We start from the raw sequence: 55,923 nt of genomic DNA, 5'->3' as shown, positions 1-55,923 counted from the left end.
GAAACCCGCACTTCAGCAACGGAGTCGCCCAGTGCAGTTTTCAGACGCTCAACCAGGCCTTCTTTGGACTTGGCGACTTCTTCCGCAGCTTTCTTGTCCTCTTCCGAGTCCAGGTTGCCCAGATCCAGGTCACCGCGAGCCACGTCGACAAAGCTTTTGCCGTCGAAGTCGCTGAGGTAGCTCATCAGCCACTCGTCGATGCGGTCGGTCAGCAGCAGCACTTCGATGCCTTTCTTGCGGAAGACTTCCAGGTGCGGGCTGTTTTTGACTTGCGCGTAGGTTTCGCCGGTCAGGTAGTAGATCTTGTCCTGACCTTCCTTGGCGCGAGCCAGGTATTCGGCCAGACCCACCACTTGCTCGCCTTCATCACCGTTGGTCGATGCGAAACGCAGCAGGCCAGCGATTTTCTCTTTGTTGGCGAAGTCTTCTGCCGGGCCTTCTTTCATGACCTGACCGAAGTTTTTCCAGAAGCCTTTGTATTGCTCAGGCTCGTTCTTCGCCAGTTTTTCCAGCATGTCCAGAACGCGCTTGGTCAGCGCCGACTTCATGGAATCGATGATCGGGTCTTTCTGCAGGATTTCCCGCGACACGTTCAGCGACAGGTCGTTGGAATCGACCACACCTTTGATGAAGCGCAGGTACAGCGGCAGGAACGACTCGGCCTGATCCATCACGAACACGCGCTGCACATACAGCTTCAGGCCTTTCGGCGCTTCACGCTGGTACAGGTCGAACGGAGCACGGGCCGGCACGTAGAGCAGCGAGCTGTATTCGAGCTTGCCTTCGACCTTGTTGTGGCTCCAGCTCAGCGGGTTCTCGAAATCGTGAGCGACGTGTTTGTAGAACTCCTGGTATTCCTCGTCCTTGACCTCGGTACGCGGACGGGTCCACAGGGCGCTGGCGCGGTTGACGGTTTCCCATTCAACGGCCGGTTTCTCTTCGCCTTCAACGGCTGCCACTTCTTTCGGCAACTCGATCGGTAGAGCGATGTGGTCGGAGTACTTCTTGATGATGTTGCGCAGACGCCAGCCATCGGCGAACTCGTCTTCACCGGACTTCAGGTGCAGGACGATGCGGGTGCCGCGCTCGGCTTTCTCAACGGTGGCAACTTCAAATTCGCCTTCGCCCTTGGACGCCCAGTGCACGCCTTCGCTGGCAGCATCGCCGGCACGACGGCTGAACACGTCAACTTTGTCGGCGACGATGAATGCAGAGTAGAAACCCACACCGAACTGACCGATCAGGTGCGAGTCTTTTTTCTGATCGCCGGAGAGATGTTTCATGAAATCGGCAGTGCCGGATTTGGCGATGGTACCCAGGTGGGTGATCGCCTCTTCTCGGCTCATGCCGATGCCGTTGTCTTCGAGGGTGACGGTTTTAGCGTCCTTGTCGAAGCTCACACGGATTTTCAGCTCGGCGCCACCTTCCAGCAATGCAGGCTTGGACAGGGCTTCGAAACGTAATTTGTCGACAGCGTCAGAGGCGTTCGAGATCAATTCGCGAAGGAAAATTTCCTTGTTGGAATACAGCGAATGGATCATGAGGTGCAGCAGCTGCTTCACCTCGGTCTGGAAGCCCAGGGTTTCCTTTTGAGTTTCCACACTCATGGTCATCAAACTCCAATCAGATGGCAGTGGCCGCGACCTTCAGGGTCGACGGCGGGTTGTCATCAGAGTTTGGGGCTGAGTTCAGGATTTCAAGGGCTCTTCAATTTTGAAATGAGCGCGGGCGGTGGCAATCGGTTCGGCTTCGGTACTTTGCCAGGCCGTAATCGCAACGTTGGCCACCCGGCGACCCTGACGGCAAACCTGGCATCGGGCCCAGGTGTCGCGAAACTGCCCCGCACGCAGGTAGTCGAGGGAGAAGTCGATGATCTTCGGCACGCCTGGCGAACCGGTGAAAATCAGCAGGTGCAACGCTGCGGACAGCTCCATGAACCCGGCGATCACACCGCCATGAATCGCCGGCAATAAAGGGTTACCAATGTTGTCCTTGTTGGCCGGCAAGCGGAACAGCAGATCATCCCCCTCCCGCGAACATTCGACGCCGATCAGTTTGGCGTAAGGAATCAGGTGCAGCAGCGAGGCGTAGTCGCCCTGCTCATGTGCCTTCTGAAGTTGTTCCTTGAAGGCGTCGGTCATTTCGCACCTCCGGCAATGACGCCGCCAAAGCCTTTAGTACCTTTGATGGCTTTTCCCATGCGCATGAAGGTGCCCACCACGTGGGCGATCGGTTGCTCGGGATCGTCTTGATAGGCGAAACCGCGGGCAAAGATCACATCCGTGGTCACCCGGTAGCACTGAGCAAAACCGTAGACATCTTTGTGAGGTTCAGCGGCGTGCATGTAGTCGATGCGCAGGTCGAGAGTCGGGCAGACCTCAAATTCAGGCAGCACACAAAGGGTCGACATGCCGCACGCAGTGTCCATCAGCGAGGTCAGCGCCCCGCCATGGATCACGCCGGTTTGCGGGTTGCCCACAATTTGAGGACTGTACGGCAGGATGACGGTTAGCCCTTCGCTGCTGGCGCTGTGAACCCGCAGCCCAAGTACCTGACAATGTCGCAGCGCTGATAGAAATCGCGTAGCGCGCTCAAAAACGGGGTTTTCGGCCATTTTGATCAAACTCTTCTTAGTGTTCAGGCAACGCACTAGGCGCTTTTAGTAAAAGTTCCCGTCGGAATAATCTTATATATCTGTATGAATTGAGGAACTTAACACTGCGGGCTGCGTTCGAAAGGCCAGATAGATATTTTCCATAAGGAGAAACACCCCATGCGTAAGACTTTAGCTATTGCCTTGATGTTGACCGCTTCCCTCGGTCTCGCTGCCTGCGATAAAAAATCCGAGGACAAAGCTCAAGATGCTAACCAACATGCTGAGCAAGCTCAGCAAGACATGAACAAAGCTCAGGATAAAGTGAACGACGCTGCGAAAGAAAACGCCGAAGCCGCCAAAGCTCAGGCTGAATCGAACGAAGCAGCCACAAAAGAAGCACCTAAAAACTAAAACAGTTTTTAGCGTGATAAAGAAAACCCGCCAAGTGCGGGTTTTCTTTTGTCTGCTTTTTTTGCACCGCAGGTATTACAGCAAAATAGTTCTAAAAGTCGGACTAATCATCAACAGCAACGAACACACTAGTCCGACGAACCACACCAGACTCCGTTGCCAGGCCAGATCAACCCAATAGCACAGCAAATAAATGATTCGCGTAATCACGAAGATGATTGCCAGCAAGTCGATAAGCCACCCCGCCGTCTGCGTGGTGTGAGCCATCAACACCCCCACCGAGAACAAGATGAACGCCTCAAAACAGTTTTGATGCGCCGCTAGTGCTCGGGCACCAAAGCCTGTCAGTTGCGCCTGTTGCTGACGCGGCAGGTGGTTGTCATATCCGCCCTGCTCGTTCATCGCTTTGGCCACGGGAATCTTTGCCACGAAAATCAGCAAGGCACTGATAAACACACACCAGAACGGAATACTCATTAAGCGGCCTCTTTGTTCGCCTCGGGCAATGGCGCCTCTGTAGGTGTATAGACCATCACGTCGAGAACGTCGGAATGAAACTCCCGGCGGTACAACACCAGCACTACGCCGGCACTCATCAACATGAACAACCACGGGCTGACGAACCAGGCCAGCATGGTCATGCCGAAGTAGTAAGAGCGCAGGCCAAAGTTGAATTGGTTGGCGGCCATCGAGATAACGCGGGCCGCTCGGGCAGCAAAGGCTTTGCGCTCTTGTTCGGAAACGTGGCGCTCACCAATCATTGGCGCCGAACCAATCAGAATCGCGGCGAAGTTGTACTGGCGCATGCACCAGCTGAACGTAAAGAACGCATAGACAAACACCAGCGCCAGGCACAGCAACTTGATCTCCGACATTCCTTGAGAGGCCTGCTGCACCATCGGGATATCCGCCAACAACGACACCGCCCTGTCGGAGGCTCCGAGCACCGTGAGAATGCCGGCCAGGATAATCAGTGTGCTGGAGGCGAAGAACGAGGCGTTGCGCTCCAGGTTACCGATCACGCTGGCGTCGGCGATGCGGTTGTCGCGCAGCAGCATCCGGCGCATCCAGTCTTCGCGATAAAGGTGCAGCACACTGGCCAGACACGCGGTGTCGCGGCCCTTCCACGACGCATAACGGGTGTAGCCGCCCCAGCAGATGGCGAACCAGAGCGCGGCGAGGATGTGGATGATATTGGCGTGGATGAACGACATGCAGGTCCTTGTGATGTATTTGGCAAAGCAAGTAGTGCTTCGACGTTAGCTCAAGGAAAAAGACACTGCACCGACTCCAAAAAAAATGCCCCGTATCGATTGATACGGGGCATTTCCATGTGTGTTCAAGACCTGCTTGTGGCAGGCCATGAATCGGCTTAAGCCAGTGCTTCTTCGCGCTTGCCCAGCATGCGATCGCAAACCACCGCGACGACCAGGGTCATGACCGACGGCACCAGCCAGGCCAGGCCTTGCTCGCTAAGCGGCAGGTGGGACAACTGAGTCGGCATCCAGTCCGCCAGGCCTGCGCCTTTGAGGGCGTCGATCAGGCCGAAGATGAACGACACCAGCATCACCGGGCCGACGATGCGGCCCTGCTCATGCCAGAAGTCCTTGCAGAAGCTCAGGGCTACCAGGGCAATGCACGGCGGGTAGATCGCGGTCAGCACCGGGATCGAGAACGCAATCAGCTTGGTGAGGCCCAGGTTGGACACCAGCAGCGAGAACACGGCCAGGATGATGACCAATGTCTTGTAGGACAGCGGCAGCACACGGCTGAAGTATTCGGCGCAGGCACAGGTCAGACCCACCGCCGTCACCAGACAGGCCAGGGAGATCAGCACCGCCAGAAAACCGCTGCCCAGAGAGCCGAAGGTGTGTTGCACGTAAGCGTGCAATACCGCTGCGCCGTTGGTAGCACCCGCAGCCACTTCATGGCTGCCCGAACCGAGACGGAACAGGCTGACGTAAACCAGCGCCAGGCCCACGCCGGCAATCAGCCCGGCAATGATCGCGTAACGGGTAATCAACACCGGCGACTCGACGCCTCGGGAACGGATCGCATTAACGATGACAATGCCGAATACCAGCGCGCCCAGGGTATCCATGGTCAGGTAACCATTGATGAAGCCTTGGGAGAACGGTGCCGCCACGTATTCCGGGGTGGCCACGCCGACATCACCGGCTGGCAATGCAAACGCTGCGATGCCGAGAGCGGCCAGGGCGATGATCTTCAGCGGCGCGAGGAAACGTCCTACGGTATCCAGCAAACGGCCTGGATAAAGCGAGATGAAGAACACCAGCAGGAAGTACACCGAACTGTAGAGGAACAACGCCAGCGGGCTCTCGCCGGTCAACGGCGCCAGGCCCACTTCGAACGACACGGTGGCGGTGCGCGGTGTCGCGAACAGCGGGCCGACAGCGAGGTAACACGCGGCCGCCAGCAGGCCACCGGCGACTTTACCGATCGGGCTGCTCAAGGCATCCATGGCGCCACCGACCTTGGCCAGGGCGACAACGGTGATCACTGGCAGACCGACCGCGGTGATCAGAAAGCCCAGCGCCGCCATCCAGACATTTGGACCGGACTGCAGACCGACGATAGGCGGGAAGATGATGTTGCCAGCCCCGACAAACAGGGCAAACGTCATAAAACCAAGTGCCAGGATGTCCTGGCCTTTCAACACTTTCATTAAGGAAATACCACACTACTGAATCGGAATTTAGAGAGGGATTTCCCTGAGGGGTGAGGGAAATGCTGTCGGTCCGTATAGGACTGACCCGTTTAGCGCGTAGCAACCTTGTGGGCCGCGGACGCAAAAATGGCTGCTAGCCTAACGAATTTGCCCGACAAACGCACTGTTAGGGTGCGAAGTATCCGATACGCGACATTTCTATGTCGCGTTTACATATCTAAATTTCCAACCTCGGCGCAGATCGTTCCCACGCTCCGCGTGGGAATGCATCCCGTGACGCTCTGCGTCACATTCAAAGGCGGAACGCGGAGCGTCCCCGGCGGCATTCCCACGCGGGAGCGTGGGAACGATCACCCGGAAATGACAAAGGCCACCCGAAGGTGGCCTTTGTTTGGTGAAGCGTCAGATAAGCGCGAGGCTTACTTGATCGCCCAACCGGTCAGCTCGGACAAAGCCTTGCCGATGTCTGCCAGCGAACGCACGGTTTTAACGCCTGCGTCTTCCAGGGCAGCAAACTTCTCGTCTGCAGTGCCTTTGCCGCCAGAGATGATTGCGCCAGCATGGCCCATGCGCTTGCCTGCAGGGGCAGTCACACCAGCGATGTAGGAAACAACCGGCTTGGTCACGTTTGCCTTGATGTAGGCAGCCGCTTCTTCTTCAGCCGAACCGCCGATCTCACCGATCATTACGATCGCTTCGGTCTTCGGGTCTTCCTGGAACAGCTTCAGGATGTCGATGAAGTTCGAACCCGGGATCGGGTCACCACCGATGCCGACGCAAGTCGACTGACCGAAACCGGCGTCAGTCGTCTGCTTCACAGCTTCGTAGGTCAGGGTGCCGGAACGGGAAACGATACCGACTTTACCTGGCAAGTGAATGTGACCTGGCATGATGCCGATCTTGCATTCGCCTGGAGTGATCACGCCTGGGCAGTTAGGACCGATCAGGACTACGCCCAGCTCGTCGCACTTGACCTTGGCATCCAGCATATCCAGGGTAGGAATGCCTTCAGTGATGCAAACGATCAGCTTGATGCCGCCGAAGGCTGCTTCCAGGATGGAGTCTTTGCAGAAAGGAGCTGGAACGTAGATCACGCTGGCGGTGGCGCCAGTGGCAGCTACAGCATCTTTCACGGTGTTGAACACTGGCAGACCCAGGTGCTCGGTGCCGCCTTTACCAGGAGTAACACCACCGACCATCTTGGTGCCGTATTCGATGGCTTGCTGGGTGTGGAAACTACCTTGCGAACCGGTAATACCCTGGCAGATAACTTTGGTGTCTTTATTGATCAGGACGCTCATTATTTGCCCTCCGCAGCTTTGACAACTTGTTGAGCAGCGTCGGTCAGGCTGGTAGCAGCGATGATGTTCAAACCGCTTTCTGCCAGTACTTTAGCGCCCAGCTCAGCGTTGTTGCCTTCAAGGCGAACAACAACCGGGATTTTCACGCCGACTTCTTTCACAGCGCCGATGATGCCTTCGGCAATCATGTCGCAACGAACGATGCCGCCGAAGATGTTGACCAATACTGCAGCGACGTTAGTGTCGGACAGGATGATCTTGAACGCTTCGGTAACGCGTTCTTTGGTAGCACCGCCGCCCACGTCGAGGAAGTTGGCTGGTTTGCCGCCATGCAGGTTGACGATGTCCATGGTACCCATGGCCAGGCCAGCACCGTTGACCATGCAACCGATGTTGCCTTCCAGCGCTACGTAGTTCAGTTCGAACTTGGCAGCGTGCGCTTCGCGCGGATCGTCTTGCGACGGATCGTGGAAAGTCTTCAGCTTAGGCTGACGGTACATGGCGTTGGCGTCGATGTTGATCTTGGCGTCGAGGCAATGCAGATCGCCGTCAGCCTTGATCACCAGCGGGTTCACTTCCAGCAGAGCCAGGTCGTGATCCTTGAACAGCTTGGCCAGACCTACGAAGATCTTGGCGAACTGAGCAACTTGTTTGCCTTCCAGACCCAGCTGGAATGCCAGCTCGCGACCCTGGAATGGCTGAGCGCCAACCAGTGGATCGATAGTAGCCTTGAGGATTTTCTCAGGGGTGTCGTGAGCGATTTTCTCGATGTCCACGCCACCTTCGGTGGAAGCCATGAACACGATGCGACGGCTCGAACGGTCAACGACAGCGCCCAGGTACAGCTCTTTAGCGATATCAGTGCACGATTCAACCAGGATCTTGGTGACTGGCTGACCATTGGCATCAGTCTGGTAAGTCACCAGACGCTTGCCCAACCACTGTTGAGCGAATGCTTTGGCGTCTTCTTTGCTGCGAACCAGCTTAACGCCGCCCGCTTTACCGCGACCACCTGCGTGAACCTGGGCTTTGACAACCCATTCGGTCCCGCCGATCTTGTCGCACGCTTCTGCTGCTGCTTCCGGGGTGTCTACGGCGAAACCCTGGGATACTGGCAGGCCGTATTCAGCGAACAGCTGCTTACCCTGATACTCGTGAAGATTCATGCTTATTACCGTCTTCGTTAGGTACTGCGCATTCGGTGCTGCACTTGTTCAAGTGCCGCACCACCTGTGACTGCTGCTTGCGTAGGTGTTCCGGATAACCGGTGAGACTACGCAAGGCTGCGTCCGGCGGACATTCCGCGGTGAGTCTTGCACGCAAGGCTCACGACGGGCCTTCCGCCGTGGTTTCTTATTGTCTTGTCTTAACGCTTCTTGCGGTTGGCAATGTGAATGGCGCCGCCATTCACAGCCAAAGCTGCTTCGTGCAAGGCTTCGGACAGGGTCGGATGGGAGAAAACCATCATGCCCAGGTCTTCAGCACTGGTGCCGAATTCCATACCGATCGCGCCCTGCTGAACCAGTTCTGCAGCGCTCGGGCCAATCACGTGGACGCCCAATACGCGGTCAGTCTTGGCATCAGCAATGACTTTCACGAAACCGCCGGTGTCGTTGGCTGCCATGGCACGGCCACTGGCTGCGAACGGGAAAGTGCCGACGTTAACTTCAACGCCTTCAGCTTTCAAGGTCTGCTCGGTTTTGCCGACCCACGCGATTTCCGGGTGAGTATAAATAACAGACGGGATCAGGTCATAGTTGATTTGGGCTTTGTGGCCCTTGATGCGCTCAACCACCATGATGCCTTCTTCGGACGCCTTGTGCGCCAGCATCATGCCGCGAACCACGTCACCGATCGCGTAAACGCCCGGCACGCTGGTCGCGCACTGGTCGTCAACGAAAACGAAACCACGCTCGTCGATGTTCACACCGCTGTCAGATGCCAGCAGTTCAGTGGTCACTGGACGGCGACCAACGGCAACGATCAGCTTGTCGAACGTGATGTTCTGTTCGCCATTGGCATCGGTGTAGTTCACGACAACTTCGTTGCCGTTCACTTTGGAACCGGTGACGCGAGCGCCCAGCTTGATGTCCAGACCTTGTTTGGTCAGGGTTTTGTAGGCTTCTTTGGAAACCGCGTCGTCAGCGGCTGGCAGGAACTTCTCCAGCGCTTCCAGAACAACGACTTCAGAACCCAGACGCGACCAGACCGAACCCAGTTCCAGACCGATTACGCCAGCGCCGATCACGCCCAGACGCTTAGGTACCGATTGGAATTCCAGCGCGCCAGTCGAATCGACGATCACGTTCTGGTCGACCGGAGCTGGTGGAATGTCGATCGGACGCGAGCCCGAAGCCAGAATCACGTTCTCGGCTTCGATGATTTCGACGGTGCCGTCTGGCTTGGTCAGTTCAACTTTCTTACCGGCCAGAAGTTTGCCGTGGCCTTGCAGGGAAGTGACGCCGTTCGCCTTGAACAGGGTGGCTACGCCAGAGGTCAGGCCTTTGACGATGTTGGCTTTACGGCCAACCATTGCCGCCACGTCCATGGTCACGCCAGCGTGATTGATACCGTGGATCGCGAAGCCTTCTTTGGCTTCCTTGTATTTCCAGGAGCTGTCCAGCAGCGCCTTGGATGGAATGCAGCCGACGTTCAGGCAAGTACCGCCGAGGGCCAGTTTGCCTTCCTTGTCGGTGTATTTCTCGATGCAGGCAGTGGTGAGGCCCAGTTGCGCTGCTTTAATGGCAGCCACGTAGCCGCCAGGGCCCGCGCCAATCACTACCACGTCGAATTTCTGAGTCATGTGTCATTCCTTCTCGAATCAAACCGGACGGCCCCTTTTGAGGACCGTCGTGGGACGAAGCTGGTCATTACAGAAGGGCCGTCCATCACTGGACGGCCCATGCAACGAAATCAGATATCCAGCAGCAAACGAGCCGGGTCTTCCAGCAGGTTCTTGATGGTAACCAGGAAGGTCACAGCTTCTTTGCCATCGATCAGACGGTGATCGTAGGACAGAGCCAGGTACATCATCGGACGGATAACAACCTGACCGTTGATCGCCATAGGACGCTGCAGAATGTTGTGCATGCCCAGGATGGCCGCTTGTGGCGGGTTGACGATCGGGGTCGACATCATCGAACCGAAGGTACCACCGTTGGTGATGGTGAAAGTACCGCCGGTCATCTCGTCCATCGACAGTTTGCCGTCACGAGCCTTCTTGCCGAAGGTGGCGATGCCGCCTTCGATTTCAGCCAGGCTCATCAGTTCGGCGTTACGCAGAACCGGTACAACCAGACCGCGGTCGCTGGAAACAGCCACACCAACGTCGGCGTAGCCGTGGTAAACGATGTCGGCACCGTCGATCGAGGCGTTGACAGCCGGGAAGCGTTTCAACGCTTCGGTGGCCGCTTTCACGAAGAACGACATGAAGCCCAGGCGCACGCCGTTGTGAGACTTCTCGAACAGGTCCTTGTACTTCGAACGCAGCGCCATGACTTCGGTCATGTCGACTTCGTTGAACGTGGTCAGCATCGCCATGTTCGACTGAGCTTCAACCAGACGCTCGGCAACCTTGGCACGCAGACGGGTCATTGGAACGCGTTTTTCAACGCGGTCACCGGCGGCGAACACTGGAGCAGCGGCGGCAGGAGCAGCAGCCTTGGCAGGCGCGGCAGCCGGAGCGGCTTTCTTGGCGGCAACAGCGGCTACTACGTCTTCCTTGGTTACACGACCGCCTTTGCCAGTACCGGCAACGGAAGCGATGTTGATGCCGTTCTCTTCAGCCAGCTTGCGAGCAGCCGGTGCAGCAACCGGATCGTCTTCGCCTTCGGCGGCTGGAGCAGCAGCCTGTGCGGCGGCCGGAGCAGCTGCGGCTGGAGCGGCAGCAGCACCGCCCTCGCCAATGGAGCCCAGGACTTCGTCGGACAGAACGGTGTCGCCTTCGTTCTTGACGATAGCGCCCAGCACGCCGTCAGCGGTGGCCAACACTTCCAGTACGACTTTGTCGGTTTCGATGTCGACGATCAGATCATCGCGCTTGACGGCGTCGCCCGGCTTTTTGTGCCAGGTGGCAACGGTGCCATCGGCAACCGATTCCGGGAAAGTGGGGGCTTTGATTTCGATAGCCATTATCTGTGGGTCCTTAAATTCGGTTTCAAGTGCGCGAAGGCGTTAAACAGTAAAGGCGTCTTGCAGCAGTTTTTCTTGCTGCTCAGCGTGCATCGATGCGTAACCACAAGCAGGTGCAGCAGAGGCATCACGGCCCGCGTACTCGAGTACGAGAGACTTGTTGTGATTGCCAACGATGCGACGCATGTGGTGTTGGCTGCAGTACCAGGCACCCTGGTTCATCGGCTCTTCCTGACACCAAACGATATGTTTGAGGTTGGTGTACGGAGCCAGGACTTCGTTCAAGTCGTCCTCAGGGAATGGGTACAGCTGCTCGATACGCACGACGGCGATGTCATCACGACCTTCGGCACGGCGTTTTTCCAGCAGGTCGTAGTAGACCTTGCCGCTACACAGAACAATGCGCTCGACCTTTTTCGGGTCTTGAACATCGATTTCCGGGATAACGGTCTGGAACGAACCTTCAGCCAGATCTTCCAGCGTCGAGACTGCGAGTTTGTGACGCAGCAGCGACTTCGGCGTCAGGACTATCAATGGCTTGCGCAGCGGGCGAATCACCTGACGACGCAGCAAGTGGTAGATCTGAGCCGGCGTGGTCGGCACCGCTACCTGAATGTTGTGCTCGGCGCACAGTTGCAGGTAACGCTCCAGACGAGCCGAAGAGTGCTCCGGACCCTGACCTTCATAACCGTGCGGCAGCAGCATGGTCAGACCGCAGAGACGGCCCCACTTGTGCTCGCCACTGGTAATGAACTGGTCGATAACCACCTGGGCACCGTTGGCGAAGTCGCCGAACTGGGCTTCCCAGAGAACCAGCGCTTCAGGCGTGGTGGTCGAGTAACCGTATTCGAACGCCAGTACGGCTTCTTCGGACAGGAACGAATCGTACAGGTCGAAACGTGGCTGGCCCTTGTACAGGTTTTGCAGCGGGATGTAGGTACCCGAGTCTTTCTGGTTGTGCAGGACGGCGTGACGGTGCGAGAACGTACCGCGACCGATGTCCTGACCCGTCATGCGAATCGGGTGACCTTCGAACGCCAGGGTCGCGTACGCCATGGTTTCGGCGTAACCCCAGTTGATCGGCAGGCCGCCGACTTGCATCTTCTGACGGTCTTCGTAGATTTTCGAGACCTGGCGCTGAACCACGAAGCCTTCCGGAATTTCCAGCAGCTTGGCGGACAGTTCCTGCAAGGTTTTCAGATCGAAGCGAGTGTCGTGACGCGCGGTCCAGGCATGGCCCAGATACGGACGCCAGTCCACGAACAACTCTTTGTTCGGCTCTTTGACCAGGCTTTTTACAACATGCAAACCGTTGTCCAGCGCGTTGCGGTATTCGTCGACTTTCGCCTGAACACGCTCAACGTCCAGTACACCGCTCTGGGTCAGGCGATCGGCATACAGTTCACGCGTGGTGCGCTGCTTGGCGATTTGCTGATACATCAGAGGCTGGGTACCGCTTGGCTCGTCGGCCTCGTTGTGGCCGCGACGACGGTAGCAGACCAGGTCGATCACCACGTCGCGCTTGTACTGCATGCGGTAGTCGATGGCCAACTGGGTCACGAACAATACGGCTTCCGGATCATCACCATTCACATGGAGGATCGGTGCCTGGATCATCTTCGCAACGTCAGTCGCGTACTCGGTGGAACGCGAGTCCAGCGGGTTGCTGATGGTGAAACCGACCTGGTTGTTGATCACGATGTGCACGGTGCCGCCGGTCTTGAAACCGCGGGTCTGCGACATCTGGAAGGTTTCCATGACCACGCCTTGACCGGCGAATGCCGCGTCACCGTGGATGGAAATCGGCAGAACCTTCTCACCGGTAGGGTCGTTGCGACGATCCTGACGGGCGCGAACCGAACCTTCGACCACTGGAGATACAATTTCCAGGTGGGACGGGTTGAACGCCATGGCCAGGTGAACTTCACCGCCAGTGGTCATGACGTTGGACGAGAAGCCCTGGTGATATTTAACGTCACCGGAACCCAGCTCGACCTTCTTCTTGCCTTCGAACTCGTCGAACAGCTCGCGCGGGTTCTTGCCGAAGGTGTTGACCAGCACGTTCAGACGGCCACGGTGAGCCATGCCGATGACGATTTCCTTGGTGCCGTAGGAACCGGAACGCTGGATCAGCTCATCGAGCATCGGAATCAGACTTTCGCCGCCTTCCAGACCGAAACGCTTGGTGCCCGGGTATTTGGTGCCCAGGTATTTTTCCAGGCCTTCACCGGCCGTGACGCGCTCGAGCAGGTGGCTCTTGATGTCGGCGGAGTACGTCGGACGACCACGCACGCTTTCCAGACGCTGCTGGAACCACTGGCGCTGCTCGGAATCGGTGATATGCGTGAATTCAGCGCCGATGGTGCGGCAATATGTCTGCTGCAACGCTTCGTGAATTTCGCGTAGGCTCGCCTCCTCTTTGCCGATGAACAGGTCGCCGGCACGGAAGGTCGTATCAAGATCGGCATTGGTCAAGCCGTAATGATTGATCGACAGGTCTGCAGGTGCAGGACGCTGCCACAGCCCCAGCGGGTCAAGCTGGGCTGCCTGGTGGCCACGCATACGGTAGGCCTGGATCAATCGCAGCACTTCAACTTGCTTCTTCTCGTGCTCACTGCTCACGCTGCCGGCGGAAACCGGTTGGGCGCGGCGCTGGTTCTTTGCCAGCAAGACGAAATGATCGCGAATTGTCGAGTGCGAAACATCGGTGGCAGTGTTGCCGTCAGCAGGCAACTTCTGGAAGTAGGTGCGCCACTCTTCTGGCACAGCGTTAGGGTCGTGCAGGTAGAGCTCATAGAGCTCTTCCACATAGGCAGCGTTACTACCGGATAGGTAGGCGCTGTTCCACATGCGCTGCATCACGCTTTCTTGCATGCTTGGTCACCCTCGGTTAGGGGAACACCACCGGCGTTGACACCGAGCACACTTGCAGAAGTCCGAATGCAGCGACTAAAACAAGCCACTTAGGATCACGCTGATAGTCCGGGTACCAGCCCGGATGCCCCTGCTTGTCTCATTTCTTCAAAATAAGAGCCGCAGCCTTATAAGCTGCTGCTCAGGTTAAAACTACGGCGCCGGTTGAAGCCTGCGCCGTAGCATCTACGGGTACAGCGGTCCTACGTTTACAGCAGCTGAATCACACGCCGCTTTGCAGCAACATGTTACGTACGTGACCGATGGCCTTAGTCGGGTTCAGGCCTTTCGGGCAGACGTTGACGCAGTTCATGATCCCGCGGCAGCGGAATACGCTGAACGGGTCATCCAGCGAAGCCAGACGCTCGGCAGTCTTGGTGTCGCGGCTGTCCGCCAGGAAGCGATACGCTTGCAGCAGAGCAGCTGGACCCAGGAACTTGTCCGGGTTCCACCAGAAGGACGGGCAAGAGGTCGAGCAGCAAGCGCACAGGATGCACTCGTACAGACCGTCGAGCTTTTCACGCTCTTCAGGGGTCTGCAGACGCTCGATGGCCGGAGCCGGCGTGTCGTTCTGCAGGTATGGCTTAACCTTCTCGTATTGCTTGTAGAAGATGCTCATATCGACGACCAGGTCACGGATAACCGGCAAACCTGGCAGAGGACGAACGATCAGCTTGTTACCTTTTACGACAGCGGACAGCGGCGTGACGCACGCCAGAGCGTTTTTGCCGTTGATGTTCATGCCGTCGGAACCGCAAACACCTTCACGGCAAGAGCGACGATAGGAGAAACCTTCGTCCTGCTCTTTGATCAGGGCCAGCACGTCCAGCACCATCAGGTCTTTACCACCGGTATCGACCGTAAATTCCTGCATGAACGGCGCAGCGTCCTGATCAGGGTTGTAGCGATAAACACTGACTTGCAACATGGCGGCCACCCTTAATAAGTCCGAATCTTAGGTTCAAAAGTCGGAACAGTCTTCGGCGAGAAGTTCACAGCACGCTTGGTGACGCGCTTGTCACCCGGGAAGTACAGGGTGTGGCACAGCCAGTTTTCGTCGTCGCGATCTTCGTAGTCTTCACGGGCGTGAGCGCCGCGGGACTCTTTGCGGATCTCTGCGGCGATGGCGGTAGCTTCGGCCACTTCCAGCAGGTTCTGCAATTCCAGAGCTTCGATACGAGCAGTGTTGAACGCCTGGCTCTTGTCGTTGATCTTGACGTTGGCGATACGGCCACGCAGATCAGCCAGCTGAGCAATACCCTTCTGCATGTATTCGCCGGTACGGAATACACCGAAGTAGTTCTGCATGCAGTTTTGCAGCTCTTTACGCAGGGTGGCGACGTCTTCGCCTTCGGTACGCGAGTTCAGGCCATCGAGACGTGCCAGGGCAGCGTCGATGTCGGACTGGCGAGCGCGAGTGTAATCGACGCCTTCTTTCAGGGTCTGTTCCAGGAACAGGCCGGCAGCACGACCGAATACCACCAGGTCGAGCAGCGAGTTACCGCCCAGACGGTTGGCACCGTGAACCGATACGCAGGCCACTTCGCCTACTGCGAACAGGCCCGGGATGATCTGGTCAACGCCGTCGGCGTCCTGAGTGATTGCCTGACCGTGAATGTTGGTCGGCACGCCGCCCATCATATAGTGGCAAGTTGGAACGACCGGAATCGGCGCCACGGCTGGATCGACGTGGGCGAAAGTCTTGGACAGTTCCATGATGCCTGGCAGACGGCTGTGCAGAACTTCTTCACCGAGGTGATCGAGTTTCAGCATTACGTGGTCGCCATCCGGACCGCAACCGTTGCCGGCGATGATTTCTTTAACCATCGAGCGAGCAACCACGTCACGACCAGCAAGGTCTTTGGCGTTCGGAGCATAACGCTCCATGAAACGCTCGCCGTGCTTGTTGATCAGGTAACCGCCTTCACCGCGGCAACCTTCAGTAACCAGTACACCAGCGCCGGCGATGCCGGTTGGGTGGAACTGCCACATTTCAATGTCTTGTACCGGCACGCCAGCACGCAGAGCCATGCCGACGCCGTCACCGGTGTTGATCAGGGCATTGGTGGTGGACGAGTAGATACGACCTGCACCGCCGGTCGCCAGTACGGTGGCGTTAGCGCGGACGTAGGAGGTTTCGCCGGTTTCGATGCAGATGACGATCATGCCGACAAAGGCACCATCTTCGTTCTTCACCAGGTCGACACCGTAGTATTCGTTGAGGAATACGGTGCCGGCCTTGAGGTTGGCCTGGTACAGGGTGTGCAACAGCGCGTGACCGGTACGGTCGGCAGCAGCGCACGTACGGGCAGCCTGGCCACCTTTACCGAAGTCTTTCGACTGACCGCCGAACGGACGCTGATAGATGCGGCCTTGTTCGGTACGGGAGAACGGCAAGCCCATGTGCTCGAGTTCGAAGACCGCTTCCGGGCCTACGGAACACATGTATTCGATAGCGTCCTGGTCACCGATATAGTCGGAACCCTTGACGGTATCGTACATGTGCCAGCGCCAGTCATCGTTCGGATCTGCCGAGGCGATGGCGCAGGTGATGCCACCCTGGGCGGATACGGTGTGCGAACGAGTCGGGAAAACCTTGGTAACTACGGCAGTCTTGTGACCACCTTGTGCCAGCTGCAGCGCAGCGCGCATGCCAGCACCGCCGCCGCCAATGATGATGGCGTCGAACGAAAGCGTGTTAACTGTATTAGACATGAATCAGATACCCCAAAGAATCTGCACACCCCAGACGAAGTACGCGAACATCGCGACGCCGCATACCGCCTGGAAGAGGAAACGTATTGCAGTCGCGGACTTGCCGAACGCCATTGGCGTCAGGTAGTCGGTCGCGATGGTCCACATGCCGACCCAGGCGTGAGCGCCGAGGGCAACGAGGGCCAGGAGACTGAAAATACGCATCCAGTTGCTTGCGAACAGTTCATGCCATTGGGCGTAGCCGATGCCAGGATGGGCAACGACGTATCCGATCAGGAATATGAAATAAGCCGCGAGAACGACCGCAGACACACGTTGTGCCATCCAGTCATAGAGGCCCGAACGCGACAGGTTCGTGACGTTAGTTACCATATCCAAACTCCTGCCAGAACGATTACCACCACGGAAACGGCGATAACGATTTTCGAGCCCAGTTTGCCGCCCTCAAGCGACTCGCCGATGCCCATGTCCATCATCAAGTGGCGCACACCGGCAACCAAGTGATACAGCAAGGCGGACAGGATGCCCCATGTCACTAGCTTGGCTAGCGGACTGGTCAGACACGCTTTCACCTGACCGAAGCCTTCTTCCGAGTCGAGCGACTTGTCCAATGCATAAAGCATGATGGCCAGGCTGACAAAGAGGATGATTCCGGAGATTCGGTGAAGAATGGACGTGTAAGCAGTGACTGGGAGTTTGATGGTCCTTAGGTCTAGGTTTACAGGTCGTTGGCTATTCACGGCTTTTTTTCACACTGAAGAGCCCCTAACAATCAGGGCAAAGTTGTTGGGGAGTGCACTGGTCAGGTACCCACCACCCAGGGAGTGCGACCCCCAGTAAAGCAGGCCCAAAAGCCCCTGGCGGTCGGAGGCCGAGTATAGACAGTTAGGCTACTAATGACAACGCAATCGCCTTCCCCTAATAGCTCATTGCACAAGTCGTATAAAAGGCGTAAATGGCAGTCAATTTCGAGGAAAAAGTCAGGTTAAAGCCTTCTGGAGCAAGACTTTAGGCAAATTGACATTCGAATTTATCTCACTATAGTGGTGCGGGCCCTGCGTGGGGGGTCTGTCTGATGATTTCAAGCATAAATAGGAGGCCACATGGCTGACAAAAAAGCGCAGTTGATCATCGAGGGCGCAGCCCCCGTCGAGCTGCCCATTTTAACCGGCACCGTTGGTCCCGATGTTATCGATGTTCGGGGCCTGACGGCCACGGGCCGTTTCACCTTTGACCCTGGTTTCATGTCGACAGCTTCCTGCGAGTCGAAGATCACCTATATCGACGGCGACAACGGCATCTTGCTGCACCGCGGCTACCCGATCGAACAGCTGGCTGAAAAGTCGGACTACCTGGAAACCTGCTATCTGCTGCTCAACGGCGAACTGCCGACCGCAGAACAGAAGGCCCAGTTCGTCAGCACCGTGAAGAACCACACCATGGTTCACGAGCAGTTGAAGACTTTCTTCAACGGTTTCCGTCGCGACGCCCACCCGATGGCCGTCATGTGCGGTGTAGTCGGCGCCCTCTCGGCCTTCTACCACGACTCCTTGGACATCAACAACCCGCAGCATCGCGAAATCTCCGCGATCCGCCTGGTTGCCAAGATGCCAACCCTGGCAGCGATGGTTTACAAGTACTCCATGGGCCAACCCATGATGTACCCGCGCAACGACCTGACGTACGCGGAAAACTTCCTGCACATGATGTTCAACACCCCGTGCGAGATCAAACCGATCAGCCCGGTACTCGCCAACGCCATGGACAAGATCTTCATCCTCCATGCCGACCACGAGCAGAACGCATCGACCTCAACCGTACGCCTGGCCGGCTCTTCGGGTGCCAACCCGTTCGCCTGTATCGCCGCCGGCATCGCTGCACTGTGGGGCCCTGCCCACGGCGGCGCGAACGAAGCTGTTCTGACCATGCTCGATGAAATTGGCGATGTGTCGAACATCGACAAGTACATCGCCAAGGCCAAGGACAAGAGCGATCCGTTCAAACTGATGGGCTTCGGTCACCGGGTTTACAAAAACCGCGACCCACGCGCCACAGTAATGAAGCAGACCTGCGACGAAGTACTGAAAGAACTGGGCATCACCAACGATCCGCAACTCGAACTGGCCATGCGCCTGGAAGAGATCGCCCTGACCGACCCGTACTTCATCGAACGCTCGCTGTACCCGAACGTCGACTTCTACTCGGGGATCATCCTCAAGGCGATCGGCATCCCAACCAGCATGTTCACCGTGATCTTCGCTCTGGCGCGGACTGTCGGCTGGATCTCCCACTGGAAAGAAATGCTCTCCAGCCCGTACAAGATTGGCCGTCCGCGCCAGCTGTACACCGGCTACGAGTCGCGTGACATCACCAAGCTGGAAGACCGCAAATAAGAACTGCCTTGCGATAACGTCTTAAGCTGCACCGGGAACGGCCTCTATAAAATAGAGGCCGTTTTTGTTTGTGCGATGAACCTGATCGTTCCCACGCTCCGCGTGGGAATGCCGCCGGGGACGCTCCGCGCCCCGCTTCCGGTGCACGACTTAAGTCCTGCACATTGGTGACGCGGAGCGTCACGGGATGCATTCCCACGCGGAGCGTGGGAACGATCAGTGAGTGAGCGGTGGGGGCTGTTGATCTTGCTTTGGCTTTGGCTTTTGATCTTGATCTGCCCCGTCGGAAGGCAGAGTGGAGGTTCTGCGCAGTGGGCAACCCGGCATGGATGCCGGGTTAGCCGCCCCCGGCCATGGATGGCCGATGGCGGCGTGCCCGCGGAGCAGGACCGGAGCGAGGGCATGCCGAGCCTGGGCGAGGCACCGTACGTCAGGGGCGAAAGCGCTTGGTTACTTGGCGCTTTTCCAAGTAACCCGCCGTAAGGGCGGAACCAATAGCCGCCGTTATCGCAGGAATGGATATGTACACCCTCAAAAAACATATCGCCTGAAACATAGCCATCGCAGGCAAGCCAGCTCCCACAAGAAATCGGGGGACACCCGCAAAATCTTCGTCGCCCCTGAGGCCGCCTTCGCGAGCAGGCTCGCTCCCACAGAGTCAACGCAGCGTCCAAAAAAATGCCCCGATCTCTCGACCGGGGCATTTCTGTTTAACGCAGCTTACATAAGCAAACCTGAAGCCTTAGTGAGCAACCGCCCCACTCGCCCCCAAGCCAGTCTGCGAACGAACAAACTGAGGGAAAAACAGCGCCCGCTCATTATCAGCCGCCGTCGACTTGTCAGTAATCGAGAAGAACCAGATCCCGACAAACGCAATAGCCATCGAGAACAGCGCCGGGTACTCATACGGGAAGATAGCCTTCTCGTGATGCAGGATCTGCACCCAGATGGTTGGCCCAAGGACCATCAAACCAACGGCACTGATCAGACCCAGCCAGCCGCCGATCATCGCACCACGCGTGGTCAGCTTCTTCCAGTACATGGAAAGCAGCAGCACCGGGAAGTTACAGCTCGCCGCGATGGAGAACGCCAGGCCCACCATGAACGCAATATTCTGGCTTTCGAACAGAATGCCCAGGCCGATCGCCAGCACGCCCAGAGCGATGGTGGTGATTTTCGAGACGCGGATCTCGTCCTTGTCGTTGGCCTTGCCCTTCTTGATCACGCTGGCATAAAGATCGTGAGACACCGCCGTAGCACCGGCCAGCGTCAAACCAGCCACTACAGCCAGAATGGTTGCGAACGCGACTGCCGAGATGAAGCCCAGGAAGATACTGCCACCGACCGCATTAGCCAGATGAACCGCCGCCATGTTGTTGCCGCCCAACAGCGCGCCAGCCGCATCTTTAAAGGCAGGGTTGGTGCTGACAAGCAGGATCGCGCCGAAGCCGATAATGAACGTCAGGATGTAGAAGTAGCCAATGAAGCCGGTTGCATACAGCACGCTCTTGCGAGCTTCTTTTGCGTCACTCACGGTGAAGAAGCGCATCAGAATGTGCGGCAGGCCAGCGGTACCGAACATCAGTGCCAGGCCCAGGGAGAATGCCGAGACCGGATCTTTCACCAGGCCGCCCGGGCTCATGATCGCTTCACCTTTAGGGTGAACCTTGATCGCCTCGGAAAACAGCAAGCTGAAGTCGAAGTTGACGTGTTTCATGACCATCAGCGCCATGAACGATGCACCGGACAGCAACAGCACCGCCTTGATGATCTGCACCCAAGTGGTCGCCAGCATGCCGCCGAACAACACGTACAGGCACATCAGGATACCGACCAGGATCACGGCGACGTAGTAGTCGAGACCGAACAGCAGCTGAATCAGCTTGCCGGCACCGACCATCTGCGCGATCAGGTAGAACGCCACCACCACCAGCGAACCGCAAGCAGACAGCGTGCGGATCTGGGTTTGCCCGAGGCGGTAGGACGCCACGTCGGCAAAGGTGTATTTACCCAGGTTACGCAGGCGCTCGGCGATCAGGAACAGAATGATCGGCCAGCCCACCAGGAAGCCGATCGAGTAGATCAGGCCGTCGTAGCCGGAGGTGAACACCAGGGCGGAAATACCCAGGAAGGACGCCGCCGACATGTAGTCGCCGGCAATCGCCAGACCGTTCTGAAAGCCGGTGATCTTGCCACCCGCCGCATAGTAGTCAGCCGCCGAATTGTTGCGTTTGGAGGCCCAGTAGGTGATGCACAGGGTCAAACCAACGAACGCCACGAACATCAGGATCGCGGAAACGTTGAGCGGTTGTTTATGCACTTCACCCGTGAGGGCTTCAGCCGCCCAGGCACCAGGGGCAAAGGCTGCGATGCTCAATAGAGCCATTAGACGCCGGATCATTGCTGAGCCTCCTTGAGAATCGCATTGTTCAGGTCGTCGAATTCGCCATTGGCGCGTCGTACGTAGATTGCAGTCAGGATAAAGGCCGAGAGAATCAGCCCGACACCAATGGGTATCCCCCAGGTAATCGAAGACTCAGGGCTGATTTTCGCGCCCAGAATATGCGGCCCGTAAGCAATCAAAAGGATGAATCCGGAGTAAAGCCCAAGCATGATCGCTGAAAGAATCCAGGCGAATCGTTCCCTTTTACTAACCAGCTCCTTGAAGCGCGGGCTGTTTTGAATCGAGAGGTAAATGCTGTCGTTCATTGTTTTTATCCTCGCAGCACAGATGAAGTTGTAACGTCATCCACTCTATGCGGCTGCGGAACAGGTTCCAGACGACCTTAGTATTAGAACGACATGACCGTTCTGCCATTTTTCAGCAGAGATTAATTAGCCTGCTTTGCACCCATCTTCTCTCTGCAAAAATGCGGGAATGCAAAAAGGCCGCTTGGCAGTGATACCAAGCGGCCCTGGAAGGTGCTGACTAGACGCGTCAGCTCAAATCATTTGGTCCAGTCTGCAACGCGTTCCGGGTGTTTGGCCACCCAATCCTTCGCGGCGGCTTCAGGTTTGGCACCGTCCTGAATGGCCAACATGACTTCGCCGATTTCGTCTTTCGACGCCCACTGGAAGTTCTTCAGGAACTTGGCAACTTCCGGAGCCTTGGTGGCCAGTTCTTTGCTGCCGATGTTGTCCACGGTTTCAGCCGCGCCATAAACGCCTTTCGGGTCATCCAGGAAGCGCAGTTTCCACTTGGCGAACATCCAGTGCGGCACCCAACCGGTGACGGCGATGGATTCGTTTTTCTTCTCGGCACGGGTCAGCTCGGCGATCATGCCGGCGCCGGAACTGGCCTTGAGTTGATACCCGGTCAGATCGTAGTCCTTGATCGCCTGCTCGGACTTGAGCATCACGCCCGAACCGGCGTCGATGCCAACGATGCGTTTTTTGAAGCTCTCGTCGGTTTTAAGATCGTCAATGGATTTGGCCTTGACGTACTCCGGTACGATCAGGCCGATTTTCGCGTCTTTGAAGTTCGGACCGTAATCGACGACCTGATCCTTGTTCTTGGCCCAGTAGTCGCCGTGAGTCACAGGCAACCACGCAGACATCATGGCGTCGAGTTTGCCAGTGGCCACACCCTGCCACATGATCCCGGTGGCGACGGCTTGCAACTTCACGTCATAACCCAGCTTCTGCTTGATCACTTCGGCCGCCACATGAGTGGTGGCAACGCTGTCGGACCAACCGTCAACGTAGCCGATGCTCAGGGTTTTGCTCTCGGCATTGGCGAATGTGGAGCCAATCGCAAGCACCAGAGCGGCACTCGCGCCTAAAAGTCGTCGCATCTTCATCGTTACTTCCCCGAAAGTGCTGCGCTCGACGGATGCCGAGTCGCGTCAACGTATTGTTATGGTGCACAGCGCCCCCATCACGCCCACCGCAAACTCATCCGAACATCAGCGTGATTTATCTATGAGAGCACTGATGCGTCGATAATCAACCTCACGCCAATGGCGACCTTCTCTGCCAGCGACCTCAAGGCATCGAGAAACGACATCAGAACGCCATTAATCTAGACCACCGGAACTCCGCCGGCCAATCCGCCCGAACTTTGCATGTCAAAATTATGCAGGCCACCAAGCACGCGGCAAATGAAGGTAACATGCGCGGCTTTGCTCCCAGACGGCCTGACCATGCCCGCGACATCACGCTTTCCTTTTTTTGCTTATCTATTCGCCTGCCTGTTGGGGCTTTTTGCCCTCGGTGGCTTCTGGTACAGCCTCGGTAAACCGGTGATGCTGCCGGATGTGGCCAGCGCGACGCACAAGCTGCAATGCGCCTCCTACACCCCGTTCGACAAGGATCAATCGCCGTTCGATCAGCCGTTCAAGTTGCGCCCCGAGCGCATGGACGCCGACCTTGCGCTGCTGGCGACTCGCTTCGAATGCATCCGCACCTACTCGATGACAGGCCTTGAGGCCCTGCCCGACCTGGCGCGCAAGCACGGGCTGAAGCTGATGATTGGCGCCTGGGTCAACAGCAATCCGGTAGACACCGCCAAGGAAGTCGACCTGCTGATCGCCTCAGCCAACGCGAACGCGGACGTGGTGACCGCGGTGATCGTCGGTAACGAAACCCTGTTGCGCAAGGAGGTCACTGGCGCGCAGTTGGCCAAGCTTATTAATAAAGTCAAAAGCCAGGTCAAACAACCTGTCACTTACGCCGATGTCTGGGAGTTCTGGCTCAAGCACCCGGAAGTCGCCCCGGCAGTGGACTTCCTGACCATCCATTTGCTGCCGTACTGGGAAGACGATCCCTCGAATATCGACGCCGCGCTGCAACATGTAGCCGAGGTGCGTCAGGTGTTCGGTAACAAATTCGCACCCAAGGACGTGATGATTGGCGAAACCGGTTGGCCGAGCGAAGGCCGTCAGCGCGAAACCGCTCTGCCGAGCCGGGTCAATGAAGCCAAGTTCATTCGCTCTTTTGTCATCATGGCGGAGCAGCAAGGCTGGCATTACAACCTGATCGAAGCTTTTGACCAGCCGTGGAAACGCGCCAGCGAAGGCGCGGTCGGTGGTTACTGGGGGCTGTTCGACGCCGATCGTCAGGACAAGGGCGTGCTGGCAGGTCCGGTGTCGAACGTGCCGTACTGGTCGCAGTGGCTGCTGGTGGGCGGTTTGATCTTCCTCGGCACACTGATCCTCGGCGGGCGTGTTCGCAGCACTCGCGCAGCGTTGGTCCTGCCGCTGCTGGGTGCGCTGGCGGCTTGCTCGATTGGTGCCTGGGGTGATCTGGCGCGTGTCACCACGCGGTTTGCCAGTGAATGGTTGTGGGTGGCGCTGCTGACGGGTTTGAATCTGTTGGTGCTGGCCCATGCCGCGCTGACCCTGAGCGCACGCACCGGTTGGCGTGAACGTGCATTCAATGCGCTGGAACGTCGGGCTGGCTGGTGGGTGGCAGCGGCGGGGTTTGCCGCTGCGGTGATGATGCTGGAACTGGTGTTCGACCCGCGCTATCGCAGCTTTCCGAGTGTCGCTTTCGTGCTGCCGGCGCTGGTTTATCTGTGCCGCCCGGTAAGCGTGCCGCGTCGGGAAATCGCCCTGCTGACCTTCATCATTGGCGCAGGCATTGCGCCGCAGCTGTTCCGTGAAGGGTTGCAGAACCAGCAGGCCTGGGGTTGGGCGCTGGTGAGTGTGTTGATGGTTGCAGCGTTGTGGCGCAGTTTGCGGGTTTACAAGGGCTGATCTTCAGCGAGGCGACTGGCCTCTTCGCGGGCAAGCCTCGCTCCTACACTATTGTGTCGTTCATAAAGGATGTAACCGACACAAATCCGTAGGAGCGAGGCTTGCCCGCGAAGGCTGATTATCGGGCGCTGCGGGAAGCCCTGACCAGACGCAAAGCAGCAATCACCACCGCAAAAACAGCCAAAGTCGTGTTGTACAACGCCAACGCCGGAAACCCGATCAACAGCGCCAGCACCGCCAGCCACCACCCTGCCCGACCCGGCAACACAAAACCGGTGATCGCCGCGCCCAACGCCGCCCAACCCAACACCTTGAAGTGAATCATCAACCCCAGGCTCGAACGAATCTGACATTCCCAGCGACTCGCGTCGTCCACACAGACGCCAACCCATTGAGCATCCTCCATAAAGCCATAACGCGCGCCATAACTGGCGGCCAGCCATAACGGCAGGAGAACGAGCAGTAGAATCACAGGCAGACGGCGGGACATGAAGCACTCCAATAAACGAAAACGGCGGCCAGCTTAATCCCCCGCCAGCGCTAAGCAAACGCACGCAACAGATAATTGGTCACGAAATAGCTGCAAAGTGTATCGTCCAGCTACCATTACTCCGAAATTAGGCCTGATTGGTGCCGATCCATGGCACTTTGGCGCAAATCCCGTGGTCATAGCCTGCGAACTTCATTCGGCACCTTTCTCTAAGGGATCTAGTCATGCTCCGTTCCTTGCGCTTCGCCGCCCTGTTTGGCGGCCTTATTTTGAGTGCGTCCGCACTGGCGGTCGACATCGACGCCGCCAGCTATGGCTACCCCTTGACGAACCCGTTCGAGGCGACCATTGCCACGACACCGCCGGACTTGCGCCCGGAGTTGCCGCTGGACGACGACATCACTCAGGCCGACCGCAGCGTCAGGTTGCGCCCGGAGCGTGAATTCGACCTGCCGGACAACTTCTGGCCGGTGAAGAAACTCACCTATCGCATCGCCACCCAGGACAAAGCCGCACCGCTGATTTTCCTGATCTCCGGCACCGGCGCGCGCTACGACAGCAGCCTTAACGAATACCTGAAAAAGCTCTACTACAAGGCCGGCTACCACGTGGTGCAACTGTCGTCGCCCACCAGCTTCGACTTCATGAGCGCAGCCTCACGCTTCGCCACCCCGGGTATCACCGAGGACGATGCCGAAGACATGTACCGGGTAATGCAGGCCGTGCGGGCACAAAACCCGAAAGTCCCCGTCACCGATTACTACCTGACCGGCTACAGCCTGGGTGCCCTGGACGCGGCATTTGTCGCGCACCTGGACGAAACCCGCCGCAGCTTCAACTTCAAGAAAGTCTTGCTGCTCAACCCGCCGGTCAATCTCTACACCTCGATCACCAACCTCGACAAACTCGTCCAGACCGAGGTCAAGGGCATCAACAACAGCACAACGTTTTATGAACTGGTGCTGAACAAACTGACCCGCTACTTCCAGCAAAAAGGCTACATCGACCTCAACGATGCCCTGCTCTACGACTTCCAGCAGTCCAAGCAGCACCTGAGCAACGAACAGATGGCCATGCTGATCGGCACCTCATTTCGCTTCTCGGCGGCCGACATTGCCTTCACCTCGGACCTGATCAACCGCCGCGGCCTCATCACCCCGCCGAAGTACCCGATTACCGAAGGCACCAGCCTCACGCCGTACCTCAAGCGTGCGCTGCAGTGCGACTTCGACTGTTACATCACCGAACAGCTCATCCCGATGTGGCGCGCCCGCACCGACGGCGGCAGCCTGCTGCAACTGATCGACCAGGTCAGTTTGTATGCGCTGAAGGATTACCTGCACGACAGCCCGAAAATCGCCGTCATGCACAACGCCGACGACGTGATCCTCGGCCCTGGCGACCTCGGTTTCCTGCGCAAGACCTTTGGCGATCGTTTGACCGTTTATCCGCTGGGCGGCCATTGCGGCAACCTTAATTACCGCGTCAACAGCGACGCCATGCTGGAGTTCTTCCGTGGCTAAATACCTCCTGCTTATCGCAGCGTTACTCTGTGCAGGCGTCGCCAATGCCGACAACAGCAAAGCCAACGCACCGGTTGTCATCGACAGTGATGGCTTCAAGGAGCCGCTGAGCAAACTCAAATTCAACCCGGGGCTGGATCAGCGCGAATTCGAACGCTCGACGCTCAGCGCGCTGGCCGTTTATGACCCGCTGGAAGAGTGGAACCGCCGCGTCTACCACTTCAACTACCGCTTCGACCAATGGGTATTCCTGCCAGTGGTTGACGGCTATCGCTACATCACGCCGAGTTTCCTGCGTACCGGCGTCAGCAACTTCTTCAACAACCTCGGTGACGTACCGAACCTGATGAACAGCTTGCTGCAGTTCAAAGGGAAGCGCTCGATGGAAACCACCGCGCGACTGCTGCTCAACACCACTATCGGTATCGCCGGCCTGTGGGACCCGGCCACCGCCATGGGCCTGCCACGCCAGAGCGAAGACTTCGGCCAGACGCTGGGCTTCTACGGTGTACCGGGCGGCGCCTACTTCGTGCTGCCGATCCTTGGCCCTTCGAACATCCGCGACACCGGTGGCCTGGCAGTGGACTTCACCGCCGAGAACGCGATCAACTTCCTGAACGTCGCTCAAGTCAGCGAAAACCACCCGGAAATCTGGGTCCTGCGCAGCGTCGACAAGCGCTACCAGACCAGCTTTCGCTACGGCCAACTGAACTCGCCGTTCGAGTACGAGAAGGTGCGTTACGTGTACACCGAGTCGCGCAAGTTGCAGATCGCCGAGTAATTCCATCGGCAACAAAAAAAGGCCATTCGATGCAGATCGAATGGCCTGATCGTTCCCACGCTCTGCGTGGGAACGATCAGCCTCTGAAGGCTTTCCAGATTTTGCTCGCCGCCATGACGCCGGCCAACACCACTGCACCGGCCACAATCCCCGCCACCGCATTCAGCAACGTCGGCACGATAAAACCGGCACCGCCCGCCCCCGCGCTGACGCTTTCAATCCAATGATGAACCACCGGCACGCCGTGGGTAAGAATTCCGCCACCCACCAGAAACATCGCCGCCGTGCCGATCACCGACAGGCTTTTCATCATGTACGGTGCAGCCCGCAGAATGGCGCCGCCGATGCTTTTGGCCATCTGCCCAGGCTTCTGGGTCAGCCACAAGCCGAGGTCGTCGAGTTTGACAATGCCCGCCACCAAGCCGTAGACGCCGATGGTCATGACGATGGCAATGCCTGAAAGCACGATGACTTGCTGGGTCAGCGAGGCATCCGCCACGGTGCCTAGGGTGATTGCGATAATTTCTGCAGAGAGAATGAAGTCGGTGCGGATGGCGCCTTTGATCTTGTCCTGCTCGAAGGCCACCAGATCGACTGCCGGATCGGCCACGGCCTCGACCAGCTCTGCATGCTCGGCCTGGTCTTCCGCCTTGCTGTGCAAGAATTTATGGGCGAGTTTTTCGAAACCCTCGAAACACAGGTAAGCGCCGCCGATCATCAACAACGGTGTGACCAGCCAGGGAATGAACGCGCTGATGGCCAGGGCCGAGGGCACCAGGATCAGTTTGTTGCGAAACGACCCCTTGGCCACCGCCCACACCACCGGGATTTCCCGCTCGGCGCGTACGCCGCTGACTTGCTGGGCATTGAGCGCCAGATCGTCGCCGAGCACGCCAGCGGTCTTCTTGGCGGCCATTTTGGTCATCAACGCCACATCGTCGAGTACAGCGGCGATGTCGTCGATCAGCACCAGCAAACTGCTTCCTGCCATGAATCAGGTTTCCTTCTTGAATGAATGCCGCGCAGCATAGCGCGGCCGGCTGCCGCACGGGGCATTCTTGAGCGCCGCGCGAGGCCGGTGCTACCATGCGCAACCGCCAGAACAGGCAAGGAACCCCCTGGTTTATGAGCACTATCCGCGAGCGCAACAAAGAACTGATCCTGCGTGCCGCCAGTGAAGAATTTGCCGACAAGGGCTTCGCTGCGACCAAAACCAGTGACATCGCAGCCAAGGCGGGATTGCCCAAGCCCAACGTCTATTACTATTTCAAATCCAAGGAAAACCTCTACCGCGAGGTCCTGGAAAGCATCATCGAGCCGATCCTGCAGGCCTCGACACCGTTCAACGCAGACGGCGTGCCCAGTGAAGTGCTGAGCGGCTACATCCGCTCGAAAATCCGCATCTCCCGCGACCTGCCCTTCGCCTCCAAGGTGTTCGCCAGCGAAATCATGCACGGCGCCCCGCACCTGAGCGCCGATCTGGTGGAACGGCTCAACGGCCAGGCCAAGCACAACATCGATTGCATCCAGACCTGGATCGACCGCGGCGAGATCGCCCCCATAAACCCCAACCACCTGATGTTCAGCATTTGGGCCGCCACGCAGACCTACGCCGACTTTGACTGGCAGATCACCGCGATTACCGGCAAGGCCAAGCTGGATGAAGAGGACTATGAAGCGGCGGCGCAGACCATTATCCGGTTGGTGCTGAAGGGGTGTGAGCCGGACTGATACACCGCAGCGCGCCTTTCGCGAGCAAGCCCGCTCCCACACGATCTGTGGTGCCTATAAATTCTATGAACACCTTCGATCCTTGTGGGAGCGGGCTTGCCCGCGATTGGGGGCGACTCAATTTCAAGTCTTAAAGCCAGATAGCATCCCACAGCGGATAGTCGCCAAGCCGCTCTACAAGCCCCGCCCGCAATGGGTTGGCTACAACGTACCGCGCCATCTTCACCAAGTCTTCTTCTCGCCTTAATGCTCGGTCGTGATAGCCCTGCTGCCAGAGTGGCCCAGTTCTATTACTGGAAAGGTTCACCTCTCGAGTACTCAATGACTTGGTTTGGCGCATCAGATTGCTGAGCGAACATTTCTCCAATTCGACCAGCCAGTGGAAGTGATCAGGCATAACTACCCAAGCCAGTGAATTCACTATTCCCAGGTTATGGGCTCGGCGAAACTGATGAACAACCAATCTGCCCAAAGCGAAATCGGCAAAAACCGGCTTGCGATCAAGCGTATTGGTGGTCAGCAAATAGATTCGATGGGGTTCGGCATAGCGACCCGTTCGCAGACGATGTGAAGCGGGTAAGTCCGGCATTCCTTTGCCTCTTTCATGATGAACTCATGAAAAGACTAGACCTGTGAATGCCAACGAGTGCGGCAAACTTTTAGCTGGATGTGTCTGGTAGATAGTCATCGCGGGCAAGCCCGCTCCCACAAGGATCGCTGAAGTTCACAGATTTTGTGTGCACTTGCAAATCCTGTGGGAGCGGCGGTGCGGCGATCCGACTTGCCCGCGATAGCAATGGATCAGTCAATACATAATCAAGCAGTCACCCCCGCATCCGCCTTCAACCCCATCGCCTCGATCGCACTGATCGCACATTGCTCATCAACATCAGACAGATCCCCGCTGATACCCACAGCCCCCAGCACGTTCCCTTCCTGATCCCGGATCAACACACCTCCCGGTGCCGGCACAACACTGCCTTGCCCCAGACTATTCAAAGCGGCGATGAACGCCGGGCGTTGTTGGGCGTCCAGTGCCAGCAGGCGCGAGCCTTTGCCCAGGGCGATGGCGCCCCAGGCTTTGCCGATGGCGATCTGCGGGCGCAGCAGACTGGCGCCGTCTTCGCGTTGCAGGGTGACCAAGTGCCCACCGGCATCCAGTACTGCGATGGTCAATGGAGCTGCCGAGATTGCACGCCCCGCGGAGATGGCCTGACTGATCAGGTTGACTGCGACTTTCAGGGTTAAAGCGCTCATGGTGCCGTCCTCATTTTGTTATAGGGAAAGCTGCTGGACTGCTTTTTGTTCAGCAGTCCGATGCAACAAATAGAACACAATGAGTTATTTTTTTGTATACAATAATTATCGAAAAGCGCCACATGCGACGAAAAGCCACAGTAGACCGGGCTTCCGACGAATGAAACAGCCGCTTGAGAAAATGGATTGACCTGCGCCGTCCGCCGTGAATACACTCTGCGCAAAGCCACTTGTATACAATTACAAAACGTAAGAGGCACAAAACCATGAGCAAAATGAGAGCAATCGAAGCCGCCGTTCTGGTGATGCGCCGTGAAGGGGTTGATACCGCTTTTGGCATCCCGGGCGCCGCGATCAACCCGCTGTACTCCGCCTTGCAGAAGGTCGGTGGCATCGATCACGTCCTCGCTCGCCACGTTGAAGGCGCCTCGCATATGGCCGAGGGCTACACCCGCACCAAGGCCGGCAACATCGGCGTGTGCATCGGCACTTCCGGCCCTGCCGGTACCGACATGGTCACCGGGCTCTACAGCGCCTCGGCCGACTCGATCCCGATCCTTTGCATCACCGGGCAAGCACCCCGCGCCCGTATGCACAAGGAAGACTTCCAGGCTGTCGACATCACCGCGATCGTCAAGCCAGTGACCAAGTGGGCAACCACCGTCATGGAACCGGGCCAGGTGCCTTATGCGTTCCAGAAAGCCTTCTACGAAATGCGCTCCGGCCGTCCAGGCCCAGTGCTGATCGACCTGCCGTTCGACGTGCAGATGGCTGAAATCGAATTCGACATCGAGGCCTACGAACCACTGCCGCTGGCCAAGCCAACTGCTAACCGCGTGCAAATCGAGAAGGCTCTGGCCATGCTTGACCAGGCTGAGCGTCCATTGCTGGTTGCCGGTGGTGGCATCATCAATGCCGACGCCAGCGAGTTGCTGGTGGAGTTCGCCGAGCTGACCGGCATTCCGGTGATCCCAACCCTGATGGGCTGGGGCACCATCCCGGACGATCACCCGTTGATGGTCGGCATGGTCGGTCTGCAAACCTCGCACCGCTACGGCAACGCCACGATGCTCAAGTCCGACCTGGTGCTGGGTGTCGGTAACCGTTGGGCCAACCGTCACACCGGTTCGATCGACGTTTACACCGAAGGCCGCACATTCATTCACGTTGACATCGAACCGACCCAGATTGGCCGCGTGTTCACCCCGGACCTGGGCATCGTTTCCGACGCCGCTGCCGCGCTGACCGTGTTCATCGAAGTCGCTCGCGAATGGCAAGCCGCCGGCAAGCTGAAAAACCGCAGCGCCTGGTTGCAAGACTGCCAGCAGCGCAAGTCCAGCCTGCAGCGCAAGACTCACTTCGACAACGTGCCGGTCAAGCCGCAGCGCGTGTATGAAGAAATGAACCAGGTGTTCGGCAAGGACACGTGCTACGTCAGCACCATCGGTCTGTCGCAGATTGCTGGCGCGCAGTTCCTGCATGTCTACAAACCGCGTCACTGGATCAACTGCGGTCAGGCAGGTCCTCTGGGCTGGACCATTCCGGCAGCGCTGGGCGTGGTCAAGGCTGATCCGACCCGCAAGGTCGTGGCGCTGTCGGGCGACTATGACTTCCAGTTCATGATCGAAGAGTTGGCGGTGGGCGCGCAGTTCAAGCTGCCGTACATCCACGTGGTGGTCAACAACTCGTACCTGGGTCTGATCCGTCAGTCTCAGCGCGGTTTCGACATGGACTACTGCGTGCAGCTGGCCTTCGACAACCTGAACGCTCCGGAACTCAACGGCTACGGGGTCGACCACGTCGCGGTCGCTGAAGGCCTCGGCTGCAAGGCGCTGCGTGTGTTCGAACCGGGTCAGATCCAGCCTGCCCTGCGCAAGGCTCAGGAGATGATCGAAGAGTTCAAGGTGCCGGTGATCGTCGAGATCATTCTGGAGCGCGTGACCAACATTTCCATGGGCACCGAGATCAACGCCGTCAACGAATTCGAAGACCTGGCGCTGGTCGGCAACGATGCGCCAACGGCGATTTCGCTGCTGGATTGACCCGGTCTGGCCCCCTCTCCCTCCGGGAGAGGGCTGGGGTGAGGGAAAGGTTTTGCGGCGTTCGCATTATCGGGATCAGACTTCAGATTCCCCCTCACCCTAACCCTCTCCCCCAGGAGAGGGGACTGATCGCGTTTAGCCGGGCCATTTGTACTTTTATCCGGAAGGAGACCACCATGCCGCGTTTCGCAGCCAACCTGTCCATGCTGTTCACCGAGCAGGATTTTCTTGCCCGTTTTGAAGCCGCCGCCAAGGCCGGCTTCAGTGGTGTCGAATACCTGTTCCCTTACGACTTCAGCTCCGCCGACATCAAAGCCAAGCTCGACGCCAACGGCCTGACCCAGGTGCTGTTCAACTTGCCGGCCGGTGACTGGGCCAAGGGCGAACGCGGTATCGCGTGCCTGCCGGATCGGGTTGAAGAGTTCCGCGCCGGTGTCGACCTGGCGATTGCCTACGCAAAAGTGTTGGGCAACACCCAGATCAATTGCCTGGCCGGTATTCCGCAAGGCATCGACGATGCCATCGTGGAAAAAACCTTCGTCAGCAACCTCAAGTACGCGGCCGACAAGCTGCAAGCGGCGGGCGTCAAACTGGTGATGGAAGCGATCAACACCCGAGACATCCCGGGTTTCTACCTGAACAACACGGCGCAAGCCCTGTCGATTCGCGAACAGGTCGGCAGCGCCAACCTGTTCCTGCAATACGACATCTACCACATGCAAATCATGGAGGGCGACCTGGCCCGCACCCTGCAATCGCACCTGGGCGAGATCAATCACGTGCAGTTGGCGGACAACCCAGGGCGCAACGAACCGGGCACCGGTGAAATCAACTACCGCTTCCTGTTCGAACACCTGGACCGCATCGGTTATCAGGGTTGGGTTGGCTGTGAATACAAGCCGCTGACCACGACTGAAGCAGGTCTGGGTTGGTTGAAGACTCATAACGCTATCTGAAGCGCTCCCCATGTATGAGGGGGCAGCTATAAAAACAAGAGGAATTTCTCATGGCTAAAATCGGATTTATCGGCACCGGCATCATGGGCCACCCAATGGCATTGAACCTGCAAAAAGCCGGTCACAGCCTGTTCCTGTCGGCGCACCACGATCCCGCGCCTGCTGAGCTGATTGCCGGTGGCGCCGTCGCCCTGGCGAACCCGAAAGAAGTCGCCCAAGAAGCCGAATTCATCATCGTCATGGTGCCGGATACCCCGCAGGTCGATGACGTGCTGTTCCGCGCCGACGGCGTTGCGGCCGGTGTCGGCAAAGGCAAAATCGTCATCGACATGAGCTCGATCTCGCCGACCGCCACCAAAGCCTTCGCCGCCAAAATCAACGAAAAAGGCGCTCAGTACCTCGACGCGCCAGTGTCTGGCGGTGAAGTCGGTGCCAAGGCTGCGACTTTGAGCATCATGGTCGGCGGCGATGCCGATGCCTTCGAACGCGTTCTGCCGCTGTTCCAGGCGATGGGCAAGAACATCACCCTGGTGGGCGGCAACGGCGACGGTCAAACCGCCAAAGTGGCGAACCAGATCATCGTGGCGCTGAATATCCAGGCCGTGGCCGAAGCCCTGCTGTTTGCGTCGAAAAACGGTGCTGATCCCGCCAAGGTCCGTGAAGCGCTGATGGGCGGTTTCGCATCGTCGAAGATCCTCGAAGTACACGGCGAGCGCATGATCAAAGGCACCTTCGACCCAGGCTTCCGCATCAGCCTGCACCAGAAAGACCTGAACCTGGCCCTGGCCGGCGCACGCGAGCTGGGCATCAACCTGCCAAACACCGCCAACACCCAACAAGTGTTCAGCACCTGCGCGGCCATCGGCGGCAGCAATTGGGACCACTCGGCGCTGATCAAGGGCCTGGAACACATGGCGAATTTCTCGATTCGCGATAAGTAAGCCCTACACCAAAACCTGTGGGAGCGAGCCTGCTCGCGATGGAATCGCCGCGGTGTGCCCGGAACACCGTGGTGCCTGAATCGCGAGCAGGCTCGCTCCCACAGGGTTCGCGTCAAACCCAATAACAAGAAATCCGGGAGCCCGCCATGTCGGTCAATCCGCAACAATTCCTGCGCGAGCTGTTTGCCACAGCCATCGACGCGGCCCATCCGCAGCAAGTCCTCGAAGCCCATTTGCCTAAAGATCGCAGCGGTCGGGTGATCGTCATCGGCGCCGGCAAAGCCGCCGCGGCCATGGCCCAGGTGGTCGAGCGCTGCTGGCAGGGTGAAGTATCAGGTCTGGTGGTAACGCGTTACGGTCACGGCGCCCCGTGTGAAAAAATCGAAGTGGTCGAAGCCGCTCACCCGGTGCCGGACGCGGCCGGTCTGGCCGTCGCTAAACGCGTGTTGGAACTGGTCAGCAACCTGAGCGAAGACGACCGCGTGATCTTCCTGCTCTCGGGCGGTGGCTCTGCCCTGCTGGCATTGCCGGCGGCCGGCATCACCCTGGCCGACAAGCAGTCGATCAACAAAGCCCTGCTCAAATCCGGCGCCACCATTGGCGAGATGAATTGCGTACGCAAACACCTCTCGGCGATCAAGGGCGGTCGTCTCGGCAAAGCCTGCTGGCCTGCCACGGTTTATACCTATGCGATTTCCGATGTACCGGGCGACCTCGCCACGGTCATCGCCTCCGGCCCCACCGTGGCCGATCCGAGCACCTCGGCCGAAGCGTTGGCGATCCTCAAGCGCTACGCCATCGACGTTCCGGTCTCGGTGCGTAACTGGCTGCAGAGCCCGGAATCGGAGACGGTCAAACCCGGCGACCCGAGCCTGGCGCGTAGTCATTTCCAGTTGATCGCCCGCCCACAGCAGTCACTTGAAGCCGCTGCGGTGAAAGCACGTCAGGCCGGTTTCAGTCCGCTGATCCTCGGCGACCTGGAAGGCGAGTCCCGCGAAGTGGCCAAGGTTCACGCCGGTATCGCTCGTCAGGTCGTGCTGCACGGTCAGCCACTGGCAGCGCCTTGCGTGATCCTCTCGGGCGGTGAAACCACGGTCACCGTACGTGGCAATGGTCGTGGCGGACGTAACGCCGAATTCCTGCTGAGCCTGACCGACAGCCTCAAAGGCCTGCCCGGCGTCTACGCGCTGGCCGGTGACACCGATGGCATTGACGGCTCCGAAGACAACGCCGGCGCGATCATGACCCCGGACAGCTACGCCCGCGCCGCCGCACTCGGTTTGAGCGCCAGCGACGAGCTGGACAACAACAATGGCTACGGCTATTTCGAGGCGCTGGACGCGCTGATCGTCACCGAGCCGACCCGCACCAACGTCAACGACTTCCGAGCCATCCTGATTCTCGAGAACCCTAAAAATGACGCCTGACAAGAAGGTTAAAATCCTCGCCACCCTCGGCCCTGCCACCGTCGGGATCGACGACATCCGTGAGCTGGTGCAGGCCGGGGTCAACATCTTTCGCCTGAACTTCAGCCATGGCGATCACGCCGACCACGCTCAGCGCTATCAGTGGATTCGTGAAGTCGAGCGCCAGCTGAATTATCCGCTGGGCATTCTGATGGACCTGCAAGGCCCGAAACTGCGGGTTGGCAAGTTCGCCGAGGGCAAGGTGCAACTGCATCGCGGTCAGGCTCTGCGTCTGGATCTTGATCCGACGCCGGGTGATGAACGTCGGGTCAACCTGCCCCACCCGGAAATCATCGCGGCGCTGGAGCCAGGCATGGACCTGCTGCTCGACGACGGCAAGCTGCGTCTTCGTGTAGTCACCAAATACTCCGACGCGATCGACACCACCGTGCTCAACGGCGGCGAGCTGTCGGACCGCAAAGGTGTGAACGTGCCGCAAGCGGTGCTCGACCTGAGCCCGCTGACCGCCAAGGATCGTCGCGATTTGAGCTTCGGTCTGGAGCTGGGTGTGGACTGGGTGGCGCTGTCGTTTGTGCAGCGTCCGGAAGACATTCGCGAGGCGCGCGAACTGATCGGCGACAAAGCGTTTTTGATGGCCAAGATCGAGAAGCCATCGGCGGTGACTCAACTGCGCGAGATCGCCGAATTGAGCGACGCGATCATGGTTGCTCGCGGTGACCTGGGCGTGGAAGTACCGGCCGAAAGCGTGCCGCAGATTCAGAAAAACATCATCACCATCTGCCGCGAACTCGGCAAACCGGTGGTGGTGGCCACGCAGATGCTCGAGTCAATGCGCTTCTCCCCTGCCCCGACCCGTGCGGAGGTGACCGACGTTGCCAACGCCGTGGCCGAAGGTGCCGATGCGGTGATGTTGTCGGCGGAAACCGCGTCCGGCGAATACCCGCTGGAAGCCGTGCAGATGATGAGCAAAATCATCCGCCAAGTGGAAAACGGCCCGGACTATCAGACACAACTGGACGTGAGCCGGCCGAAGGCTGAAGCGACTGTTTCTGACGCGATCAGCTGCGCGATTCGTCGCATCAGCAATGTGCTGCCGGTGGCGGTGCTGGTGAATTACAGCGAGTCGGGGACGTCGAGTTTAAGAGCCGCGCGGGAACGGCCGACGGTGCCGATCCTGAACCTGACACCGAACCTGCAAACCGCTCGCCGGTTGACGGTGGCGTGGGGCGTGCACTCGGTGGTCAATGATCGGCTGCGGCAGGTGGATGAGGTGTGCTCGACGGCGCTGGAGATTGCGCAGGCGCAGGGCATGGCCAAGCGTGGCGACACTTTATTGATCACCGCGGGTGTGCCGTTTGGGCAGCCAGGGTCGACTAACTCACTGCGTATTGAGACGTTGATTTAGCGTCTACACCGGCCTCTTCGCGGGCAAGCCTCGCTCCTACAGGATCGCGCTGTCCTTGTAGGAGCGAGGCTTGCCCGCGAAGAACGATTACACGGTCCCTCTGACTCACAGACCTAAAATGCCTGCCAACCACTTCAACACCCACTGCCCCGACTGGGCGACTGCTCTGCTCAACGGTTTCAGTCAGGTCTTCCTCCAGCGCCATCCGCTGTGCGGCCTGCTTTGCCTGCTGGCCATTCTTTTCACCGCGCCGGCCCTGCTCGGCGGTGCACTGCTGGGCGGTGTCGCCGGGTTGCTCACCGCACAACGACGCGGTTATGCCAAGGCCGATCGACAGGCAGGGCTCTTCAGTTACAACGGTGTCTTGCTCGGTTTGCTGCTGAGCCTCTACTTCCCATGGTCAGCGATGTTTCCGCCGCTGATCATCGCCGCTGGCGGCCTGAGCGCGATGTTCACTCAACAGTGGCTCAAACGCGTCCGGGTCAGCCAATACCTGCCTGCCTATACGGCGCCCTTCGTGGGGCTGGGATGGTTGCTGCTGTGCTTCGCCACGCCCTCGACAAATGCGCACTTGATCGAAATCAATACGCTGAACATGCTCGCCGCACCACTGAAAGGCCTCGGCCAGGTGATGTTCCTCGGTCATCCGCTGGCCGGTGCGATGATTGCCGTGGGTTTGCTGATCGCTGATCGCCGCGCATTCTGCTGGGCGTTGTTGGCGTCTGTCGCGGGCATGGGCTGGAGCATGCTGCATCACGACTTCTATACCGCATTGATCGGCCTCGGTGGCTATAACGCCGTACTCGCCGCCCTCGCCTTCAGCTCGCAGCGCCAGAAGCCTTGGCTGCCGCTGGTCGGTATGGCATCAGCGCTGTTGCTGACACCGGTGTTTGCCGCCATCGGTCTGCCAACGCTGACCGCGCCGTTCATCCTCTCCTGCTGGCTGATCCGCGCGGTTGTTCAAATGCTCGGCAAGACCACTGTCGCCCGTACGCCTTGCACTCTGGAGGAGAATCACCCTAGGCTGCGCTGATTCTCGGTTCAGGCGTTTTCCATGGACAGCAGCAAAAACTGGCGTGAAGAGCTTTACGTCATGGTTTTCCAGAGCGACACCACGGCCGGTCGGCGCTTCGACGGCATTTTGCTGTTGATCATCCTCGCCAGCATTGTGATCGTGATGCTCGACAGCATCGACTCCATTCACCAGAACTACGCCAACGTGCTGGCATACATCGAGTGGGGCTTCACCGTCATCTTCGCCATCGAATATGGCCTGCGCCTGTACTGCTCGCCGAAGCCGTTGCGTTACGCGTTCAGCTTTTATGGGCTGGTGGATTTGCTGGCGATCGTGCCAGGCATCCTTGCGCTGTATTACAGCGATGCGCAGTACCTGCTGATCATCCGGATCATTCGGATGCTGCGGATTTTCCGCGTGCTCAAGCTCAGCCCGTATCTGAAGCAAGCCAACTATTTGATGTCGGCGCTGCGCGGCAGCAAGCAGAAAATCGTGGTGTTTCTGGTCAGCGTCTGCACGCTGGTCACGGTGTTCGGCACGCTGATGTATGTGATCGAAGGCCCGGAACACGGCTTCACCAGCATTCCCAAGGGTATCTATTGGGCTATCGTGACGCTGACCACCGTGGGGTTCGGCGACATCGTGCCCAAGACACCGCTGGGCCAGGTGATTTCGTCGCTGGTGATGATCACCGGTTACTCGATCATCGCCGTGCCCACGGGGATTTTTACCGCCGAACTGGCCAACGCCATGCGTGGCGAGCAACTGCAACACGACTGCCCGGTGTGCAAGAAAAACAACCACGAACACGGCGCGGCATTCTGCTCGCGGTGCGGTAATCAACTGTTCAATAAACTGGAATAAGCAAAGAGCTTTTTAATCTTTAAAGGACTATGCGGGCCCGGCTATAGTCGCTGGCAAATTGCCCCACTTTCTAAATAAAAACTTCTAGAACAAGGACTGCGCAGTGAAAAAACTCTTTGGCGCCTCACTTCTGGCCGCTGGCCTGGCACTGACCAGCGTGGCTCAGGCCGCACCGACCCTGCTCAATGTTTCCTACGACGTGATGCGAGATTTCTACAAGGACTACAACACTGCGTTCCAGAAACACTGGCAAGCCGAGCACAACGAAAACATCACCCTGCAGATGTCTTTCGGCGGCTCGAGCAAACAGGCGCGTTCGGTCATCGATGGCCTGCCGGCTGACGTCATCACCATGAACATGGCCACCGACATCAACGCCCTCGCGGACAACGGCAAACTGGTCCCGGACAACTGGGTCACCCGCCTGCCGAACAACAGCGCGCCGTTCACCTCGGCCACCGTGTTCATCGTCCGCAAAGGCAACCCGAAAGCCCTGAAAGACTGGCCCGATCTGCTCAAGGACGGCGTGCAGGTGATCGTGCCGAACCCGAAAACCTCGGGCAACGGCCGCTACACCTACCTCTCGGCCTGGGGTTATGTGCTGAAAAACGGTGGTGACGAAAGCAAAGCCAAAGACTTCGTCGGCAAGCTGTTCAAACAAGCGCCGGTCCTCGACACCGGTGGCCGTGCAGCCACCACCACCTTCATGACCAACCAGATTGGCGACGTGCTGGTGACCTTCGAAAACGAAGCGGAAATGATTGCGCGTGAGTTTGGTCGTGACCAGTTTGAAGTGATCTACCCGAGTGTTTCTGCTGAAGCCGAGCCGCCGGTGTCGGTGGTCGACAAAACAGTCGACAAGAAAGGCACCCGCGCGGCAGCTGAGGAATATTTGAAGTACCTGTGGTCGCCGGAAGGTCAGGAGATTGCCGCGGCGAACTACCTGCGTCCGCGTGATCCGGCGGTGCTGGCCAAATACACCGACCGTTTCCCGAAAGTGGATTTCCTGTCAGTAGAGAAGACCTTTGGTGACTGGCGGACTGTGCAGAAGACTCACTTCAATGATGGTGGGATCTTTGATCAGATTTACAGCGGCCAGTAATTCCTGAGCCCAATGAAAAAGGCGACCTGAGAAGGTCGCCTTTTTTTGTGGCCGCTGACTGATCGTTCCCACGCTCTGCGTGGGAAAGCAGCCCGGGACGCTCCGCGTCCCATCCAGAGCCGAACGCAGAGCGTCCGTTGAGGCATTCCCACGCAGAGCGTGGGAACGATCAGTGGTGAGTTTACTCCTCGACGCACCGTTACATCGGCGGTGTTACGCCATCCTTGCCCGCGGAAATCGATTGGGCGGTGAGCGTACCGTCCGCACTTTGGGTGACAAACGTCACGATCTTCACTCCCACCTTCAGCAAGCTGCGATCACCCGGCACCAGATTCACGATCGGCACGTCTTCCGGCACCAGAATCTTCTGCTGGCCGCCCTTGTAGTTGACGGTCAATACCCGACCATTGCTGACCACCAGATCGCCCACGCTGCCATTGGTCATGCTACTGCCCTTGACCAGATCAAACGGCCGATGCCCGTCGCCGCTGCCGGCCAGTTCCGGTGGGAAGACGTGGACTTCCAGGGCCTTGAGGGTTCCGTCCTCCTGCGGTATGGCAGCCGAGCCGATGTAGCTGCCGGGTTTGATGTCTTCGATATTGGCCAGGGTAACGGCGCGGACTTTGGTGTCTTTGGTCAGGTTGATCACCACGTTTTCGCCGCTGTTGACGTGGACTTTCAGCACGTCGGGACTGACGTCGGTGATCTCGCCGCGAACGCCGATACGCATGCCCGGCGCGTCGGCGGCCTGGGCGAGACCTGCCGTGAACAAGGTGATCAAGGTAATGGCTGAAGCGCCGCGAATCAGGTGACGAAACATCGCATTCATGGAAGTGCCTTCCGTTTTATGAAACATGAGGAGAGAACATAAGCACGCTATCGAACAGGATGTAAGTGAATGTATCATCGGACCTCAATGTTTTGACGCAAGGTTCATCGACGAACATCACACACGTCCGTCACTCATTCCGCAAAGGAATGATTGCTATCACTCCAACCCCTCTTCCGCCGTTCCGGTCAGCCCATTAGCCTTCGCGCATTCCCTTTTGTTCAGCGAGACCCGATATGAACCCAGCAACCCAGGTGCCCCACGGCGCCGCGACAATGACCAAAGGCATGGTGCTGCTGTTTGCCTTCTGCTGCGGCGCCATTGTTGCCAACATTTACTACGCCCAACCGATCATCGGCCTGATCGCACCCGACATCGGCCTGACCAGCACCATGGCCAGCCTGATCGTTTCGCTGACCCAGATTGGTTACGCGTTAGGTTTGTTTTTCCTGGTGCCGCTGGGTGATCTGCTGGAAAACCGCCGCTTGATGATCATCACCACCGTGGTGGCGATTGCCAGTCTGCTGGGCGCAGCGTTCACCGATCAGCCAAACGTGTTTTTGCTGATCTCGCTACTGGTGGGTTTCAGTTCGGTGTCGGTGCAGATCCTGATACCGCTGGCTGCACACCTGGCGCCGGAAGAGTCACGTGGTCGTGTAGTCGGTGGGATCATGGGCGGTTTGCTGCTGGGGATTCTGTTGGCGCGACCGGTGTCCAGCGTGGTGGCTGACCATTTCGGCTGGCGTGCGATGTTTGTGATTGCAGCGGTGTTGATGGCGGCGATCAGCATCGTGCTGGCGCTGACGATTCCCAAGCGCCAGCCTGATCACAGCGCGTCTTATGGTCAGTTGTTGGGTTCGCTCTGGACCCTGTTGCGTCAACAGCCGGTATTGCGCCAGCGCGCGTTCTACCAGGGTTGCATGTTCGCCACGTTTAGCCTGTTCTGGACCGCCGTGCCGCTGGAACTGGCGCGCAACCATGGCTTGTCGCAAACCCAGATCGCGATCTTCGCCCTGGTCGGGGCCATCGGTGCCATCGCCGCCCCCATTGCCGGTCGACTGGCCGATGCCGGCCACACCCGCGTTGCTTCACTGCTGGCCCTGTTGTTTGCCAGCCTGAGCTTCCTGCCCGCCTTCGTCCACCCGGCCTACAGCGTCATCGGCCTCGCGGTCACCGGCGTGATACTCGACTTCTGCGTGCAGATGAACATGGTGCTTGGCCAACGCGCGGTCTACGCCCTCGACGCCAAAAGCCGCAGCCGCCTGAATGCCCTGTACATGACCAGCATTTTTATCGGCGGCGCGTTTGGTTCCTCGGTGGCCAGTGCGGTGTATGAACACGGCGGCTGGTTGTGGATCGTGATTGTGGGTAGCGCGTTTCCGCTGTTGGCGTTGCTGCGGTTTTTGAGTGTTTCAGAGAGGCGTTCGTTGGCCACGGCTTAAGGTGCCAAAAGCTTCGCGGGCAAGCCTCGCTCCTACGGGACCGAGATTGCCTGCGATTGCTGTGTGACTGACACCACTCAGTGCCGAACCAACTTCTCCATCGCCGCATCTGCCAGAAAGGAAGAGCGGCTTTTGACATTATGCTCACGCACATATCGGTCAATGCGCTGAATCACATAGCCAGGCAGCGTTACGTTGACCTTCTCGGTTTTGCCCATATAGGGGGCGATGTCCAGCTCCAGCATTCCCCAGCCCATGTCGGCAAAGTCTGGATTTCCACGATGAGCAGCCGCAGAGGTAGGCATCGGAATTGACTCCCCGTCAGCCGCGATCTCCTGAAGCATGATGTGGGCAATCTCGACCGCTGCGTTATAGGCGTCTTCAAACGTATCCCCGGCCGTTACGGCGCCTGGAATATCGGGGATCTGAATACCGATGGCGGTGTTCTCGTCTCCCCACTCGATACAGATTGGATATTGCATTATGGATCTCCTGCGTAACTGGCTCCCGGGCAATACAGCCCGGCTCGCCTCCTGATGCTTTTGACCGTCCCGATCGGCAAATCCTTTTTCGGACGAGGGACGGGTATCGTGTACGGGTTGTATCGGTGTTTGAAGATGTGATGGCTGCCGGCAATCCGATCCAGTATCCAGCCGGCCTCCTCCAACTCCTTGATCAATAGCCTGCTCTGCACCAATAGCCTCCTTGCTCAGGCCTAAACAAAAGTAACTCTAGAGTTATCTTTACTCAAGCACAAAAATCCGAATCACGACGTTCGGTTGTTTTACAGAGTGTGATTGCGGGCCGCGGCATTCTTCCCAAGAATGAATACTTTCGCTCAGCCTGATCCGTCACGCCGAGGTCAACCCGGATTACACTCAGCGACCTGAGCTGAAGCGATGCTGGGATGCGATTCGCGGCTAACGATCAAATGCCGCCTGACCCGCGGCATGTTCTTTCACGGAGCATGCAATGACCCGACGTACCGGGCAGTGAGGGTGAAGCGCGTTATCTGGCCGGCGTGCCGATAGGTCGGCTGGGGCAGCCGCAGGAGATCGCGGCGGCGATTGCGTTTTTGTTGTCCGAGCAGAGCGGGTTTATTACCGGGCAAACCTTGTTTGTCGACGGTGGCGCTTCGATAGGTAAAGCCGCGTTCTAACCAACAACACATGTCCCCTTGTGGGAGCTCAACATTATTCAGACTTGCACAAGGACTTTGATGGACCGTCTCGGCGCAATGGAAACCTTCGTCTACGTGGTGGAAACCGGTTCCTTTTCCGCCGCCGCCCGACGCTTGAATATCGGCCAGCCCGCCGTGTCGAAAGCCATCGCGCAACTGGAAGCGCGCCTTGCCGTTCGGCTGCTGTTGCGTTCGACTCGAGGCCTGACACCGACCGAGGCCGGGCAGGCGTTTTTCGAACGCTCCAAGCGTGCCATCGAAGAAGCTGATGAGGCTGACAATGCCGCTCGCGGTGCCGCCAGCGGCCTGAGTGGCAACCTGCGAATCTGCGCCGCCGTGACCTTCGGCCGACTGCACATCGTTCCGCACCTCGGACCGTTCCTCGATCAGAACCCTGAGCTGAACATCGACCTGATGCTGGATGACCGCAATATCAATCTGGTGGAAGAAGGCGTCGACATCGCCCTGCGTATGGGCGCCCTGAGCGACTCAGGTCTCACCGCCCGCAAAATCGCCGAATGCCGTCGCGTGGTGCTGGGCACGCCCGCCTATTTCGAAAAACACGGCGAACCCAACTGCCCTGCCGATCTGAGCAAACATCACGCAATCGCCTACACCTTGGGTGGCGGTGCCCATTGGCAGTTCAAGAAAGGCATCGAAGAACAGTCAGTCCTCATCAGCGGCCGGATCCGCGTCAACGCCGCCGAAGGTTTACGTGAAGCGGTGCTCGCCCACCAAGGGCTGACCATGGCGTCGGAGTGGATGTTTGCGCCGGAACTCGCCAACGGTGCGGTCAGGGAAGTGATGAAGGAGTGGGCGCTGCCGAATCTGGACCTCTGGGCGGTGTTTCCCACCGGCAAAATGGCCAGCGCCAAGGCTCGGGCGTTTGTAGATTATGTTCAGGGGGTATTGGCGAAGGAGACCTGAAACCCACTCGTTTCGTTTATTGCGATTTTCGTTTGATTCGAATAGCCTTCCAACATTGTTTTTTCAGAATGTCGGAAACCATCATGTCGCCAGTCATCCTTCCACCGATCAATCTACCCCTGGAGCGCGAAGTTCAGGCTGCTATCGAAGGCCAACGCGCCCTGGCCGCCTATCTCGCCACTCAATTCGAAACTCAGCACATCCAGATTTTCGACGAGCAAAATGAAGCTCATAGCGTCGAACTGCCCACCTCGGCCCTCCGGCTGCTGGTCGACATCCTGGCCGAGCTCGCGGTGGGCAATGCCGTCAAAGTGGTCCCGGTTCACGCAGAACTGACCACCCAGGAAGCGGCAGATTTACTCAATGTCTCACGCCCGCACCTGATCAAACTGCTGGAGTCCGGCGAGTTGTCCTACCACAAAACCGGCAAGCACCGACGTGTGCGCTTTGCCGATTTAATGGACTATAAAAACCGGCGCGACACTGCCAGCGAGCAAGCAATGACGCTTCTCGCCGAGCAGGCACAAGCCTTAAGGACAGGATACGAGTGAGGCAATCTTCTTTTACCGCTGCATATGACGCCTGTGTGCTGTACCCCGCTCCCTTGAGAGATTTTCTGATGTGGCTCGCGCTCTCCGGGCGTTTCAGAGCGAAATGGTCGTTGGAGATACACAACGAGTGGAAACGTAATCTGCTTAAAAATCGCCCGGATCTAACCGTAGAACAGCTTGATCGCACATCCGAGCTGATGGACCAGGCCTTACCCGACGCGTGTGTGTCCGGTTACGAAGAATTGATTGAGGGGCTGACGCTGCCCGATGTTGATGACCGTCATGTCCTTGCTGCTGCGCCGTTCGATCATGACTGCATAGCGTCCAAGCGCTAAATCACATACCCATCAAAACCAACCCTGACATTCCCCGGCAATTCGCTACGGTGCTCCAGCAACCAGGCATCCAGCGTATGCCCGACATGCGTCAAGACCGCCAACTTCGGTTGCAAGTCCTCAATGCAACGCAATGCAAGATTCAGATCGTTGTGATTACGTGGTGTCTGCGGCTGCGGCGGCATTGAGCAGTCGAGCACCAACAGATCCAGCGGCTCACGCTGCAAATGGGCCGTAGTGGCTGGCGGCAGGCCTACAGTGTCGGTCAGGTAAGCGATTCGTCGCCCTTCTCCCTCCAACAAGTAACCAAGCGTCGGTTTGGAGTGTTGCAGTGGTAACGCCGTGACGCTGAGCGTGCCGAACTGCCGGGTTTCAAAGGCGTCGAAAGGCTGGCTGAAATCGAGTATCCCCGGATGCTTGTAGAGATCGGCCAGGCCTTCCGGGTCCACCGGGCCATGCACCGGAATCACCAGCCCCTGACCCCAACGCAAATGCAGCAGCCCTTGGGCGTGATCGGCGTGGTAGTGGGTCTGGAAAATGCCGTTGAAGCTGCGGGGCGGGAAGCGTTCGGTGAGGTCGGACAGGCCGCTGTCGATCAACCAGCGCTGATCGCCACACTCGATCAATGCGCTGCACGGACGACGTCTCAAGCGTTCATCGCTACGGGCCAGGTCGCAGGCCGCGCATTCGCAGCCGTAGACCGGCACCTGTCGGGCGTCACCGGTGCCCAGTAATGTCAGGCGCATACGGGTTGCCCGTCGACGCAGGTCAGCAAGCATTCGACCGTGCGCTCCAGCGGCCCGGAGTTGTCGATCACACACAACACCGGATCGTGTTCGGCGAGCACGCGGTCGCTGAAACGGCCATTGCGTGCCAGCCGATCATCAATCTCGGCGACCGTTTCACGTCCCCGTGCCAGCAAGCGCTGGCGCAATACAGCCTGATCGACCGTCAGCAACAGCACGAGCACGTTTGGATAGCGCAAGCGGGTCTGCGGCAGATGACCGCGCGACCCATTGACCAGCACATCCTGTCCCGCCGCCAGCCAATCGTCGATTTCCCGTGGGATCCCATAGGACAAACCATTGGCATGCCAGCTCAGGGCAAACGCGCCCTGAGCCTCCCTCTCGGCGAACTGTTGCGCACTGACGCCTTGTGCCGCTTCCCCCACCGCTTCCGCCGAGCGGGTGATGACCCGCCGCACGATACGACATTCGCGTTCGGCCAACCGCGCTCGTGCGGCATCCAGCAGGCTGTCCTTGCCCGAACCTGAAGGTCCGATGAGATAGATCAACCTGCCCGCCATCAAAACACCCTCTTCGCTTGTCGCCAGACTTGTTGTACCACCGGCAACCCGTCCTGGCTCCTGGCTTGCACCAGATCCGCTCGCAAACCGACAGCAATCTCGCCGCGATCACTCAGCCCTGCCGCTCTGGCCGGGGCCAGGGTGACCATGCGTACAGCCTCGGCCAAGTCGCACTGATTGGCCTGGGCCGCCAGTGCAAACGCCGCTTGCAGCAGACTGGCCGGGTAGTAGTCACTGGACAGTATGTCCAGCAAGCCTTCAGCAGCCAGATCAGCAGCGGCCACATTACCCGAGTGGGAACCGCCGCGGACAATGTTCGGTGCGCCCATCAGCACACTCATGCCCAATTGCTGGCAGCCGCGCGCCGCCTCCAGAGTGGTTGGGAACTCCGCGATGGTCATGCCGTAGCGTGCCGACTCCTCGACATGGGCCAGAGTCGCATCGTCATGGCTGGCCACCGACAGGCCGCGGGCCAGGCAGTGCTCGACAATCGCCGCGCGATAGCGGGTGCTGTACTCACGGGAGTTGGCCATTTGCAGGACGATGAACTCATCCATCTGTGTCGTCGTCAGGTGGTACTTGCCCATGTAGTACTCACGGTACTTGGACTCCAGCACAAACTGCCGCTGGCCAGGAGAGTGGTCCATCACCGACACCAGTTGCACCAGCGGATGCTCCACCAGGTCACGGAACACACTTAGCGTATCCGGGTGGCACAGCTCGCAACGCAGGTGCAGACGGTGTTCGGCGCGCGTCAGCCCGGCGTCGGAGGCGCTGGAGATCGCCTCAAGCATCGCCGGCAATTTCTGCATGCGATTGCCTTTGGGGTTCACATCGCCGATGGACACGGCATCGAACACCGTGGTGATGCCAGCCGCGATGATCTGCGCATCGTGACTGAGCACCGCCGAGGTCGAGGGCCAGTCCACGCCGGGGCGCGGGGTCATGTGCTTTTCCAGGTTGTCGGTGTGCAACTCCACCAGACCGGGCAACAGGAAATCACCGTTGAGGTCTTGGGCCTGGGGCAGTCGGCTCAGGCCTTCGGCGACTTCGGCGATCAACCCGTCGCGCAGCACGAGAGTGCCGAGGAACACACGGTCAGCGGTGACCAGGCGGGCATTGCTGAGGATCTGTTCAGCGGACATCGGCGTATTCCTCGTGGTTCACAGCGGCTGGGGTCATGTCGAGATGGCGATCGGCAACCGCCTCGCGAGCGGTGCGGTCGTGGAAGATGCCGATCAGTGCGGCGCCTGCCGCTTTCGCTTCGTTCATCAGCTCCAGCACCACCTGGCGATTGGTGTCGTCCAGGGAGGCCGTCGGTTCGTCGAGCAGCATCACCGGCCAGGGCACCATAAAGCCGCGGGCGATGTTGACCCGTTGTTGCTCGCCACCGGAGAAGGTGCCGGGTGCCAATTGCCAAAGGCGTTGTGGAATGTTCAAGCGGCTGAGCAACAGCTCGGCGCGCGATTGCGCCAGGTGTTTTGACCAGCCTCGGGCAAGGGCCGGCTCCATCACCACGTCCAGGCACGCCACTCGCGGGATCACCCGCAGGAACTGACTGACATAACCCAGGGTTTGCTGACGCACCTGCAGAATGTCTCGCGGCTCGGCGCCCACCAGCTCCAGCCAGTGGCCGTCATGCTGTACGCGGATGCTGCCGCCGGCTGGCAGGTAATTGCCATACAGCGTGCGCAGCAAGGTGCTTTTACCGGCACCGGACTGACCATGCAGCACCAGGCATTCACCGCCCGCCACGCTGAAATCCACCCCACGCAGCACGTTCAGGACCACGCCGTGCTGTTGATGCAGGGTGAAGGTTTTCGAGAGGTCACGGACCTCGATCAAGGTATTCATCGCTCGGATTCCACAGATAAACGGGACTTCACGGCTGCAACACCGAAGACACCAGCAGTTGCGAGTAAGGGTGCTGCGGATCGTCAAGGATCTGGTCGGTCAGGCCGGTTTCCACCACCCGCGAGCGGCGCATCACCATCAGCCGATCGGCCAGCAGACGCGCCACCGCCAGGTCGTGCGTAACGATGACCACCGCCAGGTCCAGCTCGCGCACCAACCCACGCAACAGGTCGAGCAACCGCGCCTGCACCGACACATCGAGTCCACCCGTCGGTTCGTCCATGAACACCAGCCGCGGGCTCGACACCAGATTGCGGGCGATTTGCAGCCGCTGTTGCATGCCGCCGGAGAAGGTCCGGGGCAAGTCGTCGATGCGCAGCGGGTCGATTTCCACCTGGCTCAACCAGTCGATCCCCGCCCCGCGCAGTTGCTGGTAATTGCGCACACCTTGGGCCATCAGGCGCTCGCCGATGTTGGCGCCGGCCGAAACGCCCATGCGCAAACCGTCGCGAGGATTCTGTTCGACAAAACCCCACTCGGTGCGTAGCAAGGTCCGGCGCTCGGCTTCGCTGGCGCTGTACAGGTCGAGCCATTGACCCTGTTTGTCGCGGTAACCAATGCTGCCGCGCTGGGGCGGCAGGCGGCCGCTGAGCAACGAGAGCAAGGTCGATTTGCCCGAACCGGACTCGCCGACAATACCCAGCACCTCACCGGGATACAGGTCAAAACTGACGCCCTGGCAACCCTTCTCCAAGCCGTACAACAACGACAGGTCGCGCACTCGCAGCAAGGGCTCGACAGTGGCGGCGGACGGTTGGTTTTTCAGCGCCTGATTCATTGGCCTTGCTCCTGCTGGCTGACGCGCTGGGCGCAGTAATAGGTGTCGGAACACACGAAACTCTGGGTCCCGGCGTCGTCGATGATCAGCTCGTCGAGGAAGGAATCGTGACTGCCACAAATGGCGCAGCACTCCTCCCACTTCTGCACTTCGAAGGGGTGATCCTCAAAGTCGAGACTGGTGACTTTTGTGTACGGCGGCACGGCATACAGACGCTTTTCACGACCCGCGCCGAACAGCATCAGCGCCGGGCTCATGTCGAGTTTCGGGTTATCGAATTTGGGGATCGGCGACGGGTCCATCACGTAGCGCTCGTCCACCATCACCGGGTAGGCGTAGCTGGTGGCGATGTGACCGAAGGTGGCGATGTCCTCGTAGAGCTTGACGTGCATGACCCCGTAATCATTGAGGGCATGCATGGTCCGGGTCTCGGTTTCCGAAGGTTCGATAAAGCGCAGCGGCTCGGGGATCGGCACCTGATACACCATGATCTGATCGGCGTGCAGCGGCGTTTCCGGAATACGGTGCCGGGTCTGGATCACCGTCGCATCCGGCGTACTTTCGGTGGTCGCGACGCCAGCGGTGCGGGCGAAGAAGCGGCGGATCGACACGGCGTTGGTGGTGTCATCCGCGCCCTGATCGATGACTTTGAGCACGTCGTCAGCACCGAGAATCGCCGCGGTCAATTGCATGCCGCCGGTACCCCAGCCGTAAGGCAGCGGCATCTCACGCCCGCCGAACGGCACCTGATAACCGGGGATCGCCACGGCCTTGAGCAAGGCGCGGCGGATCATGCGTTTGGTCTGCTCATCCAGGTAGGCGAAGTTGTACGCCGCATCGCGGATTGGCGCCTGGGTCAGGTCATTCATGGCTGTTGGCCTCGGCAGGCTTGCGCAGTTTGCGGATCAGTTCCAGTTCGGCCTGGAAATCCACGTAGTGAGGTAATTTGAGGTGCGAGACAAAACCGGCGGCCTCGACGTTGTCGCAGTGCATCAGCACGAATTCCTCCTGTTGCGCCGGGGACACGATCTCTTCGTTGAACTCCTCGGCCCGCAGTGCGCGGTCGACCAGCGCCATGCCCATGGCTTTGCGCTCGGCGTGCCCGAAGGCCAGACCGTAGCCACGCGTGAACTGCGCCAGCTCGGTGGCGGAACCGACGAATTGGTTGACCATTTCGCACTCGGTCACTTCGATGCTGCCCAGATTGATGGGGAAGCCCAGCTCTTCGGGATCGATCCACACTTCCACTTCACCGATGCGAATTTCTCCAGCGAATGGGTGGTTGCGGCCGTAACCGCGCTGGGTGGAATAACCCAGCGCCAATAGAAAACCTTCATCGCCACGGGCCAGGGCCTGTAATCGTTGGGCACGGCTGGCCGGCAGTTCCAGAGGGTCGCGGGTGATGTCCGCCACTGTTTCGCCGTTGTCGGATTCGTTCTTGATCAAACCCTCCTTGGCCAGCAAACCCAGGACCCGTGGGCAAGGTTCGAGGCTGGCGTTCGGGGTGGTTTGCGGTCCCGGGTATTCGCCTTCGGCGAGCAGCGCAAAGTCGAGCAGACGATGGGTGTAATCGAACGTTGGCCCCAGCAACTGCCCGCCCGGCACGTCCTTGAACGTGGCGGACAAACGTCGGCTGAGCTGCATGTCTGACGTGTCGATCGGCAGGCTCGGGCTGAAACGCGGCAGCGTGGTGCGATAGGCCCGCAGCAGGAAGATCGCCTCGACCAGGTCGCCCGCCGCTTGCTTGATCGCCAGTGCGGCCAGTTCTTCGTCGTACAGCGAGCCTTCGCTCATCACCCGCGCCACCGCCAGCGGCAGTTGCTGGCGGATCTGTTCGACACTCAGTTCAGTGATCGAGGTGTCGCCCCGGCGCTTTTTCGCCAGCAGACGGTGAGCGTTGTCGATGGCCTGTTCGCCACCTTTGACGGCTACGTACATCAGGCAAACTCCTCTATTGTGCGAGCGACCCGCGTGCTGCGCGGCAGGCCGATAAAGTCGTGACCGGCGGCGAAAAACAGATCCAGCCCTCGGGGAAATTCGTTGCGCTGTTCACGCTCGCGCCAGAAACCGTCGGTCAGAGGCAGACTGACCTGGTGCTGAGTCTCGATCCCCGGCCCGCGCCAGGCCTGCCCTGCCCCGCCGTCGAGGCTCGGCAGCTGAACCAGCAAGGTGCAGGACTGATCGGGGTAACGGTCATTGCCATGGTCGAAGCCGCTGAGATCGAGCAGGTCTTCGGCGCCCAGCAAGGCAAAACGCGCGGCTTCCCGATACGGGGTCAGCGGGCAACCGCAGTGGAACGCCAGGTTGGCGCGGATTGCCGGCGTATCGAAAGACGGCGCCAGCCACAGCGGCGTGTCGACATCCAGCAAGGCCAGGCACAAGGCGTAAGTGGCTGGCGCCAACCCTTCCAGGCTTGGGGTGGCGTGCAAGTTCTGGATCAATCCGGGACCGGCCAGCGCTTTGAGCGCAGCGCGAAAACTGCGCTGGGCATCAAGCACCGGGTCGGTAAACGCCGGTTGCAACAATGGTGCGCTCATCAGTTTTCTCCTCGCACGAGGGTGAAAAATTCAACTTTGGTGGCGGCGGTTTCCGCCTCTTTCTGCGCCCGACGTTGTGCCTGAGCGTTGGCCAGTGGCGTGATCACTTCATTAAGCCAGTGGCGCTGTTGCGTGCCCTGCAAATGCGCGTCGGCCAGGGCCGCCAATTCGGCGTGGACCTTGTCGCGACCCGCCAAGTAGCTGTAGCCGGTACGGCCATCGGCCAAGCGCACCACGCAACGGGTCACGCTCATTTCGCCGACGTTGAACGGCGCACCGTTGCCGCCCATGCGGCCACGGACCAGGGTCATGCCGATTTCCGGGGCGCGGATCAATTGGTACTCGACGTCGCGCAGCGCGGCTTCGAGAGGCTGCAATTCGCTGCGACGGGCGCGGGCCAGCACGCCGATCCAGTGCTGCCGCGCAGAGTAAGGAGCAGGGTTCATCGGTAAGTTCTCCATCAGGTGACGACCTGGTACTGGAAGCGATCCGAACGGCTGGTGGACTGGGCCAGCTCCACCGGACGGCCGTCGCGGTCGCGGGAAAGGGTGAACACACTCAGCGCCGGCAAGTGCCGGGGCATCATCAGCAACGCGGCTTCTTCGCGGCTGGGCAAACGGGCGCCAATCAGGCTCAGCGTGCGAGTCAGCGGCAGGTCCCGTTCGCTCAAGTACTGACGCAGGGAGCCGCCGGTGTAGTCCGCCAGCAACGGCGCGTGGCTGGCGCAGTAGCGATGGCGTATCAGGCTGACCGGTTGGTGATCGAGCTTGCGCAAGGTCTGCAATTCGATCATCGGCGCCATCTCGGCAAGACCGAGGTGTTGCGCCTCTTCACGGCTGGCGAAGCAATAACGACGCTTGAGCAGCACCGCCTCGACGCCCAGGCCTTGGGCCGACAACGACTGGCTGTAGGCACTGTCGGCGGCCATCGGATAAATCAGCGGCCGCTCCAGCACCTGAGTGCCCTTGCCCTGGCGGCGCAGCAGGCTGCCTTCGAACACCAACTCATCGATGGCGCGGCGCAAGGTGTGGCGGTTGACCCCGAAACGCTCGGCCAACTGCACTTCCGCCGGCAGGAAGTCCCCGGCCTGATAATCCGCCAGCTCACGGCGCAGGATGTCGGCCAATTCGCGGTACACCGGCTCATCTTGTCTAGACAACTGCATGCTTAAAAAAAAGCGCCCACGGGCACCCCTCCGAAATTCAGATGAACTGCTTGCGCAGGCGTTGCGACAGGATGTCGATCAGGCTCACCACCACGATGATCACCAGCAGCACCGCACAGGTCTGCACAAACTGGAAGGCGCGGATGTTTTCCCAGAGAATCACCCCGATCCCACCGGCACCGACCATTCCCACCACCGTCGCCGAACGCACGTTGGCCTCGAAGCGGTACAGCGCGTACGACACCCACAGCGGCATCACTTGCGGAATGATCCCGTAGATCACTTCTTGCAAGGCACTGGCACCGGTGGCGCGAACACCTTCAACCGGGCCCGGGTCGATGGCCTCGACCGCTTCGGCGAACAGCTTGGCAAGTACACCGGTGGTGCTGATCCACAGCGCCAGAACCCCGGCAAACGGCCCCAACCCGACGGCCACCACGAACAACATGGCGAAGACCATTTCGTTGATCGAACGGAAGGCGTCCATCACCCGACGCAGCGGCTGGTGGATCCACCAGGGTGTGATGTTTTCCGAGCACAGAATCCCCAGGGGAATCGAGCAGACAATCGCCAACACCGTGCCCCAAAGGGCGATTTGTACGGTGACGATCATTTCCTTGAGGTAGGCGCGCCATTCGTGGAAGTCCGGCGGGAAGAAATCAGCGGCGAAGGTCGCCATGTTTCCGGAGTCGCGGTACAGCGCCATCGGATTCATCTCGGCGCCGTGCCAGGCCCAGGCCAGCAGGACCAGGAACAGGCCCCAACCGGCGTACTGCGGCCAGGTGCGCTTGCCGACAGCTTCAGCGTGCAGAGTGGTCATAAGGATTCTCTAAAAAAGCGGTTTGACGAGGCGCGGCACATGAGTAATGCCTTGAGCAAAAAACTGTGGGAGCGAGCCTGCTCGCGATATCGGTGTGTCAGTCGACATCGATGGTGCATGTGCCGCCATCTTCGCGAGCAGGCTCGCTCCCACAGTTGCCCCGCGGTGAATCAACCGGCGTTGGCCGCGCTCTTCTTGTCGCTGGTCTTTTCGAGCAGGGTCAGGCGCTCTTGCAACTTGGCCAGCTCGGCATCGATTTCGGCCAGACGCTTGGCCTTGTCCGCGGCCTCAAGCTTGGTGTCGGCACTGATGGTAGTGCGCTGCTTGAACAGTTCGAGCTGACGGATCGGCAGCAACTGGTCGTCGCTGGACTTCAGGAACTTGCCCAGCTGCATGCCTTTGAGTACCGCTTTCTCGGAGTCGGTATCGCCATAGCTGAAGATGAAATCGCGGATCTTGGTCTTCTCGCTGTCGCTCAGGGCCTTGCTCCATACCAACGGGTCGGCGGGGATCAGCGGCGACTTCCAGATCACCTTGAGCAGCGCAGCCTTGTCCGGCTGGGTGACTTCCAAACGATCCCAGCTTTCGGTGTTGAAGGTCGCCACATCCAGTTGCCCCTTGGCCACGCTCAAGGCGTTGACCTCATGGCTGGAGTTGAGGGTGCGCTTGAACGCGGTGGCTGCATCGACGTGGTTCTTCGCGAACACGTAGTAGCCCGGCACCAGATAACCCGAGGTGGAGTTCGGGTCGCCGTTGCCGAAGGTCAGGTTCTTCGCGTTTTTCAGCATGTCGTCGACGGAGTTGATCGGGCTGTCCTTGCGCACGATCAGCACGCTCCAGTACCCGGCGGCACCGTTGGCGGCAGCGGTCTGGGCGAAGATCTCGCCGTTGGAACGGTCCACCGCTTCCATGGCGGCCTTGTTGCCCAGCCAGGCGACGTCGACCTTGTTGAAGCGCATGCCCTGGATCAGGCCGGCATAGTCGGAGGCGAAGGTGGCGTTGATCTTCAGGCCGGTTTTCTTCTGCATATCGTCAAGAAACGGCTGCCAGATACTCTTCAGGTTCTGCGAAGACTCGGTGGACATGATGCCGAAGTTGATGGCTTTTTCTTCAGCCTGGGCGGTGCCCAGCACACAGCTTGCTAGTAGGGTTGCACCAGCAATAACGCGACCGATACGGTTCAACATGGAAAGGATTCCTGAGGGTGCGTAGTTGAGGAAGTGGAGGTATTCACACGCGAGCCAGCACCAACCGGGGCGCGGGTTCGGGGTGGCGGGTCTGGTCGGAAAACATCAGGCTGGTGTCGATGTCGGCACCGTACAAATCATTGAGGAACTGACTGCTCAGGTCGGCGGCGAGGCCGTCGAAATGAATCCGACCGCCCTTGAGCGCCACCGCACGGGGGCAATAGCGCGTGGCGTAATCGACTTGATGCAGGGTCACTACCACGGTCTTGCCGTCGCGGCGGTTGATGTCGGCGAGGATTTCCATGACCTTGCGCGCCGATTCCGGGTCCAGGGAGGCGATCGGTTCATCGGCCAGAATGACCTCGGCGCGTTGGGTCAGCGCCCGGGCAATCGCCACGCGCTGTTGTTGGCCACCGGACAAGGTGGATGCGCGCTGCGCCGCCAGATCGACCAGGCCGACACGGTCCAGAGACTCGAGGGCAAATTGCTTTTCCTCGGCATTGAACAGGCTCAAATTGCCGCGCCAGCGTGGCATGCGCCCCAGGCAACCGAGCAGCACGTTATCGAGCACGC

General features: G+C 59.0%; 55 protein-coding genes and 2 pseudogenes (2 of these 57 cut by a window edge). 19 read left to right on the top strand and 38 right to left on the bottom strand.

Features of this window, described 5'->3' with window-relative positions; translation table 11 throughout:
• From htpG to ACYZT5_RS33350, 3 genes are all read right to left on the bottom strand, one after another.
• A protein-coding gene (htpG, locus tag ACYZT5_RS33360) for a molecular chaperone HtpG (RefSeq protein ID WP_462049070.1) crosses the window boundary here: on the bottom strand, positions 1-1,607 show its 5' portion. Its footprint begins 298 nt before the window's first position; the window shows 1,607 of its 1,905 coding nt (coding positions 1-1,607); its start codon is at positions 1,605-1,607; the stop codon falls past the left edge of the window.
• Between the two features lie 81 nt (positions 1,608-1,688).
• Positions 1,689-2,141: a PaaI family thioesterase gene (locus ACYZT5_RS33355; protein ID WP_462049069.1), complete on the bottom strand. Its 453-nt coding sequence runs from the start codon at positions 2,139-2,141 to the stop codon at positions 1,689-1,691.
• A complete protein-coding gene (locus ACYZT5_RS33350; RefSeq protein WP_033055901.1) occupies positions 2,138-2,614 on the bottom strand; it encodes a PaaI family thioesterase in 477 nt (158 codons plus the stop codon). Before ACYZT5_RS33350 ends, ACYZT5_RS33355 begins: the two co-directional genes overlap by 4 nt.
• Positions 2,615-2,773: 159 nt before the next feature.
• On the opposite strand from ACYZT5_RS33350, the gene ACYZT5_RS33345 reads away from it, so the two are divergent.
• A complete protein-coding gene (locus ACYZT5_RS33345; protein ID WP_462049068.1) occupies positions 2,774-3,007 on the top strand; it encodes a hypothetical protein in 234 nt (77 codons plus the stop codon).
• Between the two features lie 75 nt (positions 3,008-3,082).
• On the opposite strand, the gene ACYZT5_RS33340 is transcribed toward ACYZT5_RS33345, so the two are convergent.
• The 12 genes from ACYZT5_RS33340 to sdhC form a co-directional block, all read right to left on the bottom strand.
• Positions 3,083-3,484 (bottom strand): MAPEG family protein, encoded by a 402-nt coding sequence (locus ACYZT5_RS33340; RefSeq protein ID WP_462049067.1) that lies wholly within the window; start codon positions 3,482-3,484, stop codon positions 3,083-3,085.
• Positions 3,484-4,221, bottom strand: a complete 738-nt coding sequence (locus ACYZT5_RS33335) for a DUF599 domain-containing protein (protein WP_462049066.1) — start codon at positions 4,219-4,221, stop codon at positions 3,484-3,486. Before ACYZT5_RS33335 ends, ACYZT5_RS33340 begins: the two co-directional genes overlap by 1 nt.
• A gap of 158 nt (positions 4,222-4,379) precedes the next feature.
• Positions 4,380-5,693, bottom strand: a complete 1,314-nt coding sequence (gene brnQ / locus ACYZT5_RS33330; protein WP_462049065.1) for a branched-chain amino acid transport system II carrier protein — start codon at positions 5,691-5,693, stop codon at positions 4,380-4,382.
• A 422-nt stretch (positions 5,694-6,115) separates the two neighbouring features.
• Complete coding sequence (gene sucD / locus ACYZT5_RS33325) at positions 6,116-6,997, bottom strand: succinate--CoA ligase subunit alpha (protein WP_007898976.1); 882 nt, start codon at positions 6,995-6,997, stop codon at positions 6,116-6,118.
• Positions 6,997-8,163 carry an ADP-forming succinate--CoA ligase subunit beta gene (gene sucC, locus ACYZT5_RS33320; protein ID WP_008148602.1) on the bottom strand — a complete coding sequence of 389 codons (1,167 nt, stop codon included), beginning with the start codon at positions 8,161-8,163 and terminating at the stop codon, positions 6,997-6,999. The genes sucD and sucC overlap by 1 nt, the downstream gene beginning before the upstream one ends.
• Before the next feature lie 200 nt (positions 8,164-8,363).
• Positions 8,364-9,800 carry a dihydrolipoyl dehydrogenase gene (gene lpdA, locus ACYZT5_RS33315; protein ID WP_462049064.1) on the bottom strand — a complete coding sequence of 479 codons (1,437 nt, stop codon included), beginning with the start codon at positions 9,798-9,800 and terminating at the stop codon, positions 8,364-8,366.
• A 110-nt stretch (positions 9,801-9,910) separates the two neighbouring features.
• Positions 9,911-11,128 carry a 2-oxoglutarate dehydrogenase complex dihydrolipoyllysine-residue succinyltransferase gene (odhB, locus tag ACYZT5_RS33310; protein ID WP_462049063.1) on the bottom strand — a complete coding sequence of 406 codons (1,218 nt, stop codon included), beginning with the start codon at positions 11,126-11,128 and terminating at the stop codon, positions 9,911-9,913.
• Between the two features lie 42 nt (positions 11,129-11,170).
• Complete coding sequence (locus tag ACYZT5_RS33305; protein ID WP_462049062.1) at positions 11,171-14,002, bottom strand: 2-oxoglutarate dehydrogenase E1 component; 2,832 nt, start codon at positions 14,000-14,002, stop codon at positions 11,171-11,173.
• 262 nt (positions 14,003-14,264) lie between these two features.
• A complete protein-coding gene (locus ACYZT5_RS33300) occupies positions 14,265-14,969 on the bottom strand; it encodes a succinate dehydrogenase iron-sulfur subunit (RefSeq protein WP_140893366.1) in 705 nt (234 codons plus the stop codon).
• 11 nt (positions 14,970-14,980) lie between these two features.
• Complete coding sequence (sdhA, locus tag ACYZT5_RS33295) at positions 14,981-16,756, bottom strand: succinate dehydrogenase flavoprotein subunit (RefSeq protein ID WP_462049061.1); 1,776 nt, start codon at positions 16,754-16,756, stop codon at positions 14,981-14,983.
• A 3-nt stretch (positions 16,757-16,759) separates the two neighbouring features.
• Complete coding sequence (gene sdhD / locus ACYZT5_RS33290; protein WP_027922414.1) at positions 16,760-17,128, bottom strand: succinate dehydrogenase, hydrophobic membrane anchor protein; 369 nt, start codon at positions 17,126-17,128, stop codon at positions 16,760-16,762.
• Positions 17,122-17,496 (bottom strand): succinate dehydrogenase, cytochrome b556 subunit, encoded by a 375-nt coding sequence (gene sdhC, locus ACYZT5_RS33285; protein ID WP_033053500.1) that lies wholly within the window; start codon positions 17,494-17,496, stop codon positions 17,122-17,124. Before sdhC ends, sdhD begins: the two co-directional genes overlap by 7 nt.
• Before the next feature lie 363 nt (positions 17,497-17,859).
• On the opposite strand from sdhC, the gene gltA reads away from it, so the two are divergent.
• Positions 17,860-19,149 (top strand): citrate synthase, encoded by a 1,290-nt coding sequence (gltA, locus tag ACYZT5_RS33280; protein ID WP_462049060.1) that lies wholly within the window; start codon positions 17,860-17,862, stop codon positions 19,147-19,149.
• 742 nt (positions 19,150-19,891) lie between these two features.
• On the opposite strand, the gene ACYZT5_RS33275 is transcribed toward gltA, so the two are convergent.
• The 3 genes from ACYZT5_RS33275 to ACYZT5_RS33265 all read right to left on the bottom strand — a co-directional run bounded on the left by ACYZT5_RS33275 (position 19,892) and on the right by ACYZT5_RS33265 (position 22,949).
• Positions 19,892-21,550: a cation acetate symporter gene (locus ACYZT5_RS33275; protein WP_462049059.1), complete on the bottom strand. Its 1,659-nt coding sequence runs from the start codon at positions 21,548-21,550 to the stop codon at positions 19,892-19,894.
• Positions 21,547-21,858, bottom strand: coding sequence for a DUF485 domain-containing protein (locus ACYZT5_RS33270; RefSeq protein ID WP_017337238.1), 312 nt, complete (start codon positions 21,856-21,858; stop codon positions 21,547-21,549). The genes ACYZT5_RS33275 and ACYZT5_RS33270 overlap by 4 nt, the downstream gene beginning before the upstream one ends.
• A gap of 239 nt (positions 21,859-22,097) precedes the next feature.
• Entirely contained in the window at positions 22,098-22,949 is an 852-nt protein-coding gene (locus ACYZT5_RS33265; protein ID WP_462049058.1) for a glycine betaine ABC transporter substrate-binding protein, read from the bottom strand.
• Positions 22,950-23,249: 300 nt separating this feature from the next.
• Here ACYZT5_RS33265 and ACYZT5_RS33260 point away from each other — a divergent pair, with 300 nt between their 5' ends.
• The gene (locus ACYZT5_RS33260) at positions 23,250-24,845 is read left to right on the top strand and encodes a glycoside hydrolase family 17 protein (protein ID WP_462049057.1); all 1,596 of its coding nucleotides are present in this window, start codon (positions 23,250-23,252) and stop codon (positions 24,843-24,845) included.
• Positions 24,846-24,963: 118 nt separating this feature from the next.
• Here the strand turns inward: ACYZT5_RS33260 and ACYZT5_RS33255 are convergent, their stop codons facing one another.
• A complete protein-coding gene (locus tag ACYZT5_RS33255; protein ID WP_462049056.1) occupies positions 24,964-25,335 on the bottom strand; it encodes a hypothetical protein in 372 nt (123 codons plus the stop codon).
• A gap of 224 nt (positions 25,336-25,559) precedes the next feature.
• On the opposite strand from ACYZT5_RS33255, the gene ACYZT5_RS33250 reads away from it, so the two are divergent.
• Both ACYZT5_RS33250 and ACYZT5_RS33245 read left to right on the top strand, forming a co-directional pair.
• Positions 25,560-26,858 (top strand): serine/threonine protein kinase, encoded by a 1,299-nt coding sequence (locus ACYZT5_RS33250; RefSeq protein WP_462049055.1) that lies wholly within the window; start codon positions 25,560-25,562, stop codon positions 26,856-26,858.
• Complete coding sequence (locus ACYZT5_RS33245) at positions 26,851-27,639, top strand: MlaA family lipoprotein (protein WP_462049054.1); 789 nt, start codon at positions 26,851-26,853, stop codon at positions 27,637-27,639. Before ACYZT5_RS33250 ends, ACYZT5_RS33245 begins: the two co-directional genes overlap by 8 nt.
• 76 nt (positions 27,640-27,715) lie before the next feature.
• On the opposite strand, the gene ACYZT5_RS33240 is transcribed toward ACYZT5_RS33245, so the two are convergent.
• Positions 27,716-28,630, bottom strand: coding sequence for a DUF808 domain-containing protein (locus tag ACYZT5_RS33240; RefSeq protein WP_462049053.1), 915 nt, complete (start codon positions 28,628-28,630; stop codon positions 27,716-27,718).
• Between the two features lie 134 nt (positions 28,631-28,764).
• Between ACYZT5_RS33240 and ACYZT5_RS33235 the strand changes: the two genes are divergently transcribed.
• Positions 28,765-29,370 carry a TetR/AcrR family transcriptional regulator gene (locus ACYZT5_RS33235; RefSeq protein ID WP_462049052.1) on the top strand — a complete coding sequence of 202 codons (606 nt, stop codon included), beginning with the start codon at positions 28,765-28,767 and terminating at the stop codon, positions 29,368-29,370.
• Positions 29,371-29,500: 130 nt separating this feature from the next.
• Here ACYZT5_RS33235 and ACYZT5_RS33230 read toward each other — a convergent pair whose 3' ends face one another.
• Both ACYZT5_RS33230 and ACYZT5_RS33225 read right to left on the bottom strand, forming a co-directional pair.
• On the bottom strand, positions 29,501-29,959 hold the full coding sequence (locus ACYZT5_RS33230; RefSeq protein WP_462049051.1) for an REP-associated tyrosine transposase: 459 nt from the start codon (positions 29,957-29,959) through the stop codon (positions 29,501-29,503).
• Positions 29,960-30,186: 227 nt separating this feature from the next.
• A complete protein-coding gene (locus ACYZT5_RS33225; RefSeq protein ID WP_462049050.1) occupies positions 30,187-30,627 on the bottom strand; it encodes a GlcG/HbpS family heme-binding protein in 441 nt (146 codons plus the stop codon).
• 266 nt (positions 30,628-30,893) lie between these two features.
• On the opposite strand from ACYZT5_RS33225, the gene gcl reads away from it, so the two are divergent.
• From gcl to ACYZT5_RS33185, 8 genes are all read left to right on the top strand, one after another.
• Positions 30,894-32,669, top strand: coding sequence for a glyoxylate carboligase (gcl, locus tag ACYZT5_RS33220; protein WP_462049049.1), 1,776 nt, complete (start codon positions 30,894-30,896; stop codon positions 32,667-32,669).
• Positions 32,670-32,845: 176 nt separating this feature from the next.
• Positions 32,846-33,625: a hydroxypyruvate isomerase gene (hyi, locus tag ACYZT5_RS33215; RefSeq protein ID WP_462049048.1), complete on the top strand. Its 780-nt coding sequence runs from the start codon at positions 32,846-32,848 to the stop codon at positions 33,623-33,625.
• 50 nt (positions 33,626-33,675) lie between these two features.
• Positions 33,676-34,566 (top strand): 2-hydroxy-3-oxopropionate reductase, encoded by an 891-nt coding sequence (locus ACYZT5_RS33210; RefSeq protein WP_462049047.1) that lies wholly within the window; start codon positions 33,676-33,678, stop codon positions 34,564-34,566.
• A 146-nt stretch (positions 34,567-34,712) separates the two neighbouring features.
• Entirely contained in the window at positions 34,713-35,993 is a 1,281-nt protein-coding gene (locus ACYZT5_RS33205; RefSeq protein WP_462049046.1) for a glycerate kinase type-2 family protein, read from the top strand.
• Entirely contained in the window at positions 35,983-37,398 is a 1,416-nt protein-coding gene (gene pyk, locus ACYZT5_RS33200; RefSeq protein WP_462049045.1) for a pyruvate kinase, read from the top strand. Before ACYZT5_RS33205 ends, pyk begins: the two co-directional genes overlap by 11 nt.
• 118 nt (positions 37,399-37,516) lie before the next feature.
• Positions 37,517-38,431 (top strand): urea transporter, encoded by a 915-nt coding sequence (locus ACYZT5_RS33195; RefSeq protein ID WP_462049044.1) that lies wholly within the window; start codon positions 37,517-37,519, stop codon positions 38,429-38,431.
• Positions 38,432-38,452: 21 nt separating this feature from the next.
• Positions 38,453-39,277, top strand: a complete 825-nt coding sequence (locus tag ACYZT5_RS33190; RefSeq protein WP_462049043.1) for an ion transporter — start codon at positions 38,453-38,455, stop codon at positions 39,275-39,277.
• Positions 39,278-39,380: 103 nt separating this feature from the next.
• Complete coding sequence (locus ACYZT5_RS33185) at positions 39,381-40,379, top strand: sulfate ABC transporter substrate-binding protein (protein WP_309676598.1); 999 nt, start codon at positions 39,381-39,383, stop codon at positions 40,377-40,379.
• Between the two features lie 199 nt (positions 40,380-40,578).
• On the opposite strand, the gene ACYZT5_RS33180 is transcribed toward ACYZT5_RS33185, so the two are convergent.
• Positions 40,579-41,208, bottom strand: coding sequence for a hypothetical protein (locus ACYZT5_RS33180; protein WP_462049042.1), 630 nt, complete (start codon positions 41,206-41,208; stop codon positions 40,579-40,581).
• A gap of 236 nt (positions 41,209-41,444) precedes the next feature.
• Here ACYZT5_RS33180 and ACYZT5_RS33175 point away from each other — a divergent pair, with 236 nt between their 5' ends.
• Positions 41,445-42,650 carry an MFS transporter gene (locus ACYZT5_RS33175; RefSeq protein ID WP_462049041.1) on the top strand — a complete coding sequence of 402 codons (1,206 nt, stop codon included), beginning with the start codon at positions 41,445-41,447 and terminating at the stop codon, positions 42,648-42,650.
• A 77-nt stretch (positions 42,651-42,727) separates the two neighbouring features.
• Here the strand turns inward: ACYZT5_RS33175 and ACYZT5_RS33170 are convergent, their stop codons facing one another.
• Together ACYZT5_RS33170 and ACYZT5_RS33165 are read right to left on the bottom strand one after the other, a co-directional pair.
• Positions 42,728-43,132: a type II toxin-antitoxin system HicB family antitoxin gene (locus ACYZT5_RS33170; RefSeq protein WP_056742059.1), complete on the bottom strand. Its 405-nt coding sequence runs from the start codon at positions 43,130-43,132 to the stop codon at positions 42,728-42,730.
• A complete protein-coding gene (locus ACYZT5_RS33165; RefSeq protein ID WP_462049040.1) occupies positions 43,132-43,344 on the bottom strand; it encodes a type II toxin-antitoxin system HicA family toxin in 213 nt (70 codons plus the stop codon). The genes ACYZT5_RS33170 and ACYZT5_RS33165 overlap by 1 nt, the downstream gene beginning before the upstream one ends.
• A 291-nt stretch (positions 43,345-43,635) precedes the next feature.
• On the opposite strand from ACYZT5_RS33165, the pseudogene ACYZT5_RS33160 reads away from it, so the two are divergent.
• From ACYZT5_RS33160 to ACYZT5_RS33145, 4 genes and pseudogenes are all read left to right on the top strand, one after another.
• Positions 43,636-43,809: pseudogene (locus ACYZT5_RS33160) on the top strand (SDR family oxidoreductase); the annotation flags it as partial.
• A gap of 60 nt (positions 43,810-43,869) precedes the next feature.
• Positions 43,870-44,757, top strand: coding sequence for a LysR family transcriptional regulator (locus tag ACYZT5_RS33155; RefSeq protein ID WP_462049039.1), 888 nt, complete (start codon positions 43,870-43,872; stop codon positions 44,755-44,757).
• Between the two features lie 83 nt (positions 44,758-44,840).
• Positions 44,841-45,308, top strand: a complete 468-nt coding sequence (locus ACYZT5_RS33150; protein WP_462052348.1) for a helix-turn-helix domain-containing protein — start codon at positions 44,841-44,843, stop codon at positions 45,306-45,308.
• Positions 45,305-45,607 (top strand): annotated as a pseudogene (locus ACYZT5_RS33145) (PIN domain-containing protein); the annotation flags it as partial. The gene ACYZT5_RS33150 and the pseudogene ACYZT5_RS33145, both read left to right, overlap by 4 nt.
• Positions 45,608-45,639: 32 nt before the next feature.
• Here the strand turns inward: ACYZT5_RS33145 and phnP are convergent.
• The 13 genes from phnP to phnC all read right to left on the bottom strand — a co-directional run.
• Complete coding sequence (phnP, locus tag ACYZT5_RS33140; RefSeq protein WP_462052347.1) at positions 45,640-46,389, bottom strand: phosphonate metabolism protein PhnP; 750 nt, start codon at positions 46,387-46,389, stop codon at positions 45,640-45,642.
• Complete coding sequence (gene phnN / locus ACYZT5_RS33135; protein WP_462049038.1) at positions 46,380-46,949, bottom strand: phosphonate metabolism protein/1,5-bisphosphokinase (PRPP-forming) PhnN; 570 nt, start codon at positions 46,947-46,949, stop codon at positions 46,380-46,382. The genes phnP and phnN overlap by 10 nt, the downstream gene beginning before the upstream one ends.
• A complete protein-coding gene (locus tag ACYZT5_RS33130; protein WP_462049037.1) occupies positions 46,949-48,094 on the bottom strand; it encodes an alpha-D-ribose 1-methylphosphonate 5-triphosphate diphosphatase in 1,146 nt (381 codons plus the stop codon). Before ACYZT5_RS33130 ends, phnN begins: the two co-directional genes overlap by 1 nt.
• Entirely contained in the window at positions 48,084-48,803 is a 720-nt protein-coding gene (gene phnL / locus ACYZT5_RS33125) for a phosphonate C-P lyase system protein PhnL (protein WP_462049036.1), read from the bottom strand. The genes ACYZT5_RS33130 and phnL overlap by 11 nt, the downstream gene beginning before the upstream one ends.
• 28 nt (positions 48,804-48,831) lie before the next feature.
• A complete protein-coding gene (phnK, locus tag ACYZT5_RS33120; protein ID WP_462049035.1) occupies positions 48,832-49,641 on the bottom strand; it encodes a phosphonate C-P lyase system protein PhnK in 810 nt (269 codons plus the stop codon).
• Entirely contained in the window at positions 49,638-50,510 is an 873-nt protein-coding gene (locus ACYZT5_RS33115) for an alpha-D-ribose 1-methylphosphonate 5-phosphate C-P-lyase PhnJ (protein WP_462049034.1), read from the bottom strand. The genes phnK and ACYZT5_RS33115 overlap by 4 nt, the downstream gene beginning before the upstream one ends.
• Positions 50,503-51,579, bottom strand: coding sequence for a carbon-phosphorus lyase complex subunit (locus ACYZT5_RS33110; RefSeq protein WP_462049033.1), 1,077 nt, complete (start codon positions 51,577-51,579; stop codon positions 50,503-50,505). The genes ACYZT5_RS33115 and ACYZT5_RS33110 overlap by 8 nt, the downstream gene beginning before the upstream one ends.
• The gene (gene phnH, locus ACYZT5_RS33105) at positions 51,579-52,178 is read right to left on the bottom strand and encodes a phosphonate C-P lyase system protein PhnH (RefSeq protein ID WP_462049032.1); all 600 of its coding nucleotides are present in this window, start codon (positions 52,176-52,178) and stop codon (positions 51,579-51,581) included. Before phnH ends, ACYZT5_RS33110 begins: the two co-directional genes overlap by 1 nt.
• Positions 52,178-52,624: a phosphonate C-P lyase system protein PhnG gene (gene phnG, locus ACYZT5_RS33100; RefSeq protein ID WP_462049031.1), complete on the bottom strand. Its 447-nt coding sequence runs from the start codon at positions 52,622-52,624 to the stop codon at positions 52,178-52,180. The genes phnH and phnG overlap by 1 nt, the downstream gene beginning before the upstream one ends.
• A 14-nt stretch (positions 52,625-52,638) precedes the next feature.
• Complete coding sequence (gene phnF, locus ACYZT5_RS33095; RefSeq protein WP_462049030.1) at positions 52,639-53,343, bottom strand: phosphonate metabolism transcriptional regulator PhnF; 705 nt, start codon at positions 53,341-53,343, stop codon at positions 52,639-52,641.
• A gap of 37 nt (positions 53,344-53,380) precedes the next feature.
• On the bottom strand, positions 53,381-54,163 hold the full coding sequence (gene phnE, locus ACYZT5_RS33090; RefSeq protein WP_462049029.1) for a phosphonate ABC transporter, permease protein PhnE: 783 nt from the start codon (positions 54,161-54,163) through the stop codon (positions 53,381-53,383).
• A 170-nt stretch (positions 54,164-54,333) separates the two neighbouring features.
• Positions 54,334-55,350: a phosphonate ABC transporter substrate-binding protein gene (gene phnD, locus ACYZT5_RS33085; RefSeq protein ID WP_462049028.1), complete on the bottom strand. Its 1,017-nt coding sequence runs from the start codon at positions 55,348-55,350 to the stop codon at positions 54,334-54,336.
• Between the two features lie 43 nt (positions 55,351-55,393).
• Positions 55,394-55,923 carry the 3' portion of a phosphonate ABC transporter ATP-binding protein gene (gene phnC, locus ACYZT5_RS33080; RefSeq protein WP_462049027.1) on the bottom strand. It continues 304 nt past the right edge of the window, so the window shows 530 of its 834 coding nt (coding positions 305-834); its start codon lies beyond the right edge, outside the window; it ends in the stop codon at positions 55,394-55,396.

It is taken from the genome of Pseudomonas sp. LB3P14, assembly GCF_054898045.1.
The sequence above is the reverse complement of the archived record's forward strand: the minus strand, read 5'-3'. Positions and strand labels throughout refer to the sequence as shown.

What these genes read in the sequence shown, in the direction of transcription:
- phnL (WP_462049036.1), bottom strand. Translation starts at nt 48,803, where the DNA reads ATGAATACCTTGATCGAGGTCCGTGACCTCTCGAAAACCTTCACCCTG.
- gltA (WP_462049060.1), top strand. Translation starts at nt 17,860, where the DNA reads ATGGCTGACAAAAAAGCGCAGTTGATCATCGAGGGCGCAGCCCCCGTC.
- ACYZT5_RS33340 (WP_462049067.1), bottom strand. Translation starts at nt 3,484, where the DNA reads ATGAGTATTCCGTTCTGGTGTGTGTTTATCAGTGCCTTGCTGATTTTC.
- phnF (WP_462049030.1), bottom strand. Translation starts at nt 53,343, where the DNA reads ATGCAGTTGTCTAGACAAGATGAGCCGGTGTACCGCGAATTGGCCGAC.
- ACYZT5_RS33150 (WP_462052348.1), top strand. Translation starts at nt 44,841, where the DNA reads ATGTCGCCAGTCATCCTTCCACCGATCAATCTACCCCTGGAGCGCGAA.
- pyk (WP_462049045.1), top strand. Translation starts at nt 35,983, where the DNA reads ATGACGCCTGACAAGAAGGTTAAAATCCTCGCCACCCTCGGCCCTGCC.
- hyi (WP_462049048.1), top strand. Translation starts at nt 32,846, where the DNA reads ATGCCGCGTTTCGCAGCCAACCTGTCCATGCTGTTCACCGAGCAGGAT.
- gcl (WP_462049049.1), top strand. Translation starts at nt 30,894, where the DNA reads ATGAGCAAAATGAGAGCAATCGAAGCCGCCGTTCTGGTGATGCGCCGT.
- phnH (WP_462049032.1), bottom strand. Translation starts at nt 52,178, where the DNA reads ATGAGCGCACCATTGTTGCAACCGGCGTTTACCGACCCGGTGCTTGAT.
- ACYZT5_RS33335 (WP_462049066.1), bottom strand. Translation starts at nt 4,221, where the DNA reads ATGTCGTTCATCCACGCCAATATCATCCACATCCTCGCCGCGCTCTGG.
- ACYZT5_RS33265 (WP_462049058.1), bottom strand. Translation starts at nt 22,949, where the DNA reads ATGAAGATGCGACGACTTTTAGGCGCGAGTGCCGCTCTGGTGCTTGCG.
- ACYZT5_RS33350 (WP_033055901.1), bottom strand. Translation starts at nt 2,614, where the DNA reads ATGGCCGAAAACCCCGTTTTTGAGCGCGCTACGCGATTTCTATCAGCG.
- ACYZT5_RS33175 (WP_462049041.1), top strand. Translation starts at nt 41,445, where the DNA reads ATGAACCCAGCAACCCAGGTGCCCCACGGCGCCGCGACAATGACCAAA.
- sdhA (WP_462049061.1), bottom strand. Translation starts at nt 16,756, where the DNA reads ATGTCTAATACAGTTAACACGCTTTCGTTCGACGCCATCATCATTGGC.
- ACYZT5_RS33255 (WP_462049056.1), bottom strand. Translation starts at nt 25,335, where the DNA reads ATGTCCCGCCGTCTGCCTGTGATTCTACTGCTCGTTCTCCTGCCGTTA.
- ACYZT5_RS33275 (WP_462049059.1), bottom strand. Translation starts at nt 21,550, where the DNA reads ATGATCCGGCGTCTAATGGCTCTATTGAGCATCGCAGCCTTTGCCCCT.
- phnD (WP_462049028.1), bottom strand. Translation starts at nt 55,350, where the DNA reads ATGTTGAACCGTATCGGTCGCGTTATTGCTGGTGCAACCCTACTAGCA.
- sdhD (WP_027922414.1), bottom strand. Translation starts at nt 17,128, where the DNA reads ATGGTAACTAACGTCACGAACCTGTCGCGTTCGGGCCTCTATGACTGG.
- ACYZT5_RS33305 (WP_462049062.1), bottom strand. Translation starts at nt 14,002, where the DNA reads ATGCAAGAAAGCGTGATGCAGCGCATGTGGAACAGCGCCTACCTATCC.
- ACYZT5_RS33190 (WP_462049043.1), top strand. Translation starts at nt 38,453, where the DNA reads ATGGACAGCAGCAAAAACTGGCGTGAAGAGCTTTACGTCATGGTTTTC.
- ACYZT5_RS33250 (WP_462049055.1), top strand. Translation starts at nt 25,560, where the DNA reads ATGCTCCGTTCCTTGCGCTTCGCCGCCCTGTTTGGCGGCCTTATTTTG.
- ACYZT5_RS33270 (WP_017337238.1), bottom strand. Translation starts at nt 21,858, where the DNA reads ATGAACGACAGCATTTACCTCTCGATTCAAAACAGCCCGCGCTTCAAG.
- ACYZT5_RS33155 (WP_462049039.1), top strand. Translation starts at nt 43,870, where the DNA reads ATGGACCGTCTCGGCGCAATGGAAACCTTCGTCTACGTGGTGGAAACC.
- phnP (WP_462052347.1), bottom strand. Translation starts at nt 46,389, where the DNA reads ATGCGCCTGACATTACTGGGCACCGGTGACGCCCGACAGGTGCCGGTC.
- brnQ (WP_462049065.1), bottom strand. Translation starts at nt 5,693, where the DNA reads ATGAAAGTGTTGAAAGGCCAGGACATCCTGGCACTTGGTTTTATGACG.
- ACYZT5_RS33230 (WP_462049051.1), bottom strand. Translation starts at nt 29,959, where the DNA reads ATGCCGGACTTACCCGCTTCACATCGTCTGCGAACGGGTCGCTATGCC.
- ACYZT5_RS33110 (WP_462049033.1), bottom strand. Translation starts at nt 51,579, where the DNA reads ATGTACGTAGCCGTCAAAGGTGGCGAACAGGCCATCGACAACGCTCAC.
- ACYZT5_RS33180 (WP_462049042.1), bottom strand. Translation starts at nt 41,208, where the DNA reads ATGAATGCGATGTTTCGTCACCTGATTCGCGGCGCTTCAGCCATTACC.
- ACYZT5_RS33205 (WP_462049046.1), top strand. Translation starts at nt 34,713, where the DNA reads ATGTCGGTCAATCCGCAACAATTCCTGCGCGAGCTGTTTGCCACAGCC.
- phnK (WP_462049035.1), bottom strand. Translation starts at nt 49,641, where the DNA reads ATGAATCAGGCGCTGAAAAACCAACCGTCCGCCGCCACTGTCGAGCCC.
- ACYZT5_RS33235 (WP_462049052.1), top strand. Translation starts at nt 28,765, where the DNA reads ATGAGCACTATCCGCGAGCGCAACAAAGAACTGATCCTGCGTGCCGCC.
- ACYZT5_RS33240 (WP_462049053.1), bottom strand. Translation starts at nt 28,630, where the DNA reads ATGGCAGGAAGCAGTTTGCTGGTGCTGATCGACGACATCGCCGCTGTA.
- sucD (WP_007898976.1), bottom strand. Translation starts at nt 6,997, where the DNA reads ATGAGCGTCCTGATCAATAAAGACACCAAAGTTATCTGCCAGGGTATT.
- phnG (WP_462049031.1), bottom strand. Translation starts at nt 52,624, where the DNA reads ATGAACCCTGCTCCTTACTCTGCGCGGCAGCACTGGATCGGCGTGCTG.
- ACYZT5_RS33300 (WP_140893366.1), bottom strand. Translation starts at nt 14,969, where the DNA reads ATGTTGCAAGTCAGTGTTTATCGCTACAACCCTGATCAGGACGCTGCG.
- sucC (WP_008148602.1), bottom strand. Translation starts at nt 8,163, where the DNA reads ATGAATCTTCACGAGTATCAGGGTAAGCAGCTGTTCGCTGAATACGGC.
- ACYZT5_RS33210 (WP_462049047.1), top strand. Translation starts at nt 33,676, where the DNA reads ATGGCTAAAATCGGATTTATCGGCACCGGCATCATGGGCCACCCAATG.
- phnE (WP_462049029.1), bottom strand. Translation starts at nt 54,163, where the DNA reads ATGACCACTCTGCACGCTGAAGCTGTCGGCAAGCGCACCTGGCCGCAG.
- ACYZT5_RS33345 (WP_462049068.1), top strand. Translation starts at nt 2,774, where the DNA reads ATGCGTAAGACTTTAGCTATTGCCTTGATGTTGACCGCTTCCCTCGGT.
- ACYZT5_RS33355 (WP_462049069.1), bottom strand. Translation starts at nt 2,141, where the DNA reads ATGACCGACGCCTTCAAGGAACAACTTCAGAAGGCACATGAGCAGGGC.
- ACYZT5_RS33225 (WP_462049050.1), bottom strand. Translation starts at nt 30,627, where the DNA reads ATGAGCGCTTTAACCCTGAAAGTCGCAGTCAACCTGATCAGTCAGGCC.
- ACYZT5_RS33260 (WP_462049057.1), top strand. Translation starts at nt 23,250, where the DNA reads ATGAAGGTAACATGCGCGGCTTTGCTCCCAGACGGCCTGACCATGCCC.
- ACYZT5_RS33115 (WP_462049034.1), bottom strand. Translation starts at nt 50,510, where the DNA reads ATGAATGACCTGACCCAGGCGCCAATCCGCGATGCGGCGTACAACTTC.
- ACYZT5_RS33195 (WP_462049044.1), top strand. Translation starts at nt 37,517, where the DNA reads ATGCCTGCCAACCACTTCAACACCCACTGCCCCGACTGGGCGACTGCT.
- ACYZT5_RS33130 (WP_462049037.1), bottom strand. Translation starts at nt 48,094, where the DNA reads ATGTCCGCTGAACAGATCCTCAGCAATGCCCGCCTGGTCACCGCTGAC.
- ACYZT5_RS33170 (WP_056742059.1), bottom strand. Translation starts at nt 43,132, where the DNA reads ATGCAATATCCAATCTGTATCGAGTGGGGAGACGAGAACACCGCCATC.
- phnN (WP_462049038.1), bottom strand. Translation starts at nt 46,949, where the DNA reads ATGGCGGGCAGGTTGATCTATCTCATCGGACCTTCAGGTTCGGGCAAG.
- lpdA (WP_462049064.1), bottom strand. Translation starts at nt 9,800, where the DNA reads ATGACTCAGAAATTCGACGTGGTAGTGATTGGCGCGGGCCCTGGCGGC.
- odhB (WP_462049063.1), bottom strand. Translation starts at nt 11,128, where the DNA reads ATGGCTATCGAAATCAAAGCCCCCACTTTCCCGGAATCGGTTGCCGAT.